Annotated in this window: 52 protein-coding genes (1 of these 52 only partly in view); 17 read left to right on the top strand and 35 right to left on the bottom strand. The window is 62.5% G+C overall.

Translation table 11 applies throughout. The annotated features are described in order from the left end of the window. The 9 genes from JV201_RS01810 to ubiE all read right to left on the bottom strand — a co-directional run. Window positions 1-693, bottom strand: a 693-nt coding sequence (locus JV201_RS01810) for a 16S rRNA (uracil(1498)-N(3))-methyltransferase (protein ID WP_219406433.1), incomplete at its 3' end; no start/stop codon positions are given. Beyond that, window positions 690-1,481, bottom strand: coding sequence for a twin-arginine translocase subunit TatC (tatC, locus tag JV201_RS01815; protein WP_219406434.1), 792 nt, complete (start codon window positions 1,479-1,481; stop codon window positions 690-692). The genes tatC and JV201_RS01810, both read right to left, overlap by 4 nt. Continuing rightward, the gene (gene tatB / locus JV201_RS01820; protein WP_219406435.1) at window positions 1,478-1,924 is read right to left on the bottom strand and encodes a Sec-independent protein translocase protein TatB; all 447 of its coding nucleotides are present in this window, start codon (window positions 1,922-1,924) and stop codon (window positions 1,478-1,480) included. Before tatB ends, tatC begins: the two co-directional genes overlap by 4 nt. A 10-nt stretch (window positions 1,925-1,934) precedes the next feature. Further along, the gene (locus JV201_RS01825) at window positions 1,935-2,213 is read right to left on the bottom strand and encodes a twin-arginine translocase TatA/TatE family subunit (protein ID WP_219406436.1); all 279 of its coding nucleotides are present in this window, start codon (window positions 2,211-2,213) and stop codon (window positions 1,935-1,937) included. Between the two features lie 25 nt (window positions 2,214-2,238). Next, complete coding sequence (locus tag JV201_RS01830; protein ID WP_219406437.1) at window positions 2,239-2,571, bottom strand: phosphoribosyl-ATP diphosphatase; 333 nt, start codon at window positions 2,569-2,571, stop codon at window positions 2,239-2,241. A gap of 2 nt (window positions 2,572-2,573) precedes the next feature. Continuing rightward, window positions 2,574-2,966: a phosphoribosyl-AMP cyclohydrolase gene (gene hisI / locus JV201_RS01835; protein WP_177049087.1), complete on the bottom strand. Its 393-nt coding sequence runs from the start codon at window positions 2,964-2,966 to the stop codon at window positions 2,574-2,576. A gap of 41 nt (window positions 2,967-3,007) precedes the next feature. Then, a complete protein-coding gene (gene ubiB / locus JV201_RS01840) occupies window positions 3,008-4,612 on the bottom strand; it encodes a ubiquinone biosynthesis regulatory protein kinase UbiB (RefSeq protein WP_219406438.1) in 1,605 nt (534 codons plus the stop codon). Continuing rightward, complete coding sequence (locus tag JV201_RS01845) at window positions 4,609-5,232, bottom strand: SCP2 domain-containing protein (RefSeq protein WP_003209304.1); 624 nt, start codon at window positions 5,230-5,232, stop codon at window positions 4,609-4,611. Before JV201_RS01845 ends, ubiB begins: the two co-directional genes overlap by 4 nt. After that, entirely contained in the window at window positions 5,232-6,002 is a 771-nt protein-coding gene (gene ubiE, locus JV201_RS01850; RefSeq protein ID WP_003209306.1) for a bifunctional demethylmenaquinone methyltransferase/2-methoxy-6-polyprenyl-1,4-benzoquinol methylase UbiE, read from the bottom strand. The genes JV201_RS01845 and ubiE overlap by 1 nt, the downstream gene beginning before the upstream one ends. Window positions 6,003-6,145: 143 nt before the next feature. On the opposite strand from ubiE, the gene JV201_RS01855 reads away from it, so the two are divergent. From JV201_RS01855 to JV201_RS01865, 3 genes are all read left to right on the top strand, one after another. Beyond that, on the top strand, window positions 6,146-6,421 hold the full coding sequence (locus JV201_RS01855; RefSeq protein ID WP_008439272.1) for a polyhydroxyalkanoic acid system family protein: 276 nt from the start codon (window positions 6,146-6,148) through the stop codon (window positions 6,419-6,421). A 105-nt stretch (window positions 6,422-6,526) separates the two neighbouring features. Next, on the top strand, window positions 6,527-6,949 hold the full coding sequence (locus tag JV201_RS01860; protein WP_134325603.1) for a phasin family protein: 423 nt from the start codon (window positions 6,527-6,529) through the stop codon (window positions 6,947-6,949). A 12-nt stretch (window positions 6,950-6,961) separates the two neighbouring features. Beyond that, a complete protein-coding gene (locus JV201_RS01865; RefSeq protein WP_134325604.1) occupies window positions 6,962-7,984 on the top strand; it encodes a phasin family protein in 1,023 nt (340 codons plus the stop codon). A gap of 171 nt (window positions 7,985-8,155) precedes the next feature. On the opposite strand, the gene JV201_RS01870 is transcribed toward JV201_RS01865, so the two are convergent. The 10 genes from JV201_RS01870 to JV201_RS01915 all read right to left on the bottom strand — a co-directional run bounded on the left by JV201_RS01870 (window position 8,156) and on the right by JV201_RS01915 (window position 21,151). Continuing rightward, the gene (locus JV201_RS01870; RefSeq protein ID WP_003209312.1) at window positions 8,156-8,776 is read right to left on the bottom strand and encodes a TetR/AcrR family transcriptional regulator; all 621 of its coding nucleotides are present in this window, start codon (window positions 8,774-8,776) and stop codon (window positions 8,156-8,158) included. A gap of 27 nt (window positions 8,777-8,803) precedes the next feature. Further along, window positions 8,804-10,486, bottom strand: a complete 1,683-nt coding sequence (gene phaC / locus JV201_RS01875; RefSeq protein WP_003209314.1) for a class II poly(R)-hydroxyalkanoic acid synthase — start codon at window positions 10,484-10,486, stop codon at window positions 8,804-8,806. Window positions 10,487-10,587: 101 nt separating this feature from the next. Then, window positions 10,588-11,433: a poly(3-hydroxyalkanoate) depolymerase gene (gene phaZ / locus JV201_RS01880; RefSeq protein ID WP_003209316.1), complete on the bottom strand. Its 846-nt coding sequence runs from the start codon at window positions 11,431-11,433 to the stop codon at window positions 10,588-10,590. A 189-nt stretch (window positions 11,434-11,622) separates the two neighbouring features. Next, window positions 11,623-13,302, bottom strand: a complete 1,680-nt coding sequence (gene phaC, locus JV201_RS01885) for a class II poly(R)-hydroxyalkanoic acid synthase (protein WP_003209318.1) — start codon at window positions 13,300-13,302, stop codon at window positions 11,623-11,625. A 249-nt stretch (window positions 13,303-13,551) separates the two neighbouring features. Further along, window positions 13,552-13,929 carry a gamma-butyrobetaine hydroxylase-like domain-containing protein gene (locus JV201_RS01890; protein WP_003209319.1) on the bottom strand — a complete coding sequence of 126 codons (378 nt, stop codon included), beginning with the start codon at window positions 13,927-13,929 and terminating at the stop codon, window positions 13,552-13,554. Between the two features lie 162 nt (window positions 13,930-14,091). Further along, a complete protein-coding gene (hslU, locus tag JV201_RS01895; protein WP_219406439.1) occupies window positions 14,092-15,429 on the bottom strand; it encodes an ATP-dependent protease ATPase subunit HslU in 1,338 nt (445 codons plus the stop codon). A gap of 38 nt (window positions 15,430-15,467) precedes the next feature. Beyond that, window positions 15,468-15,998 carry an ATP-dependent protease subunit HslV gene (gene hslV, locus JV201_RS01900; protein WP_003209323.1) on the bottom strand — a complete coding sequence of 177 codons (531 nt, stop codon included), beginning with the start codon at window positions 15,996-15,998 and terminating at the stop codon, window positions 15,468-15,470. Between the two features lie 256 nt (window positions 15,999-16,254). Continuing rightward, complete coding sequence (locus JV201_RS01905) at window positions 16,255-16,959, bottom strand: SPOR domain-containing protein (RefSeq protein WP_003209324.1); 705 nt, start codon at window positions 16,957-16,959, stop codon at window positions 16,255-16,257. 1 nt (window position 16,960) lies between these two features. Continuing rightward, window positions 16,961-18,697: an arginine--tRNA ligase gene (gene argS, locus JV201_RS01910; RefSeq protein ID WP_219406440.1), complete on the bottom strand. Its 1,737-nt coding sequence runs from the start codon at window positions 18,695-18,697 to the stop codon at window positions 16,961-16,963. 234 nt (window positions 18,698-18,931) lie between these two features. Beyond that, window positions 18,932-21,151, bottom strand: coding sequence for a primosomal protein N' (locus JV201_RS01915; RefSeq protein WP_008439257.1), 2,220 nt, complete (start codon window positions 21,149-21,151; stop codon window positions 18,932-18,934). Between the two features lie 297 nt (window positions 21,152-21,448). Here JV201_RS01915 and rpmE point away from each other — a divergent pair, with 297 nt between their 5' ends. The 3 genes from rpmE (at window position 21,449) to JV201_RS01930 (ending at window position 23,959) form a co-directional block, all read left to right on the top strand. After that, entirely contained in the window at window positions 21,449-21,679 is a 231-nt protein-coding gene (rpmE, locus tag JV201_RS01920; RefSeq protein WP_003209330.1) for a 50S ribosomal protein L31, read from the top strand. Between the two features lie 41 nt (window positions 21,680-21,720). Beyond that, window positions 21,721-22,509 carry a thermonuclease family protein gene (locus tag JV201_RS01925; protein ID WP_219407126.1) on the top strand — a complete coding sequence of 263 codons (789 nt, stop codon included), beginning with the start codon at window positions 21,721-21,723 and terminating at the stop codon, window positions 22,507-22,509. A 181-nt stretch (window positions 22,510-22,690) separates the two neighbouring features. After that, window positions 22,691-23,959: a malic enzyme-like NAD(P)-binding protein gene (locus tag JV201_RS01930; protein ID WP_003209334.1), complete on the top strand. Its 1,269-nt coding sequence runs from the start codon at window positions 22,691-22,693 to the stop codon at window positions 23,957-23,959. A gap of 191 nt (window positions 23,960-24,150) precedes the next feature. Here JV201_RS01930 and JV201_RS01935 read toward each other — a convergent pair whose 3' ends face one another. Continuing rightward, window positions 24,151-26,607, bottom strand: coding sequence for a penicillin-binding protein 1A (locus JV201_RS01935; RefSeq protein ID WP_371316571.1), 2,457 nt, complete (start codon window positions 26,605-26,607; stop codon window positions 24,151-24,153). A gap of 220 nt (window positions 26,608-26,827) precedes the next feature. On the opposite strand from JV201_RS01935, the gene pilM reads away from it, so the two are divergent. The 10 genes from pilM to hemE all read left to right on the top strand — a co-directional run bounded on the left by pilM (window position 26,828) and on the right by hemE (window position 41,331). Beyond that, window positions 26,828-27,481: a type IV pilus biogenesis protein PilM gene (gene pilM / locus JV201_RS01940; RefSeq protein WP_219406441.1), complete on the top strand. Its 654-nt coding sequence runs from the start codon at window positions 26,828-26,830 to the stop codon at window positions 27,479-27,481. After that, complete coding sequence (locus JV201_RS01945) at window positions 27,481-28,032, top strand: PilN domain-containing protein (protein WP_087692529.1); 552 nt, start codon at window positions 27,481-27,483, stop codon at window positions 28,030-28,032. The genes pilM and JV201_RS01945 overlap by 1 nt, the downstream gene beginning before the upstream one ends. Next, window positions 28,029-29,054 (top strand): pilus assembly protein PilP, encoded by a 1,026-nt coding sequence (locus JV201_RS01950; protein WP_219406442.1) that lies wholly within the window; start codon window positions 28,029-28,031, stop codon window positions 29,052-29,054. Before JV201_RS01945 ends, JV201_RS01950 begins: the two co-directional genes overlap by 4 nt. A gap of 69 nt (window positions 29,055-29,123) precedes the next feature. After that, window positions 29,124-30,461 carry a type IV pilus secretin PilQ gene (locus tag JV201_RS01955; RefSeq protein WP_177028689.1) on the top strand — a complete coding sequence of 446 codons (1,338 nt, stop codon included), beginning with the start codon at window positions 29,124-29,126 and terminating at the stop codon, window positions 30,459-30,461. Window positions 30,462-30,465: 4 nt separating this feature from the next. Further along, window positions 30,466-30,984 (top strand): shikimate kinase AroK, encoded by a 519-nt coding sequence (aroK, locus tag JV201_RS01960; RefSeq protein WP_003209345.1) that lies wholly within the window; start codon window positions 30,466-30,468, stop codon window positions 30,982-30,984. Window positions 30,985-31,131: 147 nt separating this feature from the next. After that, window positions 31,132-32,232 carry a 3-dehydroquinate synthase gene (aroB, locus tag JV201_RS01965; protein WP_003209346.1) on the top strand — a complete coding sequence of 367 codons (1,101 nt, stop codon included), beginning with the start codon at window positions 31,132-31,134 and terminating at the stop codon, window positions 32,230-32,232. A gap of 10 nt (window positions 32,233-32,242) precedes the next feature. Beyond that, complete coding sequence (locus JV201_RS01970; protein WP_219406443.1) at window positions 32,243-33,775, top strand: SPOR domain-containing protein; 1,533 nt, start codon at window positions 32,243-32,245, stop codon at window positions 33,773-33,775. A 349-nt stretch (window positions 33,776-34,124) separates the two neighbouring features. Then, on the top strand, window positions 34,125-38,570 hold the full coding sequence (gene gltB / locus JV201_RS01975) for a glutamate synthase large subunit (protein ID WP_003209351.1): 4,446 nt from the start codon (window positions 34,125-34,127) through the stop codon (window positions 38,568-38,570). 32 nt (window positions 38,571-38,602) lie between these two features. Further along, window positions 38,603-40,021, top strand: coding sequence for an FAD-dependent oxidoreductase (locus JV201_RS01980; protein WP_003209353.1), 1,419 nt, complete (start codon window positions 38,603-38,605; stop codon window positions 40,019-40,021). Window positions 40,022-40,263: 242 nt separating this feature from the next. Beyond that, the gene (hemE, locus tag JV201_RS01985) at window positions 40,264-41,331 is read left to right on the top strand and encodes a uroporphyrinogen decarboxylase (RefSeq protein ID WP_087692524.1); all 1,068 of its coding nucleotides are present in this window, start codon (window positions 40,264-40,266) and stop codon (window positions 41,329-41,331) included. Window positions 41,332-41,384: 53 nt separating this feature from the next. On the opposite strand, the gene JV201_RS01990 is transcribed toward hemE, so the two are convergent. Continuing rightward, window positions 41,385-42,602 carry an MFS transporter gene (locus JV201_RS01990; RefSeq protein ID WP_371316176.1) on the bottom strand — a complete coding sequence of 406 codons (1,218 nt, stop codon included), beginning with the start codon at window positions 42,600-42,602 and terminating at the stop codon, window positions 41,385-41,387. A gap of 181 nt (window positions 42,603-42,783) precedes the next feature. On the opposite strand from JV201_RS01990, the gene JV201_RS01995 reads away from it, so the two are divergent. Then, on the top strand, window positions 42,784-43,677 hold the full coding sequence (locus JV201_RS01995) for a LysR family transcriptional regulator (RefSeq protein ID WP_003209358.1): 894 nt from the start codon (window positions 42,784-42,786) through the stop codon (window positions 43,675-43,677). Between the two features lie 161 nt (window positions 43,678-43,838). Here the strand turns inward: JV201_RS01995 and JV201_RS02000 are convergent, their stop codons facing one another. The 14 genes from JV201_RS02000 to JV201_RS02065 form a co-directional block, all read right to left on the bottom strand. After that, complete coding sequence (locus JV201_RS02000; protein WP_003209360.1) at window positions 43,839-44,279, bottom strand: hypothetical protein; 441 nt, start codon at window positions 44,277-44,279, stop codon at window positions 43,839-43,841. Window positions 44,280-44,305: 26 nt separating this feature from the next. Then, window positions 44,306-45,532, bottom strand: a complete 1,227-nt coding sequence (locus JV201_RS02005; RefSeq protein ID WP_008439241.1) for a beta-ketoacyl-ACP synthase — start codon at window positions 45,530-45,532, stop codon at window positions 44,306-44,308. Next, window positions 45,532-46,260: a 3-oxoacyl-ACP reductase FabG gene (gene fabG / locus JV201_RS02010; protein WP_087692521.1), complete on the bottom strand. Its 729-nt coding sequence runs from the start codon at window positions 46,258-46,260 to the stop codon at window positions 45,532-45,534. Before fabG ends, JV201_RS02005 begins: the two co-directional genes overlap by 1 nt. Then, window positions 46,257-46,718 carry a hotdog family protein gene (locus JV201_RS02015; protein ID WP_102604305.1) on the bottom strand — a complete coding sequence of 154 codons (462 nt, stop codon included), beginning with the start codon at window positions 46,716-46,718 and terminating at the stop codon, window positions 46,257-46,259. Before JV201_RS02015 ends, fabG begins: the two co-directional genes overlap by 4 nt. Further along, window positions 46,715-47,881, bottom strand: a complete 1,167-nt coding sequence (locus JV201_RS02020; protein ID WP_087692519.1) for a beta-ketoacyl-[acyl-carrier-protein] synthase family protein — start codon at window positions 47,879-47,881, stop codon at window positions 46,715-46,717. Before JV201_RS02020 ends, JV201_RS02015 begins: the two co-directional genes overlap by 4 nt. Beyond that, window positions 47,878-48,360 carry a hypothetical protein gene (locus JV201_RS02025; protein WP_173883011.1) on the bottom strand — a complete coding sequence of 161 codons (483 nt, stop codon included), beginning with the start codon at window positions 48,358-48,360 and terminating at the stop codon, window positions 47,878-47,880. The genes JV201_RS02020 and JV201_RS02025 overlap by 4 nt, the downstream gene beginning before the upstream one ends. Continuing rightward, window positions 48,357-49,091, bottom strand: coding sequence for a class I SAM-dependent methyltransferase (locus JV201_RS02030; protein WP_219406444.1), 735 nt, complete (start codon window positions 49,089-49,091; stop codon window positions 48,357-48,359). Before JV201_RS02030 ends, JV201_RS02025 begins: the two co-directional genes overlap by 4 nt. Further along, window positions 49,088-51,406, bottom strand: a complete 2,319-nt coding sequence (locus tag JV201_RS02035; protein WP_219406445.1) for an MMPL family transporter — start codon at window positions 51,404-51,406, stop codon at window positions 49,088-49,090. Before JV201_RS02035 ends, JV201_RS02030 begins: the two co-directional genes overlap by 4 nt. Beyond that, window positions 51,396-52,106, bottom strand: coding sequence for an outer membrane lipoprotein carrier protein LolA (locus JV201_RS02040; RefSeq protein WP_219406446.1), 711 nt, complete (start codon window positions 52,104-52,106; stop codon window positions 51,396-51,398). The genes JV201_RS02035 and JV201_RS02040 overlap by 11 nt, the downstream gene beginning before the upstream one ends. Next, on the bottom strand, window positions 52,103-52,528 hold the full coding sequence (locus JV201_RS02045; RefSeq protein ID WP_102367948.1) for a thioesterase family protein: 426 nt from the start codon (window positions 52,526-52,528) through the stop codon (window positions 52,103-52,105). Before JV201_RS02045 ends, JV201_RS02040 begins: the two co-directional genes overlap by 4 nt. Beyond that, entirely contained in the window at window positions 52,521-54,062 is a 1,542-nt protein-coding gene (gene hutH, locus JV201_RS02050) for a histidine ammonia-lyase (protein WP_177020740.1), read from the bottom strand. Before hutH ends, JV201_RS02045 begins: the two co-directional genes overlap by 8 nt. Continuing rightward, window positions 54,046-54,981 carry a glycosyl transferase gene (locus JV201_RS02055; RefSeq protein WP_003209381.1) on the bottom strand — a complete coding sequence of 312 codons (936 nt, stop codon included), beginning with the start codon at window positions 54,979-54,981 and terminating at the stop codon, window positions 54,046-54,048. Before JV201_RS02055 ends, hutH begins: the two co-directional genes overlap by 17 nt. After that, entirely contained in the window at window positions 54,978-55,712 is a 735-nt protein-coding gene (locus JV201_RS02060; protein WP_219406447.1) for a glycosyltransferase family 2 protein, read from the bottom strand. Before JV201_RS02060 ends, JV201_RS02055 begins: the two co-directional genes overlap by 4 nt. Before the next feature lie 167 nt (window positions 55,713-55,879). Further along, window positions 55,880-57,539, bottom strand: partial view of an acyl-CoA synthetase family protein gene (locus JV201_RS02065; protein WP_219406448.1) — the 3' portion only. The gene runs 11 nt beyond the window's last position; only the last 1,660 of its 1,671 coding nucleotides appear in the window; its start codon lies beyond the right edge, outside the window; its stop codon occupies window positions 55,880-55,882.

Genomic DNA, 57,539 nt, shown 5'->3' on the forward strand with positions numbered 1-57,539 from the left:
GAGCAGCGCGGTGACGGCGGTTTCGACTCTCAGGATGCGCGCGCCGAGTTGCACCGGCTGCAACCCGGCCTTGGCCAGCAGGTCCACCTCGTAGGGAATCCAGCCGCCTTCCGGCCCGATCGCCAGGGTGACCGGCTCATCCAGCCCGCGAGGGCAGGGCGGATAGTCGCCAGGGTGACCAATCAGGCCGAGGGTGCCTTGCGCCATGGCGGGCAGGCGGTCTTCGACGAATGGCTTGAAGCGCTTTTCGATCACGATCTCGGGCAGCACCGTGTCCCGGGCCTGTTCCAGGCCGAGGATCAATTGCTCGCGAATCGCTTCCGGCTCCAGGAACGGCGTCTGCCAGAAGCTCTTTTCCACGCGATAGCTGTTCACCAGCACCACCCGCGGCACGCCCATGGACGCCACGGTTTGCAGCACCCGGCGGAGCATTTTCGGGCGGGGCAGGGCCAGCAGCAGGGTCAGGGGCAGTTTGGCCGGCGGCGGCTGGTCGAAGGTCACTTCCAACTCGGCTTCCCGGGCTTCCAGGCGCAGCAACTGCGCGTTGCCCATCAAGCCGCCAATCCGTCCGACCCGCAGGCTGTCGCCTACGGCGGCACGGTGGACTTCCTGCATATGCACCAGGCGCCGATCACGCAGCACCACCCGGTCGGCCGCGATAAAGTCGGCCTCCTCAAGCAGCAGCAGGTTCACGGCTGGGTCGCTGGCGGCTGGTCGTCGTCGGCGGGTTGGTCATCCGGGTGATCGCCACGCTTGCTCACCAGGCTGCCGAACAGAATGCCAATCTCGAACAGCATCCACATGGGTACGGCCAGCAGGGTCTGGGAGAAGATGTCCGGCGGGGTCAGGATCATGCCRACCACRAAGCAGCCKATGAYCACGTACGGRCGRATCTTCTTCAKGTAYTTGACGTCKACSAYGCCGATCCACACCAGCAGCACCACGGCCACCGGGATTTCGAACGCCACGCCGAAGGCGAAGAACAGCGTCATCACGAAGTCGAGGTAGCTGGTGATGTCGGTCATCATCTCTACGCCGGCCGGGGTGGCGGCGGCGAAGAACTTGAAGATCAGCGGGAACACCAGGAAGTAGGCAAAAGCCATCCCGGTGTAGAACAGCAGGATGCTCGACACCAGCAGCGGCACGGCGATGCGTTTTTCATGCTTGTACAGGCCCGGCGCGATAAAGCCCCAGATCTGATGCAGGATCACCGGGATCGCCAGGAACAGCGAAACCATCATCGTCAGCTTCAACGGCGTGAGGAACGGCGATGACACGTCGGTGGCGATCATCGTCGCGCCGGCCGGCAGGTAATTGCGCAGCGGCGTGGAGACGAAGGTGTAGATCTGCTGGGTGAAGGCAAACAGCCCGGCAAAGATGATGAAGATCGCCGCGACACAGCGCAGCAGGCGGGTGCGCAACTCGGTGAGGTGCGAGACCAGTGGCATGTGCTGGTCGGTTTCCGGTTTATCAGCGCTCATGGGGCTCGCGGCGGCAATGTAGGGTCGTGGGGCGCGGGCGACACGGCAGGTGTCGGCGCGGGTTCGGTCGGGGTCACGGGCGCAGTGGGCGCAGGCCCGACGGCGTGCACGGGTTCAGCGACCGGTGCAGACGCGGGTGCGGCGGGCGGAGCAATCGAATGCTCGGCCACAGGCTCGACCGGCTTGGGCGTTTCCTGCACCGGCGAGAGAATCTTCCGTGCCTCCTGCTCCAACGACAGAATGTGTTCGTTGTGCAGTTGCCGGCGAATCTCGTCGGCGCCGATTTCCCGTTCAACTTCCTGTTTGATGGCGTTGAAACTGCGTTTCAGGCGCCCGATCCACAGGCCGGCCGTGCGCGCGGCACCGGGCAGGCGTTCCGGCCCCAGTACCAGCAGGGCCACGAGGCCGACGAGCAGCAGTTCAGAGAAGCTGATACCAAACATTATTCAGTACTCACGAGTCTTTTTGGTTCTGCTCTTTGACGTGCTCGGCCTGCACGTCGAAGGTGCGACGTTCAGTGATCGGCTGAGTGGCCTGCGGGTGTACAGGCTGCGCCGGTGGCACCGGATTGACGGCCGGGTCGGCAGGCTTTTCGTCGTCGTTCATGGCYTTGCGAAASCCCTTGATCGAYTCACCGACRTCGGTRCCSAGGKTYTTSAGTTTCTTGGTGCCGAAMACCARYACRACSACCACMAGAATGACGATCCAGTGTTTCCAGTCAAAAATGCCCATGCTGCAATTCCTCTGTAAAAGTTGGTCAGACGGACGGGCGCGAGGCCTTTTCGGCATGCCCGGACAAGCCGAAGCGACGGTCCAGTTCATCAAGCACTGCCTGTGGATGCTGCCCCAGTTGGGCGAGCATGACCAGACTGTGGAACCACAAGTCGGCAGTTTCGTAGATCACGTCGCTGCAGTCGCCGCTGATTTGCGCGTCCTTGGCCGCAATAATCGTCTCGACGGCTTCTTCGCCGAGTTTTTCCAGGATCTTGTTCAGACCCTTGTGGTACAGGCTGGCGACGTAGGAGCTGTCGGCGTCCGCGCCTTTGCGGTCTTCCAGCACCTGGGCCACACGGTTGAGGGTATCGCTCATGTTCAGTGTCCTGGCGAATAGATAGCGTGCGGGTCTTTGAGCACGGGCTCGACGGTCTTCCACTCGCCGTTCTGGAACACGCGGTAGAAGCAGCTGTGACGGCCGGTGTGACAGGCGATATCGCCGATCTGCTCGACCTTGAGGATCACCACATCGGCATCGCAGTCGATGCGCATCTCATGCAGGGTTTGCACGTGCCCGGACTCTTCGCCCTTGCGCCACAGTTTGCCACGGGAACGTGACCAGTAGATGGCGCGGTTCTCGGCGGCGGTCAGGCTCAGGGCCTCGCGGTTCATCCAGGCCATCATCAGCACGCGCCCGGTCTTGTAGTCCTGGGCAATGGCCGGCACCAGGCCGTCACTGTCCCACTTGATCTCGTCCAGCCAGTCTTTCATTTTCGGCTCCGGCAATTTGCGACAGTGTATAACCGGATTGGCTATCGACGCACGATCAGATACACGCCCACCGCGACCATGATGCCGGCCGGCCAGTGGCCCAGTTCGTTCAGCGGCCCGCCGGCGGCCAGTATCGTACCGCCCACCAGGTGCGCGGCACCCAGCAGGCGCAGGAACCAGTCGTCCTTGCGCTTGTGCCACGGCGGTGCCGGGTCCTGGGCGTGGGGCTGGGACATGCGCTCCAGCAGGTCGCGGGTCATGTTGGCCAGGTGCGGCAGTTGCTCGACCTGGCTTTGCAGGTTGCCCAGCAGGGTTTTCGGGCTGATACGGTCCCGCATCCAGCGCTCGAGGAACGGCTGGGCGGTGTTCCACAGGTCGAGGTCCGGGTACAGCTGGCGGCCCAGGCCTTCGATGTTCAGCAGGGTCTTTTGCAACAGTACCAACTGCGGCTGCACTTCCATATTGAAGCGCCGCGCCGTCTGGAACAGACGCATCAGCACCTGACCGAAGGAAATATCCTTTAACGGTTTTTCAAAGATCGGCTCGCACACAGTGCGGATCGCCGCTTCGAATTCGTTGAGCTTGGTTTCGGCCGGCACCCAGCCCGAATCGATGTGCAACTGCGCCACGCGGCGGTAGTCACGCTTGAAGAAAGCGAACAGGTTGCGCGCCAGGTAATCCTGGTCTTCCGGGGTCAGGCTGCCGACGATGCCGCAGTCGATCGCAATGTACTGCGGGCTCCACGGGTTCACGGTGCTGACGAAAATGTTGCCGGGGTGCATGTCGGCGTGGAAGAAGCTGTCGCGGAACACCTGGGTGAAGAAAATTTCCACGCCGCGCTCGGCAAGCATCTTCATGTCGGTGCGCTGGTCGGCCAGGGTCGCCACGTCGGTGACCTGCACGCCGTAGATGCGTTCCATCACCAGCACTTTCGGGCGGCACCAGTCCCAATAGACTTGCGGCACGTACAGCAGCTGCGAGCCTTCGAAGTTGCGCTTGAGCTGGCTGGCATTGGCCGCTTCGCGCAGCAGGTCGAGTTCGTCGTAGATGGTTTTTTCGTAGTCCAGCACCACGTCCACCGGGTGCAGCAGGCGTGCATCGGCAGAAAAGCGCTCGGCGGCGCGGGCAAGGATGAACAGCCACGCCAGGTCCTGGCCGATGATCGGCTTGAGGCCCGGGCGGATCACCTTCACCACCACTTCTTCGCCGCTTTTCAGTTGCGCGGCATGCACCTGGGCCACCGAGGCCGAGGCCAGCGGCGCGATGTCGAAGCGGCTGAAGACTTCGCTGATCTTCTTGCCCAGTTGCTCTTCAATCAGCGTGACCGCCAGTTGCGAGTCGAACGGCGGCACGCGGTCCTGCAACAGCATCAGTTCGTCGGCGATGTCTTCGGGCAACAGGTCGCGGCGGGTCGAGAGGATCTGCCCGAACTTGATGAAGATCGGCCCCAGGTCCTGCAACGCCAGGCGCAGGCGCGCGCCACGGCTCAGCTCGAGGGTTTTGCGCGGGAACCAGCGCCACGGCAGCACATAGCGCACCGCCAGCAGAAACCACGGCAGCGGCAGGGCGAACAGCAGGTCATCGAGGCGGTAGCGGATTACGACGCGCTGGATACGAAACAAACGGCGGACGGCGAGCAGCTTCATGCGTTATCGCTTGAATCAAGGGAGCGGCTCAGGCGCTCGAAGCGCGCCTCAAGTCGTTCCAGGTCGAGTTTGGCCTGGTCGAGTTCGCGAAAGCGCGCTTCCGCTTCCCGTTGTCCGACCAGGGTGCGCGATTCTTCGCTCAGGTATTCGGCGAGGTTCTGGTTCAGGCTGGCGAAACCCTGCTGGTACCAGCGCGTGCGGCTGCGCAGATGACCGCTGATCAGTTGGGTGGCCACCGGGCCGAGCCAACGTGACAGCTCGTATTCCCAGTCCAGTTCCAGGTCTTGCAGCACGGCGGCCAGGTCCATCAGCACCGCGCTGTCGCCTTCAAGTTCCACGTCCGGGCCGTGGAGGATCGCCGTCTTGTCCCGGCTCAGGGCCAGGCGCAGCAGGCTTGAGCCGGAAGCACGCAGGGTGCAGTCGGCGTCGGCGGCCCAGTGGGACGCCAGCAACAGGCCTTCATCGCTGGGCAGGATAAACAGCTGCAAGGCGGGGCTGGTGCAGTCGACGGCGATGATCCTGCCGTTCAGGTGCGCCAGCCGTGCCAGGGCGGTGCTGTCCAGGCGCAGTACACGGTTGAGGCCGTGTTCGACGCTGGCGAGAAGGCCTGCGAACAGCATCAGGGCTTGATGCCGCGGTGCAGGGCGACGATGCCCGAGGTCATGTTGTGGTAGGTCACGCGGTCGAAACCGGCCTCTACCATCATCGACTTCAGGGTTTCCTGGTTCGGGTGCATGCGGATCGATTCGGCCAGGTAGCGGTAGCTTTCGGCGTCATTGGTGATCAGCTTGCCCATCAACGGCATGAAGGCGAACGAGTAGGTGTCGTAGACCTTGGACATCAGTGCGTTGGTCGGCTTGGAGAACTCCAGCACCAGCAGGCGACCGCCGGGCTTGAGTACGCGCAGCATCGAGCGCAGTGCGTCTTCCTTGTGGGTCACGTTACGCAGGCCGAAGGCGATGGTCACGCAGTCGAAGTGGTTGTCCGGGAACGGCAGCTTTTCAGCGTCGGCCTGGACGAACTCGATATTGCCCGCCACACCTTTGTCCAGCAGGCGATCACGACCGACCTTAAGCATCGAGCCGTTGATGTCGGCCAGTACCACCTGCCCGGTGGGGCCCACCAGCTTGGAGAACTTGGCGGCCAGGTCGCCCGTGCCGCCTGCGATATCCAGCACACGGTTGCCGGTGCGTACACCCGACAACTCAATGGTGAAGCGCTTCCACAGGCGGTGCATGCCGCCGGAGAGCACGTCGTTCATCAAGTCGTACTTGGCGGCGACCGAGTGGAACACCTCGGCGACTTTTTCCGCTTTCTGGCTTTCCGGGACGTTCTTGAAGCCGAAGTGAGTGGTGGGTTCGGCATCGCTGCCTTTGCGCTGATCAGTCATATCGCTGTCACCAAAAGAGAATGGGGGCATTCTAATCCCCAAGGCATGCTTTGTCTTGGCAAGGCTGAAGGTAAGATAGGTGGTCACCGAGACCTTTTGCCGCATGGCGGGTCGACAAGTCTCTATAACGAGGAGTCATTCAAATGGCCCGTATACAGGTTGAACGTGCCCACACACTGGGCAAAGACGCTGCCCGAGAAAAAGCCGACAAGTTGGCGAGCAAACTCAAGGAGCAATATGGCCTGGAGTCTTCCTGGGCCGGCGACACACTGAACCTCAAACGTTCGGGCGTTAAAGGCACCGTGAAAGTGGCGGAAGATTCCCTGCGGATTGAAGTCGAACTGGGCCTGTTGATGTCGGCCATGAGTGGCACCATCAAGTCCGAAATCGAGAAGGCACTGGATAAAGCCCTGGCCTGATTTGCGACCTTCTTAGGGTGCCGATTCTAATTTTTCTGCCTACTTTGTGCCCAAGCCCCCAACTTCTGTGGGCAGTTCCTCCCCCCTTTATGCGTGAGGTGCACCATGGCCAAAGTTATTTTGAAGAAAAAAATTGCTACCGGAACTAACGCCCTGACTGACGTTAAATCCTATGCCCGCAAGATCTGGCTGGCCGGTTTGGGGGCTTACGCCAAGGTCGGAAGCGAGGGCGCCGAGTACTTCAAAGAGCTGGTTAAGACTGGTCAACATGTTGAAACTAAAGGCAAAAAAGTTGTGATTGAACAACTTGATGCAGCCAACAGTCAGATTGATCAAGTCAAGAGCGAAGTCTTCGGCGTCAAAGGTCGAGTCGAAGTGCAACTGGATAAAGTTGAAAGCGCTTTTGATAGTCGTGTTGGAAGTGCCTTGAATCGGATCGGCATTCCGTCTAAACATGACGTGGAGACACTCTCTGCTAAGCTCGATGAGCTGACGGCATTGCTCGAACGTGTCGCGCGTAAACACTAAGGAGACAACGGGATGGCTGGTAAAAAGACTACTGATAAAGAAGGCAGCTCGTGGATCGGGGAAGTTGAAAAATACTCCCGCAAGATCTGGCTGGCCGGTTTAGGCGTGTACTCGAAGGTGAGCAGTGACGGCGGTAAATACTTCGAGACCTTGGTTAAGGACGGCGAGAAGGCCGAGAAGTTGACCAAGAGCACAGTGGGTAAACAAGTCGATGCGGCAAAGGCTTCCGCCGGTTCTGCCAAATCACGTATCAGCGACAAGTGGGGCGAACTGGAAGGGGCTTTTGACAAGCGCCTGAACAGTGCCATTTCGCGACTGGGCGTACCTAGCCGTACTGAAGTGAAAGCGCTGCACAGCAAGGTCGATACCTTGACCAGGCAAATCGAAAAACTCACTGGCCTTAAAGCTGCGCCAGTTGCGGCTAAAACTGCAGCGGCTAAACCGGCTGCCAAGCCTGCCGCAAAAACTGCCGCGGCCAAGCCTGCTGCTAAAACCGCCGCTAAACCGCTGGTCAAGGCCGCCGCCAAACCGGCAGCCAAGCCAGCCGCCAAGGCGCCGGCCAAAGCTGCTGCAAAACCGGCTGCCAAGCCTGCGGCGAAAACCGCAGCGGCTAAACCGGCCGCCAAGCCTGCCGCTAAACCAGTGGCCGCTAAAGCAGCTGCAAAACCTGCGGCGAAACCTGCAGCCAAGCCGGCAGCAAAAGCAGCAGCCAAGCCAGCGGCGAAAACCGCTGCCGCCAAACCTGCTGCTGCCAAGCCTGCTGCCAAGCCAGCCGCTGCGAAACCTGCAGCCAAGCCGGTTGCTGCCAAACCCGCCGCCAAGCCTGCGGCTGCAAAACCTGCAGCGGCCAAGCCAGCTGCAAAACCGGCTGCGGCGAAGAAGCCTGCCGTAGCCAAAAAGCCAGCAGCGCCGAAGCCAGCGGTAGCGGCCAAGCCTGCAACTGCAGCGCCGGCGACCAACTCGGTCACGCCACCGACGCCTGCTGCTACCCCGACTGCAACGCCGGCAACCCCGACGCCTACCAGTCAGTCCTGATTTTTACGGGACACATAAAAACGCCCGGCCTGCGAAGGTCGGGCGTTTTTTATGGAATCTACAGAACAACACAAATCCACTGTAGGAGCGGGCTTGCTCGCGAAAGCGGTGGATCAGTCACACATGTGCTGACTGACACTCCGCTTTCGCGAGCAAGCCCGCTCCCACATTTTAGTCCGCGTCGTCCAGGTAGCGCAGCGCCAACCTCTCTGTCGCCAGCCTCGCCGGCATCAGCAGATGCGGGGCCACCAGCATCATGATCTGGTACACCACCACCCGCACTTCACCTTCTCGGTCGAGAATCCGCTGGTAGTCCAGGGAAAACAGCAAGGTCATGGTGATCTGTTCCACCAACTGCCCCAGCGCCTGGGTTTCACTGACCAGTTGCCCATCCGTCTTGAGGCGGGCCAGCAACGAGGCCAGCGTGCGCTTGAGCGCCGTCAGCAGGTTGCGGATGCCCTTGGCCAGTTTCGGCAAGCGGCCCGCCAGGTTCGACAGGTCCTGGAACAGAAACCGATAGTGCGCCATGCGCTCCACGATCAGGTGCAGGAACAGCCAGTAATCCTCGGCCGCCAGTTGTGCGTCTTCCGGCGGATCGAGCAACGGCGCCAATTCGTTTTGAAAGCGCTCGAACAGACCGAGCACCAACGGTTCCTTGCCATGGAAGTGGTAATAGAGATTGCCGGGGCTGATCCCCATTTCATTGGCCACCTCCATGGTCGACACGTTCGGCTCGCCCTTGTGGTTGAACAACTGCAAGGCACATTCAAGGATACGGTCGCGGGTCTTCATCCAGTCTTCTTAAAGTCGTCGTGGGGCTCAGCGGACTCGCACATAGGTGCCCGGCGCCGCTTCCATCGGTGGGTAATTCTGGTTGCCCAGGGCGGTCAGTGTTTCGCGCTGCACACCGGAGCGCTGCTGGATCCACGCCAGCCAGTTGGGCCACCAGCTGCCCTCGACATGATTGGCGTCGTAGTACCAGGCGCGCGGGTCGCTGCTCAGCTTGAGGTTCTCGACGTAGTTGGCCTTGGGGTTGCCTGGCGGGTTGAGGATGCTCTGGACATGCCCGCTGTTGGACAGAATGAAGCGCTTGTCGCCGCCCAGCAGCTGGGTGGAGCGGTACACCGCGTCCCACGGCGTGATGTGGTCGTTGATGCCGCCCACGCTGAAGCTGTCCACCGTGACCTTCTGCAAGTCGACAGGCGTGCCGCACACCTCCAGGCCGCCGGGATGGCTCAGCGGGTTGTGCTTGAAGAAGTCCAGCAAGTCGCCATGCAGCGCGGCGGGCAGGCGGGTGTTGTCGTTGTTCCAGTACAGGATGTCGAAGGCCGGCGGTTCCTTGCCCAGCAGGTAGTTGTTGATCCAGTAGTTCCAGATCAGGTCGTTGGGACGCATCCAGGCGAATACCTTGGCCATGTCCCGGCCGTCGAGTACGCCTTGCTGGTAAGAGCGGCGCTTGGCGGCTTCCAGCGTCTGTTCGTCGGCGAACAGGGTGGCGGGGCTGTCGATCTGGCTGTCCAGCAGGCTCACCAGGTAGCTGGCGCTGGAGATGCGGCGCAGCTGGCGCTTGGCCTGCAGATGGCCTTGCAGCGCGGCGATGGTCAGGCCACCGGCGCAGGCGCCCATCAGGTTGACCTCGCGGGCGCCGGTGATTGCGCGGGTTACGTTCAGCGCTTCTTCCAAAGCCGCGACGTAGGTGGACAAGCCCCATTCGCGGTGGCGTACATCCGGGTTGCGCCAGCTGACCATAAACACTTGCAGGCCATTTTTCAGGGCGAACTGGACGAAGCTGTTGTTCGGGCTCAGGTCGAAAATGTAGTACTTGTTGATTTGCGGCGGCACCACCAGCAGCGGCTTGGCGTACTGTTTTTCGCTCATGGGCTTGTACTGGATCAGCTCCAGCAGTTCATTGCGAAACACCACCGAACCGGGTGTGGTGGCCACCGTCTTGCCGACTTCAAAGGCCTGCTTGGTGACCTGGCGCGGCAAGCCGTTGTTGTGCAGCAGGTCGTCGAACAGGTTGCTGACGCCACGCACCACGCTGTTGCCGCCGGAGTTGAGCAGCTCCTTGATCGCCAGCGGGTTGAGCAGGGTGTTGGATGGCGACACCGCATCGTTGAGCAGGGCAAAGGCAAAGTGCGCCCGCGCCCGGTCGTCGGCGCTGAGGTTGCTGTCGTCGATCCAGTGGCGGGTCTGTTTTTGCCAGCTCAGGTAGGCTTGCAGGCTGCGCCGATAAAACGGGTTGAGCTGCCAGGTCGGGTCGGCGAAGCGGCTGTCCTTCGGGTTCGGCTCGTGCACCGTTTCCCCGAGCAGCACGCGGCCCAATTGCCCGCCCAACTTCAAGGCGTGGCGGGCGGTGTGCACCGGATTGCGCAAGCCGTGTGCGGCGACGCTGCGCAGGGTCGAGAGCAAATCCCGGCCGCGCAGGCCGGTGATCGCACTTTCAATATTGATGAACGCGGCGGGTGTGGGCACCGGGTTCGATACGGGTCTTTCTCGCATGCGCCAACACTCCTTCGTCAAGCCATCAACAAGCACGCCAATTCAGAACCATAGTCGGTTCTGGCCAAGTTGCGCGGCGCGGTCGTCCTGACCGCCGCCGTCTAAAGTGCGGGTTGCGGGTGAATCACCGCCCTCAGGCGTTCCTCCTGGAGAAACTTCATGATGATCGGCGCCACGGCCTCGGCCCGGGTAATCAGGAACAGATGGCCGTCGTCGATGATGTGCAGTTGGGCGTTGGGAATGCGCCAGGCCAGCATGCGCATGTTGATCAGCGGGATCAGCGGGTCGTCGTCGCCGGCCAGCACCAGGGTCGGTTGCTTGATCTTGTGCAGCCAGTGGATGCTGGTCCAGCCAAGCCCGGCGAACAGTTGCCAGTAGTAACCCAGCTTGCCCGCCGAACGCACTTTGCTCGCGTGTTCGGCGGCCAGTTTCGAATCCCGACGGAAGGAGCCGCCGTAGATCATCGGTGCAATGCGCACCACGTGGGACGGTTGGATATAACGCCGGGGGCTGGCCATCAGCCACAAGACTTTCGGCTTGCCCGGCACCATGAAGGCACCGGCGGCGGTGGCGGCCAGAATCAGCTTCTTGCAGCGTTCCGGATAGTCATAGGCGAACTGCTGCGCCAGCGCGCCGCCCCAGGAAACGCCCACCGCGTTGACCTGGCCATAGTCCAGGTAATCGAGCATGCGCGCGGTGAGTTTGGCCAGGCCGGGAAAGCGATAAGGCCGGCTGGGGGTCGACGAGCCGCCGACGCCTGGCACATCAAAGGCAATCACTTCCAGGTCCGGGTCCAGGGCCTGGACGAACGGAAACACCAGCTCAAGGTTGGCGCCGATGCCATTGAAAATCAGCAGCGGCGTCAAGTGAGGCTTGCCCGGGCGTACCGCCGTGCGGATAGCTTGGCCATCCAGGTCGATGGTACGGAAGATGAACGGTTGCGGCATGGGCTTACCCTGCAAAGTGGCGCGCTATTCCCTGTCGGAACTCGGTCAGTGTGGGAGCGGCGGTGCGACGATTCGACTTGCTCGCGAAGGCGGTGAATCCGTCTCTAGATGCATCAACTGACACACCCCCTTCGCGAGCAAGCCCGCTCCCACAGTTGATACCGTTCCAGTCACAAAAGTGTGTGTGCTTTATCGTTCATGTACATAAGTGCCCGGCGCCGCTTCCGCCGCTGCATAAGTCTTGTTGCCCAGGTTCGCAGGCGCCTTCTTCAACTTGCCCGACCGCTCCGCCTGCCACGCCTGCCAATGCAACCACCACGAATCGGTGTGCTTGGTGGCGTTCTCCTGCCAGTCCAGGGCCTTGCCCGGCATCGTATCGCTGGTCTGGTAACGCGACTTGGGATTGCCCGGCGGGTTCAGAATGCTCTGGATATGCCCGCTGCTGGACAGCACAAACTCCACCTTGCCGCCAAACAGCTGCGCCGACTTGTAGCAGGACTGCCACGGTGTGATGTGGTCGTTGGTGCCGGCCAAAGAATAAATATCGGCAGTGACCTGCTTCAGGTCGATCGGCGTGCCGCACACTTCCAGGGCATTGGCCCGCACCAAGGGATTGTTCTTGAACAGTTCGATCAGGTCGCCATGGAACGCGGCCGGCAAGCGGGTGGTGTCGTTGTTCCAGAACAGGATGTCGAACACCGGTGGCTCGTTGCCCAGCAGGTAGTTGTTGACCCAGTAGTTCCAGATCAGGTCATTGGGGCGCATCCAGGCAAACACCTTGGCCATGTCGCGGCCTTCCAGCACACCGGCCTGGTAGGAATGGCGCTTGGCTGCTTCCAGGGTCTGTTCGTCGACGAACAACGCCACCTGGGTGTCCAGGGTGGTGTCCAGCACGCTCACCAGCAGGGTCAGGGCGTTGACCTTCTTCTCGCCCAGCGCCGCGTAGTGGCCCAGCAGGGCGGTGCAGGTGATGCCGCCGGAGCAGGCGCCGAGCATGTTGATGTCTTTGCTGCCGGTGATCGCGCTCACCACATCGACCGCTTCTTTCAGCGCCTCGATGTAGGTCGACAGGCCCCACTCGCGCTGGGCCTTGGTCGGGTTGCGCCAACTGACGATAAACGTCTGCTGGTTATTGCGCAGGCAGAAGCGCGCCAGGCTCTTGTCCGGGCTCAGGTCGAATACATAGAACTTGTTGATCTGCGGCGGCACCACCAGCAGCGGACGTTCGTGCACCTGCTCGGTGATCGGCCGGTATTGGATCAGCTCCAGCACATCGTTGCGAAACACCACGGCGCCTTCGGTGGTGCCCAGGCTCTTGCCCACTTCAAAGGCGCCCATGTTGACCTGGCTCGGCATGCCGCCGTTGTGCACCATGTCCTTGGCCAGGTGGGACAGGCCATCCAGCAGGCTCTTGCCGCCGGTTTCAAAGAAGCGTTTGACCGCCGCCGGGTTGGCTGCGCTGTTGGTGGGCGCCATGGCCTCGGTCATCAGGTTGATGACGAAGTGGCCGCGGCTGATGTCGTGTTCCGACAGGTTGCTGTCACCGATCCAGTCGTGCAGCTCCTTGCGCCACGCCAGGTAGGTTTGCAGGTAACGTTTGTAGAGCGGGTTCTGAGTCCACGCCGGGTCGTTGAAACGACGGTCGTCGGCCTCGGGTGTCAGCTGTGATTTGCCGAACACCACGTTCTTCAATTCGACGCCGAAATGGGCGACATGCTTGACGCTGTGCAACGGTTGTTTGATGGCCTGGGTCAGCACCATCCGAGCGGATGCCAGTAAATCCTTTTTCCGTAACGCGATGATCGGGTTCAGCCCCAGGGTGTTTTCCGAGGCCTGGCGTTTCAAGTCATCGTTGTTCTTGTTACTCATCTACGACGCTCCATTGTCCGACAGACGAGTACCGGGTACCGCTGTGTACCACTACTTGCCACACAGCACAGCCTGGTACTACTGCTCGGGTGACCGTTAATACCGCATCGTCAAATGCAGGGAACTTGCCAGTTCCATTGGTTACCCGAGTTTAATTTTTTTCGCAAGCGGGCCAATCGTTGGCCACGACAGAGGGGCATTCAAGCAGATGGAATTAGAAAATGCCCACTAATGAGCAAGAGGCCTGGGCTAGAGCATCAGCCGCACGACCGACTGGCTCGGGTCGCGGGTTTTTCCGGCGGCTTTCAGCTCGGCAAGATAGTCAGCCCACAGCGCGTCCTGACGCACGGCAAGTTGATAGAGGTAGTCCCAGGTGAACAATCCGCTGTCATGGCCATCGTCGAAGGTCAATTTCAGTGCGTATTGGCCGGCGGGTTCGATCTTGGTCAAGCCGACATTGAGCTTGCCGAATTGCAGGATCGGTTTGCCGTGGCCCTGGACCTCGGCGGAGGGGGAGTGCACGCGAAGGAATTCGGCGGGCAGTTGATACACCTCGTCAGGACCGTAGGTGAGGCCCAGGGTCCTGGAGGCTTTGTGCAGGTTGATGGCGGTAGGCAGTTTGGTCATTTGGGGAACCGCTCAGAGATGATCCTGAAGGAACCGGCTTTAAACTGTGGGAGCGGGCTTGCTCGCGAATGCGGTGGGTCAGTTCATGCAATTGTGACTGACCCACCGCATTCGCGAGCAAGCCCGCTCCCACATTAAAGCAGAGCGGTTCCTGCGTGAGGCTTACAGGATATAACGAGACAGATCTTCGTTCTGCGCCAATTCGCCCAAGTGGTTGTTGACGTAGTCGGCGTCGATCTTGATTGCCACGCCATTCTGCGCGCCCGCCATGTCGCCGGCACTGAAGGACACTTCCTCCAGCAGGCGCTCAAGCAGGGTGTGCAAGCGACGGGCACCGATGTTCTCGGTCTTCTCGTTGACCTGCCAGGCAATCTCCGCCAGACGCTTGATACCGTCCGGCAGGAACTCAATCCCCAGGCCTTCGGTTTTCAGCAGCTCGCGGTATTGCTCGGTCAGCGACGCATGCGGCTCGCTGAGGATGCGTTCGAAGTCGCCCGGCGTCAGCGCTTTCAGCTCAACGCGAATCGGCAGACGGCCTTGCAGCTCCGGCACCAGGTCACTTGGCTTGCTCAGGTGGAACGCACCGGACGCGATAAACAGGATGTGGTCGGTCTTGACCATGCCCAGCTTGGTGTTGACGGTGCAGCCTTCGATCAGCGGCAGCAGGTCGCGCTGCACGCCTTCGCGGGACACGTCGACGCCGCCGGAATTGCCGCGCTTGGCCACCTTGTCGATCTCGTCGATAAACACGATGCCGTGCTGCTCGACTGCTTCCAGGGCCTTGGCCTTGAGTTCTTCCTCATTGACCAGGCGCCCGGCCTCTTCGTCACGCACCAGTTTCAGCGCTTCCTTCACCTTGAGCTTGCGGCTTTTCTTCTTGCCCTTGCCCATGTTGGCGAACAGGTTCTGCAACTGGCTGGTCATTTCTTCCATGCCAGGCGGTGCGGAGATGTCGACGCCGGACACTTCGGCGACTTCGATCTCGATTTCCTTGTCGTCCAGCTGGCCTTCACGCAGGCGCTTGCGGAACAGCTGGCGGGTGTTGGAATCCGAGCTCGGTGCGGCGTCTTCGTTGAAGCCCATGCGTGCCGGTGGCAGCAGGGCGTCGAGGATGCGTTCTTCGGCGGCGTCTTCGGCGCGATGGCTGACCTTGGTCATTTCCTGTTCGCGCAGCAGCTTCAGGGCAGCGTCGGCCAGGTCACGAATGATCGACTCGACGTCACGGCCCACATAGCCCACTTCGGTGAACTTGGTGGCTTCGACCTTGATGAACGGAGCATTGGCCAGCTTGGCCAGGCGCCGGGCGATCTCGGTTTTACCGACACCGGTCGGGCCGATCATCAGGATGTTCTTGGGGGTTACTTCAACGCGCAATTCTTCGGGCAGTTGCATCCGGCGCCAGCGGTTACGCAGGGCGATGGCAACGGCGCGCTTGGCATCGTCCTGGCCGATGATATGGCGATTGAGTTCATGGACGATTTCGCGGGGAGTCATGGACATAGTAATTGGCGGTCCTCAAGCGGGAATAAGCCTGCGGCTTATTCGGCGAGGTCCTGCTCCTCAATGGTCAGGTTGTGGTTGGTGAAGACACAGATGTCGCCAGCGATACCCAGGGCCGTCTCGACGATTTCCCGGGCCGACAGGTCGGTTTTCTTCAGCAGGGCGCTGGCCGCCGCTTGTGCGTAGCCGCCGCCGGAGCCCATGGCGATCAGGCCTTCTTCGGGTTCAACCACGTCGCCGTTGCCGGTGATGATCAGCGAGGCGTCTTTGTTGGCGACGGCCAACATGGCTTCCAGGCGGCTGAGGGAGCGGTCGGTGCGCCATTCTTTGGCGAGTTCGACGGCGGCACGGACCAGATGGCCCTGGTGCTTCTCAAGTTGGCCTTCAAAGCGCTCGAACAGGGTAAAGGCGTCAGCGGTGGCGCCGGCGAAACCGGCGAGGACCTGGCCGTGGTACAGGCGACGGACTTTTTTCGCGTTGCCTTTCATCACGGTATTGCCAAGTGAAACCTGGCCGTCGCCGCCCATGACGACTTTGCCGTGGCGGCGAACTGAAACGATGGTGGTCAAGGGGAGAGTCTCCACGCTGCGGGGCGAAAATGCCCTGATGGAACTCATATGGGGGTGGCGGGGGGGATTTCAACTGTAGGACGGGAGGGCGGACGAGTGGTGTTTATGTGTCGGACTCGGTCCTGAGGCCGATGAAAATCAAATGTGGGAGCGGGCTTGCTCGCGAATGCGGTGTGTCAGTCACCTAAAATATTGACTGATCTGGCGCATTCGCGAGCAAGCCCGCTCCCACATTAACCCGATGCTGTTTCCGGAATCAGCGGCTCTGGCGTTGTTGTAACAACAGGTTGCTAAACCCGGCGCCGGCCAGTTGTTTCTGAGCCACGGTCAGCTGTTCACGGTTGCTGAACGGCCCTACCAGTACGCGATACCAGGTCGCGTCCTTCACAGTGCCCGACTCCACCGTCACCGCCTGCCCCAACAGAATAATCTGCGCGCGTACCCGGTCCGCATCCGCCTGTTTCGGGAACGAGCCCGCCTGCAGGAAGAACTTGGTCACCGGCGCGGCCTTGGTGGTGGCAACCGGCGGCGGTGGCGGCGGGGTAATCCCGGCCAACGCAGCCTGGGCCCGGGCCGTGTCGATCTTCGCTGCTTCCGCCGGGGTAACCGGCGTAGTCGGCACCGGCTGCGGCGTCGGCAGGGTTTTCTCCGGCACGGCGTCCGGCGGCACGATCACTTCCGATTCCGGCAGCAGCGTGTAGAAGTCGTACTTCGGCTTCACCGGCGCAGTCGGGCTAGGCGGTGTCTTGTTCGCCTCGGCCATTTTCGTGGCCTTCTGCTGTTCTTGCTTGACCCGTTTGACGTCATCGCCCTTGCCCGGGTCAAGCTTCATCAGGAACACCACAAACGCGCCGACCGTCAGGCCGATGGCCATCCACAACCAGCCCGGAATAGGCTTCTTCGCCGGTGCCTGGTAGCGGCTGGCGCCGCGCTTGGGTGCAGGTTTTTTCTTGGCAGCCAACTTACATACGCTCCAGAGTTTCCAGGCCCAACAATTCCAGGCCTTGCTTGAGGGTCCGTCCTGCCAGTGCGGCGAGGCGCAGGCGGCTCTGCTTTTGGGCTTCGTCGTCTGCGGTCAGGATCGGGCAGTTCTCGTAGAAGCTGGAGAACAAACCGGCGACTTCGTACAAATAGGTGCAGAGGATGTGCGGTGTGCCTTTTTCGCCGACGCTGTTCAGCACTTCGCCGAATTGCGCCAGTTTGGCGGCCAGTTCCTGCTCGTGTGGCGCCTCAAGGTTGATCTGGCCTTCGACTTCGCTGAAGTCCTTGCCCAGCTTGCGGAACACACCGGCCACCCGCGTGTAGGCATACAGCAGGTACGGCGCGGTGTTGCCTTCGAAGTTGAGCATCAATTCGAAGTTGAAGCTGTAGTCGCTGGTGCGGTGCTTGGACAGGTCGGCGTATTTCACCGCACCAATCCCCACGACGCGGGCGATGTTGCGCAGGTCGGCTTCGGCCAGCTCCGGGTTCTTTTCCTTCACCAGGTTGTAGGCGCGGTCCTGGGCTTCGTTCAGCAGGTCGATCAGCTTCACGGTGCCGCCGTCACGGGTCTTGAACGGGCGGCCATCGGCGCCGTTCATGGTGCCGAAGCCCATGTGCTCCATCTGCATCGGATGGGTCACGAAACCGGCGCGGCGCGCCACTTCGAACACTTGCTGGAAGTGCAGGGCCTGGCGCTGGTCAACGAAATACAGGGCACGGTCGGCTTTCAGCACGCCGCTGCGGTAGCGCACGGCGGCGAGGTCGGTGGTGGCGTAGAGGTAGCCGCCATCGGCCTTGACGATGATCACCGGCAGCGGGTCGCCGTCGGCGGTCTTGAATTCTTCGAGGAACACGCACTGCGCGCCGTTGCTTTCAACCAGCAGGCCCTTGGCCTTGAGGTCGTTGACCACGTTGATCAGGTCGTCGTTGTAGGCGCTTTCGCCCATCACGTCGGCCATGGTCAATTTGACGTTGAGCAGCTCGTAGATTTCCTGGCAGTGGGACAGCGAGATCTCGCGGAAGCGGCCCCACAGTTTCAGGCATTCGGCATCGCCGGCTTGCAGCTTGACCACCAGGCCACGGGCGCGGTCGGCGAATTCTTCGGATTCGTCGAAACGCTTCTTGGCGGCGCGGTAGAAATTCTCCAGGTCCGACAGCTCGTTGCTGGTGATCGGGTTTTCCTGCAGATAGGCCATCAGCATGCCGAACTGGGTACCCCAGTCGCCCACGTGGTTCTGGCGGATCACGTCATCGCCGAGGAACTCCAGGACCCGCGCCACGCCGTCACCGATGATGGTGGAGCGCAGGTGGCCCACGTGCATTTCCTTGGCCAGGTTCGGTGCCGACAGGTCGATGGCCACGCGCTGTGCCGGGCCGGCCTTGCGCACGCCGATTTTCGCGTCGGCCAGGGCCGCGTCCAGGCGCGAAGCCAGGGCCTGGGTGTTCTGGAAGAAGTTGATGAAGCCTGGGCCGGCGATTTCAGCCTTGGTCACCTGCGGGTCGGCCGGCAGCGCGGCGATGATTTTTTCCGCCAGGTCGCGCGGCTTCAGGCCGGCCGGCTTGGCCAGCATCATCGCGATGTTGCTGGCGAAATCACCGTGGGTCTTGTCGCGGGTATTTTCCACCTGGATCGCCGGCGTCAGGCCTTCAGGCAACACACCTTCGTTGACGAGTTGGGTGAGGGCTTGTTGGATCAGCTGGCGAATGGTGTCTTTCATGGTGTTCTCTTTCGACCGCAAGCGGTGGCGCGCGATGCGCAGGTGGAAAAACTGGGCATTATCCGTGGCGAGGGCGGGCTTGCCAACCTTCGCGGGACCTTGACGGACGATTAACCTGTGGCGAGGGAGCTTGCTGTGGCGAGGGAGCTTGCTCCCGCTGGAGTGCGTAGCGCTCCCGGCTTTTTTGGGGCTGCTACGCAGCCCAGCGGGAGCAAGCTCCCTCGCCACAGGGGGTTAGTACAAATCTACCGGGTCTACGTCCAGCGACCATCTCACCTGGCGACCACTGGGCATTTGCTCCAGCGCAAGTAACCAGCTGCTTAATAAACGATGCAGCGGCGCTCGGGCACTGGCTTGCAAGAGTAGCTGGGCGCGGTAGCGCCCGGCGCGGCGTTCCATCGGTGCTGGCACCGGGCCCAATAGCTCGATGCCGGTCAGACCCAGTTCCCCCAGCAAACGTTCAGCCTCGCTGCACGCTTCATCCAGGAAACCTTCGGCCTGCCCCGGCTTGTGCGCTTCGGCCCGCAGCAGCGCCAGATGCGCAAACGGTGGCAAACCTGCCGAGCGTCGCTCGCTCAAGGCCTGTTCGGCGAAGGCAAAGTAGCCTTGTTCTGTCAGTTGAATCAGCAGCGGGTGGTCGGCCAGGTGCGTCTGGATGATCACTTTGCCCGGCTCTTCGGCCCGCCCGGCCCGGCCTGCGACCTGCACGATCAACTGCGCCATGCGCTCGCTGGCGCGAAAATCCCCGGAGAACAGCCCGCCGTCGGCATCCAGGATCGACACCAGGGTCACCCGTGGGAAGTGATGCCCTTTGGCAAGCATCTGCGTGCCCACCAGAATGCACGGCTGGCCCTTCTGGATCGTGGCGAACAACTGATTCATCGCGTCCTTGCGCGAGGTGCTGTCGCGGTCGACCCGCAGCACCGGGTAATCCGGGAACAGGATGCCCAGTCGTTCTTCGGCGCGCTCGGTGCCCGCGCCCACCGGTCGCAAGTCGACTTTGCCGCACTGCGGGCAGTGCCGCGGCACCCGCTCCACATGGCCGCAGTGATGGCAGCGCAACTCGCCGGAGCGCTGGTGCACGGTCATTCGCGCATCGCAGCGATTGCACTCGGACATCCAGCCGCAGTCGTGGCACAGCAGCGTCGGCGCAAAACCCCGGCGGTTGAGGAACACCAGCACTTGCTGGCCCGCCGCGAGGGTTTGCCCGATGGCTTGCTGCATCGGCCCGGAAATGCCGCTGTCCAGCGGGCGACTTTTTACATCCAGGCGCAGGAAGCGGGGTTGCTTGGCACCGCCGGCACGTTCATTGAGACGCAGCAGGCCGTAGCGCCCGGTGTAGGCGTTGTGCAGGCTTTCCAAGGAAGGCGTGGCCGAGCCCAGCACAATCGGGATGTTTTCCTGGCGGGCACGCACCAGCGCCAGGTCGCGGGCGTGGTAGCGCAGGCCTTCCTGCTGTTTATAGGAGCCGTCGTGTTCTTCGTCGATGATGATCAGCCCGGGATTTTTCATCGGGGTGAACAGCGCCGAACGGGTGCCGATAATAATGTCGGCCTCGCCGTCCCGGGCGGCGAGCCAGGATTCCAGGCGCTCGCGGTCGTTGACCGCCGAGTGCACCAGGGCGATGCGCGCGTTGAAACGCTGCTCGAAACGCGCCAGGGTTTGCGGGCCGAGGTTGATCTCGGGGATCAGCACCAGTGCCTGTTTGCCGGCTTCGAGGGTTTCGCGGATCAGTTGCAAATAGACTTCGGTCTTGCCGCTGCCGGTGACGCCGGCCAGCAGGAACGCGTGGAAGCTGTCGAAGCCGGCGCGAATTGCCTCGTAGGCGGCGCGTTGTTCGGGGTTGAGCGGCAGTTCCGGCTGGGCCAGCCAGTGTTCGTGGCGCTCGCCGGGGGCGTGCTTGCGGATTTCCACCTGCACCAGGCCTTTGGCGAGTAGCAAATCCAGGCTGTCCTTGCTCAGCATCAGCTTGCTTAACAGCTGATGGGCGACGCCGTGGGGATGCTGGGCCAGGGTTGCCAGGGCTTCACGCTGGCGCGGGGCGCGGGCGATGCGCGGGTCGTCCATGCGCGCCCCCGGGACCATCGACCAGAAACGCTCCTGGCGCGCCTCGGCCAGTTCGCCCTGGCGCAACAGCACCGGCAGCGCCCAGCTCAAGGTGTCGCCGAGGCTGTGCTGGTAATACTGCGAGGTCCACAGGCACAGCTTGAACAGCGCGGGCGGCAGCGGCGGCGTGCTGTCGAGGATGGCCACGGCGGGCTTGAGCTTCTCGGCGGGCACTTCGCTGTGATCGGCGACCTCCACCAGGATGCCGATCATCTCCCGCCGGCCAAACGGTACCCGTACGCGCATGCCGGGCTGCAACTGCGACCGCAATACGCCGGCAGGGGCCCGATAATCGAACAGGCGGCGCAGGGGCGAGGGCAGGGCGAGGCGCAAAATGGCGTCGGGCACGCGGGGGTTCTCATATGGCGGGCGGCGAAGAAGGGCGGGAGCCTAGCAGACCAGCGGTGGATGTGGGAGCCGGGCTTGCCCGCGATAGTATCGACACGGTGCACCTGAGGCACCGCCGCGTCTGCATCGCGGGCAAGCCCGGCTCCCACAGGGCCTTGTGTATGCCGCGCTTTTCTGATGAAAGGGGCCGTTGTGCTTCTTGCGCGTTTAAAAAGGTCTGGTAGAATCCGCGGCCTAATTACGTGCGGTATTCAACAATAGTGTTGATTGGCGGCACGCTAGCCTGAGGAATACACCATGAAAGCCGATATCCATCCAAACTATGTTGCCATCGACGTTACCTGCAGCTGCGGTAACAAGTTCGAAACCCGTTCGACTTTCGGCAAAGCTCTGCCAATCGACGTGTGCAACGAGTGCCACCCGTTCTACACCGGTAAGCAGAAGACTCTGGATGTTGGCGGCCGTGTTGACCGCTTCAAGACCCGCTTCGGTGCTTTCGGCGCTAAAGCTGCTCCTAAAGCCGAGTAAGGCTGGTCCGCTTGGATGGCCTGTATGGCTTGTCCTCGCTGATGAAAAAGGCGTCCCTTGTGGGCGCCTTTTTTGTGTCTGCGATTTGGCTGGCGCCCGCCCAGGCCGAGGTATTCTGCCCGGCGCCCGGCGATGTCGCGACCTTCGACGTGCAGCGGGTAGTGGATGGTGACACCGTGCGCCTCAAGGATGGCCGCAGCATACGCATGATCGGCGTCAATGCCCCGGAAACCGGCAAGCAGGGGCGCACTGACGAGCCCTTCGCCGTGGCTGCTCGCGAGCGCCTGCAAAGTCTGGTGGACGCGAGCGGTGGGCGCGTTGGCGTGGTGCCCGGACGGGAGAGCAAGGACCGTTACGGCCGCACCCTGGCCCATCTCTACGGTGCCAATGGAGCAAATCTGGAAGCGCAGTTGCTCGCCGAAGGCCTTGGCTTCCAGGTGGCGGTCGCGCCGAATGTGGAACTGGTAGCCTGCCAGCAAGCCGCCGAACGCAGCGCCCGGCAGGCCCGGCTGGGGGTGTGGCGCCAGTCACCGGTGGTCGATGCGGCGAAGATCCGGCGCTCGGGCTTTGCCGTGGTCCACGGCCGAGTGAACAAAATCGAACGCAATCGCGGCGGAGTCTGGATTGAGTTGCAGGGCTCACTGGTACTGCGCATTGCACCCAATCTGGTGGGCCGATTCGACAGTGCACTGTTGAAGGGTTTGCAGGGCCAGTCCATCGAAGCCCGCGGCTGGGTGCTGGACCGCTCCCGACGCGGCGGCCTGGAAAAGGGCCAGGCACGCTGGCTGTTGCCACTGACCGATCCCGGCATGCTCGAGCAGGCGCCGTAAGAAAAAATTGTAGACATTTTTCAGGTCGATTGTGAACAGTTGAGCCCTTGTATCCCGTGGCTCTTGGCCAAAAGTCGTAGGGCAGGGCCCTTGACACCTGTGACTGCCCAGTCTTGTGGGGACTTTGCGACACGCGTATCCTCGGCGGTCCGTCGACCAACAGTAAAAGCGGAATGCCGATATGTCTGATTTGAAAACTGCCGCTCTCGAATATCATGCCCATCCTCGTCCAGGAAAGCTGAGTGTAGAGCTCACCAAAGCCACTGCCACCGCCCGCGACCTGTCGCTGGCCTACAGCCCTGGCGTTGCCGAGCCCGTACGTGAAATCGCCCGCGATCCTGAACTGGCCTACAAGTACACCGGCAAAGGCAACCTGGTTGCAGTGATCTCTGATGGCACCGCGATCCTCGGCCTGGGTAACCTCGGCCCATTGGCTTCCAAGCCAGTCATGGAAGGTAAGGGCGTGCTGTTCAAGCGCTTCGCCGGCATTGACGTATTCGATATCGAAGTCGATTCCGAGAGCCCGCAGGCTTTCATCGACACCGTAAAGCGCATCTCCATCACCTTCGGTGGCATCAACCTGGAAGACATCAAGGCACCTGAGTGCTTCGAGATCGAAAAGGCCCTGATCGAACAGTGCGACATCCCGGTATTCCACGATGACCAGCACGGCACCGCGATCGTTACCGCGGCCGGCATGATCAACGCCCTGGAAATCGCCGGCAAAACCCTTGGCGAAGCCAAGATCGTTTGCCTGGGCGCCGGCGCCGCGGCCATCTCCTGCATGAAGTTGCTGGTGAGCATGGGCGCCAAGCTGGAAAACATCTACATGGTCGACAGCAAGGGCGTTGTGCAGTCCGAGCGTACCGACCTGAACCAGTACAAGGCGATGTTCGCGCATCCGTCCTCCAAGCGTACCCTGGCTGATGCCCTGGACGGTGCAGACGTGTTCGTTGGCCTGTCCGGCCCGAACCTGCTGAGCGCCGAAGGCCTCAAGTCCATGGCGGCCAACCCGATCGTGTTCGCGTGCTCCAACCCGGATCCGGAAATCTCCCCGGAGCTGGCCCACGCCACCCGTAGCGACGTGATCATGGCCACCGGCCGTTCGGACTACCCGAACCAGGTCAACAACGTACTGGGCTTCCCGTTCATCTTCCGTGGTGCCCTGGACGTTCGCGCCAAGCGCATCAACGAAGAGATGAAAGTCGCGGCCGCCAACGCCCTGCGCGAACTGGCCAAACTGCCGGTTCCTCAGGAAGTGTGCGACGCCTACGGCGGCATCAAGCTGGAATTCGGTCGTGAGTACATCATCCCGAAACCAATGGACAAGCGCCTGATCACCCTGATCTCCGATGCCGTGGCCAAAGCCGCAATCGAGACGGGTGTGGCCACCCTGCCGTATCCGAAGAACTACCCGCTGCAAAGCGTGGATGATGTGTTCAACGGCTAAGCCGTTGTAGCGCACCACCAAAAAGCCCCGGCTCTTGCGAGTCGGGGCTTTTTTTGTGGCTGGCAATTGGCTCGAGCCTGGCGGTGATCCAACTGTGGGAGCGGGCTTGCTCGCGAAGACGGTGTGTCAGTCGGCCCATCTGAGCCTGATACTCCGCTTTCGCAAGCCCGCTCCCACATTGGAACTGCGTGTTAGAACAAATCGATCGGCGCCGCCTCGTCCGCCGGCAGCGGGCTGCCCGGTGCAACACCATTGCCCAGCTCGTTGACCGACGGCGGCGTGTCCTCGCTCTTGAACAGCTCGAAGTACGCATTCGGCGTGCTCGGCGCTGCTGCACGGCCGCTGACCGGGTCGATCCGCAGGCTCAGGATGCCTTCCGGTTCCGGCTGGGTATGCAGCGGCATATCCTTCAGCGCGGCGCCCATGTAGCTCATCCAGATCGGCAGCGCGACGGTGCCGCCGAACTCCCGGCGACCGAGGCTTTCCGGCTGGTCGTAACCAGTCCATACGGTGGTCACGTAGTCGGCGTTGTAGCCGGAGAACCAGGCATCCTTGGAGTCGTTGGTGGTACCGGTCTTGCCGGCGATATCGGCACGGCCCAGGGCCAGGGCGCGACGCCCCGTACCTTTCTTGATCACGTCTTCCAGGATGCTGTTGAGGATGTAGGTGGTACGGCCATCCACAACGCGTTCGGCTACCGCCGGCGCTTGTGGTGCGGCGGGAGCACCGGCTGCCGGGGCTTCGCCTGGCGTCGGCTCGATGGTGATGCCGCCGTTGGCCGGTGCTGCCTGGCCGTCAGTGGCCGCGACGCCATTGACCACGTCGCCCGGGACCCGTGGTGGGTTGGCGGTGAACAGGGTTTCGCCGCTACGGCTTTCGATCTTGTCGATCAGGTACGGGGTGATCTTGTAGCCGCCGTTGGCAAAGGTGCTCCAGCCGGTGGCGATTTCCATCGGCGTCAGCGTGGCGGTACCCAGTGCCAGGGACAGGTTGGGCGGCAGGTCCGACTTGTTGAAGCCGAAGCGGGTGATGTAGTCGATGGTCTTGCCTACGCCCATCGCCTGCAGCAGGCGGATCGACACCAGGTTACGCGACTTGTACAGCGCCTCGCGGACGCGGATCGGGCCGAGGAAGGTGTTGGTGTCGTTCTTCGGGCGCCAGACCTTGTCCAGGTACTCGTCGACGAACACGATCGGTGCATCGTTGACCAGGCTGGCGGCGGTGTAGCCGTTATCCAGTGCAGCGCTGTAGATGAACGGCTTGAAGCTGGAACCCGGCTGGCGCTTGGCCTGGGTGGCGCGGTTGTAGTTGCTCTGCTCGAAGGCAAAGCCGCCGACCAGGGCACGGATTGCACCGTTCTGCGGGTCAAGCGACACCAGCGCGCCCTGTGCCACGGGCACCTGGCTGAATTTCAGGCTGTCGTCCTTCTGGCGCTGCACGCGAACCAGGTCACCGACCTGGGCCACGTCCGACGGCTGCTTGGGCATCGGGCCCATGCTGTTGGTGTTCAGGAAAGGGCGGGCCCATTTCATGCTGTCCCACGACACATGCTCTTCGCCGGTGCGCGTCAGTACCTGCACGCCATCTTTCTTCACCTGGGTGACGATGGCGGGTTCAAGGCCGCTGATCGGGCGCTGTTTGCCCAGCTCGACGGTCCAGGCGCTCAGGGTCTTGCCCGGCAGGCGCGATTCAGGGCCGCGGTAGCCATGGCGCTGGTCATAGGCGACCAGGCCATCGTGTACCGACTTGTTGGCGATTTCCTGCAGGTTGCTCGGAATCGTCGTGGTCACGCGGAAACCTTCGGTGTACGCCTCGCTGCCATAGCGGCCGACCATCTCGGCACGGGCCATTTCGGCGATATACGGGGCATTCACTTCCGGGGTCGGCACGTGATAGCTGGCGTTCAGCGGCTCGGCCACCGCACTTTCGTACGCGGCCTGGTCGATCTTGCCCAGCTTGTACATGCGGCCCAGGATCCAGTCGCGGCGCTCTTTGCTGCGCGCCGGGTTGGCCAGCGGGTTGAAGCGCGAAGGCGCCTTGGGCAGGCCGGCAATCATCGCCATCTGCGCCAGGCTGGCGTCACGAATCGACTTGCCGTAGTAAACCTGTGAAGCCGCCTCGATGCCGTAGGCGCGGTTGCCCAGATAGATCTTGTTGACGTACAGCTCAAGGATCTCGTCCTTGGTCAGCTGACGTTCGATCTGCAACGCCAGGAGGATTTCCGTGGCTTTGCGGGAAAAGCTGCGTTCGCTGGTCAGGAAGAAGTTTTTCGCCACCTGCATGGTGATGGTGCTGCCACCGGATTGAATGTGTCCGCTTTTGACCAATTGCGTGGCCGCCCGCACCAGGCTGCTTGGGTCGACGCCATAGTGATTGGCGAAGTTATCGTCTTCAGCCGACAGCAGGGCGTTGATGAAATTGGGTGGAATGTCGGCGAAACGGATCGGTGTGCGGCGCATTTCGCCGAACTCCGCGATCAGTTTTTCATCGCTGCTGTAGACCCGCAAAGGAATCTGCAACTGGATACTTCTCAGGGCCTCTACGGAGGGCAAACCCGGACTAAGGTAGAGATAGGCCCCGCTGAGCACGAGCATCAGCCCGCAGACGATCGCGACAATGGAGTACCCGAAAAACTTCAGCAGACGAATCAAGGCTTTTGGATTTCCAAGGAAAAGAATGGGTTAGGCGTCGGGGCATGCACGGCAAGTGGTGGATCGACCCGGCCAGCAGATAAACGCGGGAAAAAACGCTGGGCATTAAAGCATTTTTCGGCTTCGGGCGTCATTCGCGCCGCTCATACAAGCCGACCGAATGCAGGAAGCCTGGCAGCAATCAGTCCGTAAGACAGGGAAAGTTTTGGGGAGTTTTATGAGAAAGGGATTTTTCAGGCGAAAAGCCGATGCCGTCCTGGGTATCGACATCAATGACACCGGCGTCAGGCTGGTGGAGCTGGAGGCTTCAGGCACTGGCTACAGCGTGCGGGGCTACGCCATGCAGCAGTTGCCGGCCCATGCGGTGGTCGACAGCAGCGTGGTTGATTTCGATGCCGTCGCGCAGGCACTTTCCCGGGCGCTGGTACAGGCGCATACATCACTCAGGCATGCCGCCGTGGCCGTGGCAGGGCCCTCGGTGATTACCCGCGTGCTGGAGATGGACACGGGGCTGACGGATGCTGAAATGGTGCGTCGAATCCATGGGGAAGCAGACCAGTACATTCCTTATCCGCTGGAGGATGTGGCTATCGACTTCCAGGTGCAGGGCCCGTCGGCCCATGACCCGCAAAGCGTCGATGTGCTGCTGGTTGCCTGCCTCAAGGAACAGGTGGAGGCCCGTGAGGCGGTTTTGGCCCTTGCGGGGCTGACGACGCGGATAGTGGATGTCGAAGCATTTGCATTGGCTCGCGCGGGCAGGCAGGCTTCGGACAGCATCATGCCGGGCCGTCGTGTCGATGGCGCGCAATGGGCCGTGGATGCCCAGGGAATGGGAGTGGCCTGCGGGCTGGCCCTGAGGAGTTTCGACTGATGACACGAATCAACCTGTTGCCGTGGCGCGCAGAACGGAATGAGCGGCGGCGCAAATATTTTCTGGTGTTTTTGGCGGGGGCTGCAGCGGTGGCGCTGGCTGCGGTTTGGCTGGCAGACCAGGTGATCGACCGTGCAATCGATCGGCAGTTGGCCCGCAATAACCAGTTGAGCCAGGGTGTCACCGGGCTCGACTCGCGCATCAAGGCCATCGACGAACTGCATGAGCAGCGCCAGCAGTTGATGGAACGGATGAAAGTTGTGCAGGGTTTGCAGGACGATCGTGCGGCGGGTGCTCAGTTGCTGGACCAGTTGGCCCGCGCCGTGCCGGACGGGGTGCAGTTGCGCGAAGTGAGCGTCGACGGCGGGTCTGTTTCCATCAGCGGCACGGCCGGATCGAACCGGGACATTGCTCAGTTCATGCGAGGCCTCGAAGCTGCCGAAGACTTGGAAGCGCCCCGGCTTCAACGGGTTCGCGGCGCGCAGGAGGGCGACGACAATGGCTTCCAGTTGACGGTTCGCCATGGTCACTCGGATGAGGTGCGCCAATGAGAGGGGCGTCAGGCCTGCCAGGGCTGACGGAATCCGATATAACCCAGCTCTGCCAGAACGCCGCCAACTGGCCCTTGCCGGGCAAGGCGTTGCTGGCTGGCGCGGTGGTTTGCCTGCTGTGGGCAGTGGGCAATACCTTCTACTTGAGTGGGGCGCGGGAGCAACTGCGCCAGCTTGAGTCGCAGGAAGTGGCGCTTGAACAGCAGGTCGCGCTGAAAACCATCCAGGCTGCCGGCCTGGAGTCCCTGGTCCGCGAACTCGAAACAATGCGAGGCCATTTCGCCAACCTGTTACGGCGGCTGCCTGCCGACACCCAGGTACCCGGCCTGCTTGAAGATATTGGCCGCCTGAGTGCCGCCAATGGCTTGGTGCTGGAGGCCATCGAACTTCGGGATGACCAGCCTCGCGCCCTGTACATCGAATCGCCCATGCAGATTGGCGTCACCGGGACTTTTCACGACCTGGCGGCGTTCATCAACGGCATGGCCAGCTTGCGAGGAATTGTCACGGTGCATGACTTGGCATTCAGTCCTGTCGATCCCTCGGAGTTGCATCTCAGTCTGGTAGCCAGGACCTATCGTCACAACCGCCAGGCGGGCGATGACCCGAAGGTTGATTTGCACCCGCCGGCACAGGCTGTCGCCGAGCCCGGGCCGCAGCAAGTGGCCTACGATTTTGCAGCCTTGCGCGACCCTTTCCAGCCGCCCTCTCGCCAACTGGTTCGACCCGCCGGGCGACCGGCTGCCGGACCTGATCTCGCCAGACCTCGCGGAATCCTCGAAGGCTTCGCCGTGGAGCAGTTCGAAATGGTCGGGACCTTGTCCCTGGGGGCTCAAACCTTCGCCCTGCTGCGCGGAGCGTCGTCTGTCCATCGCCTGGCAATCGGCGATTACCTGGGCCCGGACCACGGGCGCATCACGGCGATTCATGACTCCCATGTCGAACTGGCCGAGCTTTTCCCGGATGGCCAGGGCGCGTGGCTGGAACGCTCGCAAACCCTTGCCCTGAACGTGAACTCATAACGGAAACAAACAATGAAAAGGACTTTTTCGTCCTTCGGTGTGGCGCTATGGATAGCGTTCACGGCACCGATGGTCATGGCTGTGCCCAATCGAATCGACTTGATTCACCTGCCGCCACCTGGCAATGCGCCCCTGAGTACCGGACGCGTGGCATTCACCGGGGACAAGCTGTCCCTCAACTTCCAGAACATCGAGTTGCGCGCGGTGCTGCAGCAGATTGCTGACGTTGCCGGCCTCAATCTGGTGACCAGCGACGACGTGCAGGGTTCGATCACCCTGCGCCTCAAGGACGTGCCCTGGGACCAGGCCCTGGACCTGGTGCTGCAAACCAAGGGGCTGGACAAGCGTGTGACGGCCAATGTGCTGCTGGTCGCGCCGGCCGAGGAGTTGGCCGCCCGCGAGTTGCTGGCGATGGAGTCGCGCAAGCAAATGACTGAGTTGGCACCGCTGCGCCGCGAGTTGCTGCAAGTCAATTACGCCAAGGCGTCGGACCTGGCCAAGCTCTTCCAGTCGGCCGTGGGCCTGGAAGGCGCCACCGATGAGCGCGGCTCGGTGGCGGTGGATGACCGCACCAACAACATCATCGCCTACCAGACCCGGGAGCGGCTGGAGGAGCTGCGCACGATTGTGGCGCAACTGGATATTCCGGTAAGGCAGGTGATGATCGAGGCGCGGATCGTCGAGGCCAATGTGGATTACGACAAAAGCCTTGGCGTGCGCTGGGGCGGGCAACTGAATCGGGGTAACTGGAGCGCTGGCGGGATCAGGAAACCGCTGGCCGAAGGCACCGAGCCGCCTGAAATCCCGCCCAGCTCGCCGTTTGTGGACCTGGGGGCGGTCAACGGCAGCGCCGGCCTGGGTGTCGCGTTTATCACCGACAACCTGCTGCTGGACCTGGAACTGACCGCCATGGAAAAAACCGGCAATGGTGAAATCGTTTCGCAGCCCAAGGTCGTCACCTCCGACAAGGAAACCGCGCGAATCCTCAAGGGCACCGAGATTCCCTATCAGGAGTCCAGCTCCACCGGCGCGACCTCGGTGTCGTTCAAGGAGGCCTCCTTGTCATTGGAAGTGACCCCGCAAATCACCCCGGACGGCTGGGTGATCATGGAGGTCAAGGTCACCAAGGATGAGCCCGACTACCTGAACAGGCTCAACGATGTGCCGCCGATCAAGAAAAACGAGGTCAATGCCAAGGTGCTGGTCAAGGACGGGGAGACCATCGTGATCGGCGGGGTTTTCTCCAATACTCAAAGCAAAGTGGTAGATAAAGTGCCATTTTTGGGCGATGTGCCGTATCTTGGCCGCCTTTTCCGGCGGGATGTGGTTTCGGAGAAAAAATCCGAGCTGCTGGTATTCCTGACTCCGCGTATTATGAATAACCAGGCGATTGCTGTGAGTCGTTGATTCTGTGCGAAATTTGATTCTTGTAGGACCGATGGGGGCTGGAAAAAGCACCATCGGCCGTTTGCTGGCCAAAGAGCTGCGCCTGCCATTCAAAGACTCCGATAAGGAAATTGAATTGCGCACGGGCGCCAATATCCCGTGGATCTTCGATAAGGAAGGCGAACTGGGCTTTCGCGACCGCGAGCAGGCGATGATTGCCGAACTGTGCGGCTGCGATGGCGTGGTATTGGCCACCGGGGGTGGCGCAGTGATGCGCGACGAGAACCGCCGGGCGCTGCACGCCGGCGGTCGCGTGGTTTATCTGCACGCGTCTGTCGAGCAGCAGGTGGGCCGCACCGCTCGCGACCGCAATCGCCCATTGCTGCGCACCGCCGACCCGGCAAAAACCCTGCGGGACCTGCTGACGCTGCGCGACCCGCTTTATCGGGAAATCGCCGATCTGGTGGTGGAAACCGATGAGCGGCCGCCACGAATGGTGGTTCTCGACATTCTCGAGCGCCTGGCACAGTTGCCACCCCGTTAAAGCCAGGGCCGAAATGCGCTATCCTCGGCGGCGCGTCATGACCGTCCGAGTTGTGGCGTAGAGCCATCAGGCAGCGTCAGATCCCGACGTTGCCGACAACGTTAATGTAGGGCAGGACGCCTGCTTTCATCTTCAACGCGGGGACACATGCAGACACTTAAGGTCGATCTTGGCGAGCGCAGCTACCCGATCCATATTGGCGAAGGTTTGTTGGACCAGCCCGAGTTGCTCGCACCGCATATTGCCGGGCGGCAAGTGGCGATCATCTCCAATGAAACGGTCGCGCCGCTGTATCTTGAGCGTCTGAGCCGCAGCCTGGCGGCGTACTCGGTGATCTCGGTGGTGCTGCCGGACGGCGAGGCCTTCAAGACCTGGGAAACCCTGCAACTGATCTTTGATGGCCTGCTGACGGCCCGTCATGACCGGCGCACCACGGTGGTGGCGCTGGGTGGCGGTGTGATCGGCGACATGGCCGGCTTTGCGGCGGCCTGCTATCAGCGCGGCGTGGACTTTATCCAGGTACCGACCACCTTGCTGTCCCAGGTCGATTCGTCGGTGGGCGGCAAGACCGGCATCAACCACCCCCTGGGCAAGAACATGGTCGGCGCGTTCTATCAGCCGAATGTGGTGCTGATCGACACTGCCACCCTCAATACCCTGCCACCCCGCGAGCTGTCGGCGGGCCTGGCGGAAGTCATCAAGTACGGGCTGATCTGCGACGAGCCGTTCCTGACCTGGCTGGAAGAACACGTCGACGCCCTGCGCGCCCTCGACCAGGTGGCACTCACCGAAGCGATTTCCCGCTCCTGCGCCGCCAAGGCGCTGGTGGTGAATGCCGACGAACGTGAGTCCGGCGTGCGCGCCACCTTGAACCTCGGCCACACCTTCGGCCATGCGATCGAGACCCACATGGGCTATGGTGTGTGGTTGCATGGAGAGGCCGTAGCGGCTGGCACAGTGATGGCATTGGAGATGTCGCAACGCCTGGGCTGGATCAGCGCCCAGGAGCGTGATCGCGGGATCCGCCTGTTCCAGCGCGCCGGGTTGCCGGTCATTCCTCCCGAGGAGATGACCGAGGCAGATTTTCTCGAACATATGGCAATAGACAAGAAAGTGATCGACGGTCGACTGCGACTGGTGCTGTTGCGCCGAATGGGCGAAGCGGTAGTGACCGACGATTATCCGAAAGAGATTTTACAGGCCACGCTGGGAGCGGATTACCGCGCCCTGGCCCAGCTTAAAGGTTAATAAGATCCCGATGACTAGTTTGCATGCCGACGAGGCGTTCCTCGGCCATTACCAGTTAAGCCACGACCCTTTTGCTCCTCGGGTGCCTGGTTTCAAGTTTTTCCCTGCGCAACGCAAGCCGGTGCTGGGACAACTGCACCACCTGGCGCGCTACAGCCAGTTGCTGCTGGTGGTCACCGGCCCATTGGGCAGCGGCAAGACCTTGCTGCGCCAGGCGCTGGTGGCCAGCACCAACAAGCAATCGGTACAGAGCGTGGTGGTTTCCGCCCGTGGTGCCGGTGATGCGGCAGGCGTGTTGCGTCAAGTGGCCCAGGCCCTCGACGTGTCCACTGCCGAGCCGAATGCGATCCTCAAGCAAGTGGTGCAACTGGGCCTGACCGGCCAGGAAGTCTACCTGCTGGTGGATGACGCCGAGCAGCTCGACGAATCTGCCCTGGAAGCGTTGCTGGCCCTGGCGGCCGGTACGCCTGAAGGGCGCCCGCATGTGTTCCTGTTTGGCGAGTCTTCGCTGATCGCCGAACTTGAACAGATCAGCGGCGAGCAGGAGCTGTTCCACGTCATCGAACTGCAGCCTTACGAAGAAGAAGAAACCCGCGAATACCTGGCCCAGCGGCTGGAAGGCGCAGGGCAGGGCATCGAACTTTTCTCCGCTTCGCAGATCTCTGATATTCACGAAAGCTCCGACGGCTGGCCTGGCACCATCAACCAGGTTGCCCGGGATGCCATGATCGAAGCCATGATTGCCAGCCGCTCAGCGGTAAAGCGTCCAAAGATGGGGTTTACTATGCCGAAGAAGCACGTATTGGCAATTTCTGCCGTTGTCGTGGTTGCCGTCGCCGCCGCCTGGTTGATTCCAGGTCGCAACAAGGCACCGACCACCGCTGGCGCGCCAACCGAACAGGCGCAGTTGCCACTGGGCAAGCCAACACCGAACGTTGAGTTTGCCAACTCCGGCCAACCCACCAACCTGCCAATGGTCGGCCAACCGGTGATGCGCGGCCCGCTCGCCGAAGAAGCTGGCGGCATCTCCGAAGGCGACGATGGGGTGCCGGTGGAAGGCTCCAGCGCCACGCCGCCGACCGTGACCACCACCGCGCCACCTGCGGGCGTGCCAGCCGGTCAGCCAGCGGCCAAGCCGACGCCAGCGCCAGCCCAGGTCGCCACCGCCAAGCCTGCGCCTGYGGCCAARCCGGCTCCAGCCGCCAAGCCTGCCGAAAAACCGGCCGTCGTGGCCAAGGCCGCGACTGGCGCTGCCGGCAGCAGCTGGTATGCCAGCCAGCCTACCGGTAACTTCGTGGTGCAGATCCTCGGTACCAGCTCCGAAGCCAACGCCCAGGCGTTCGTGAAAGAGCAGGGCGGCGAGTACCGTTATTTCAAGAAAGTGCTCAACGGCAAGCCTCTCTACGTGATCACTTACGGCAACTTCTCCAGCCGTACAGCAGCGGAATCCGCTATCAAGGCCTTGCCAGCGAAGGTTCAGGCTGGTAAACCTTGGCCTCGCACTGTCGCCAGCGTTCAACAAGAACTGGCAACAACTCGCTGAAGATCCGGCGGCCTTACCCAGGCCGCCCTCTCGGCACCTCAAAAAAACAACACAGCGTGCAGCCCTGAAGGCCGCGCGCTTTGTGGTGTCTGCGTCACAGTGGCTTTTGAGTCGTAGCGGTCAAAATTAAAAAAGTTTTGACTAGCACAGCATATCGCTTTAAACCTTTCATAAATGCGACATAGATTTGCGACATTTCGTCGCTAAATTTGTGAGCGTCTGTGTCGGTGTGTACAATGACCTCCCTTTTGCCCCCGCTAAGCCGGCGTACGTTCGGCGTGGAAGGTAACCGGTTGAATTGAAAAGAAATTTGCCTCGGAATAAGAGGCAGCCTGGTGAGAAAGTGTCTATGAAAGCAGGTCTGTACCAACCCGATGAATTCAAGGATAACTGCGGTTTCGGCCTGATAGCCCACATGCAGGGCGAGCCCAGTCATACCCTTTTGCAAACGGCCATCGAGGCCCTGACCTGCATGACCCACCGCGGTGGGATCAACGCCGACGGCAAGACCGGTGACGGTTGCGGCTTGCTGATTCAAAAGCCCGACCAGTTCCTGCGCGCAGTCGCCAAGGAACATTTCGGCGCCGATTTGCCCAAGCAGTACGCTGTGGGCATGGTGTTCTTCAACCAGGACCCGGTAAAAGCCGAAGCTGCTCGCGAGAACATGAACCGCGAGATCCTGGCCGCTGGCCTGCAGCTCGTCGGCTGGCGCAAAGTGCCGATCGACACCAGCGTACTGGGCCGCCTGGCCCTGGAGCGCCTGCCGCAGATCGAACAAGTGTTCATCGCAGGCGACGGCCTGAGCGACCAGGACATGGCGATCAAGCTGTTCACCTCTCGTCGTCGCTCGTCCGTGGCCAATGCCGCCGACACCGACCACTACATCTGCAGCTTTTCCCACAAGACCATCATTTATAAAGGCCTGATGATGCCGGCGGACTTGACCGCCTTCTATCCAGACCTGAGCGATGAGCGCCTGCAAACCGCAATCTGCGTGTTCCACCAGCGCTTCTCCACCAACACCCTGCCGAAATGGCCGCTGGCCCAGCCATTCCGCTTCCTCGCCCACAACGGCGAGATCAACACCATCACCGGCAACCGCAACTGGGCCGTGGCCCGTCGCACCAAGTTCGCCAACGACCTGATGGACCTGGAAGAGCTCGGCCCGCTGGTCAACCGCGTGGGTTCCGACTCCTCCAGCATGGACAACATGCTCGAATTGATGGTCACTGGCGGCATCGACCTGTTCCGTGGCGTGCGCATGATCATTCCGCCAGCGTGGCAGAACGTCGAGACCATGGACCCCGACCTGCGGGCGTTCTATGAGTACAACTCGATGCACATGGAACCGTGGGACGGCCCGGCCGGCGTGGTAATGACCGACGGTCGCTACGCCGTGTGCCTGCTCGACCGTAACGGCCTGCGCCCGGCGCGTTGGGTGACCACCACCAACGGCTTTATCACCCTGGCGTCGGAAATCGGCGTGTGGAACTACAAGCCGGAAGACGTGATCGCCAAGGGCCGTGTTGGCCCGGGCCAGATCCTCGCCGTGGACACCGAGACCGGTCAGATCCTTGACACCGATGCCATCGACAACCGCTTGAAGTCCCGTCATCCGTACAAGCAATGGCTGCGCAAGAATGCCCTGCGCATCCAGGCAACCATGGAAGACAACGACCACGGTTCTGCCTTCTACGACGTCGACCAGCTCAAGCAGTACATGAAGATGTACCAGGTCACCTTCGAAGAACGTGACCAGGTGCTGCGCCCACTGGGCGAGCAGGGCTATGAGGCCGTTGGCTCCATGGGCGATGACACGCCAATGGCCGTGCTGTCCCAGCGCGTGCGCACGCCGTACGACTATTTCCGCCAGCAGTTCGCCCAGGTGACCAACCCGCCGATCGACCCGCTGCGCGAAGCCATCGTGATGTCCCTGGAAGTGTGCCTCGGTGCCGAGCGCAACATCTTCCAGGAATCGCCTGAGCACGCTTCCCGCGTGATCCTCAGCTCGCCGGTCATTTCCCCGGCCAAGTGGCGCTCGTTGATGACCCTGGATCGCCCAGGCTTCGACCGGCAGATCATCGACCTGAACTACGACGAGAGCCTCGGCCTGGAAGCCGCGGTGCGCAATGTCGCCGATCAGGCTGAAGAAGCCGTGCGTGCCGGCCGTACCCAGATCGTGCTGACCGACCGCCATATCGCCCCGGGCAAGCTGCCGATCCACGCTTCCCTGGCCACCGGCGCGGTACACCACCGCCTGACCGAAAAGGGCCTGCGTTGCGATTCCAACATCCTGGTTGAAACCGCCACCGCCCGCGACCCGCATCACTTTGCGGTGTTGATCGGCTTCGGCGCCTCTGCGGTGTATCCGTTCCTGGCTTACGAAGTACTCGGCGACCTGATCCGTACCGGCGAAGTCCTGGGCGACCTCTACGAGGTGTTCAAGAACTACCGTAAGGGCATCACCAAGGGCCTGCTGAAGATCCTGTCGAAGATGGGCATCTCCACCGTCACGTCCTACCGTGGCGCGCAATTGTTCGAAGCCATCGGCCTGTCGGAAGAAGTTTGCGAGATGAGCTTCCGTGGCGTGCCGAGCCGCATCAAGGGTGCGCGTTTCGTCGACATCGAAGCCGAGCAGAAAGCCCTGGCCGCCGAAGCCTGGAGCGCGCGCAAGCCGATCCAGCAAGGCGGCCTGCTGAAGTTCGTGCACGGTGGCGAATACCACGCCTACAACCCGGACGTGGTCAACACCCTGCAAGCCGCCGTGCAGCAAGGCGACTACGCCAAGTTCAAGGAATACACCGCGCTGGTGGATAACCGCCCGGTGTCGATGATCCGCGATTTGTTCAAGGTGAAAACCCTGGACACGCCGCTGGCCATCAGCGAGATCGAGCCACTGGAATCGATCCTCAAGCGTTTCGACTCCGCCGGTATTTCCCTGGGCGCCTTGTCGCCTGAGGCTCACGAAGCCCTGGCCGAAGCCATGAACCGCCTGGGTGCGCGTTCCAACTCCGGCGAAGGCGGTGAAGACCCGGCGCGCTACGGCACCATCAAGAGCTCGAAAATCAAGCAGGTCGCCACTGGCCGCTTTGGTGTGACCCCGGAATACCTGGTCAACGCCGAAGTGCTGCAGATCAAGGTTGCCCAGGGCGCCAAGCCGGGTGAAGGCGGACAACTGCCAGGCGGCAAGGTCAACGGCCTGATCGCCAAGCTGCGTTATGCAGTGCCGGGCGTGACGTTGATTTCACCGCCGCCGCACCACGACATCTACTCGATCGAGGATTTGTCGCAGCTGATTTTCGACCTGAAACAAGTCAACCCGCAGGCCCTGGTCTCGGTGAAACTGGTAGCGGAAGCCGGCGTGGGCACCATCGCCGCCGGTGTGGCCAAGGCCTATGCCGACCTGATCACCATCTCCGGCTACGACGGCGGCACCGGCGCTTCGCCGCTGACCTCCATCAAGTACGCCGGCGCACCGTGGGAACTGGGCCTGGCTGAAACCCACCAGACCCTGCGCGGCAACGACCTGCGCGGCAAGGTCCGGGTGCAGACCGACGGTGGCCTGAAAACCGGCCTCGACGTGATCAAGGCCGCAATCCTCGGCGCCGAAAGCTTCGGCTTCGGCACCGCGCCAATGATCGCCCTGGGCTGCAAATACCTGCGCATCTGCCACCTGAACAACTGCGCCACCGGCGTGGCGACTCAGAACGAGAAGCTGCGCAAGGACCACTACATCGGTACCGTCGACATGGTGGTGAATTTCTTCACCTACGTCGCCGAAGAAACCCGTGAGTGGCTGGCCAAGCTGGGCGTGCGTTCCCTGGAAGAGCTGATCGGCCGTACCGACCTGCTGGACATCCTCGAAGGCCAGACCGCCAAGCAACAGCACCTGGACCTGACGCCGCTGTTGGGCAGCGATCACATCCCGGCCGACAAGCCACAGTTCTGCCAGGTTGACCGCAACCCGCCGTTCGACAAGGGCCTGCTGGCCGAGAAGATGGTCGAGATGGCCACTTCGTCGATCAACGACGCAAGCGGCGGCGAATTCGCCCTGGATATCTGCAACTGCGACCGTTCCATCGGCGCACGCATCTCCGGCGAAATCGCGCGCAAGCACGGCAACCAGGGCATGGCCAAGGCGCCGATCACCTTCCGCTTCAAGGGCACCGCTGGCCAGAGCTTCGGCGTATGGAACGCCGGTGGCTTGAACATGTACCTCGAAGGCGACGCCAACGACTACGTGGGCAAGGGCATGACCGGCGGCAAGCTGGTGATCGTCCCGCCAGTGGGCAGCGTCTACAAGACTCAAGACAGTGCCATCATCGGCAACACCTGCCTGTACGGCGCAACCGGCGGCAAGCTGTTTGCCGCGGGCACGGCCGGTGAGCGTTTCGCAGTGCGTAACTCCGGTGCCCACACCGTGGTTGAAGGCACGGGCGATCACTGCTGCGAGTACATGACCGGTGGTTTTGTCGCGGTGCTGGGCAAGACCGGCTACAACTTCGGTTCGGGCATGACCGGCGGTTTCGCCTACGTGCTCGACCAGGACAACACCTTCGTCGACAAGGTGAACCACGAGTTGGTGGAGATCCAGCGGATCAGCGGCGAAGCGATGGAATCCTATCGCAACCACTTGCAGCATGTGCTGGACGAATATGTCGAGGAAACCAACAGCGAATGGGGTCGCAACCTCGCTGAAAACCTCGATGACTACCTGCGTCGTTTCTGGCTGGTCAAGCCCAAGGCTGCCAACCTGAAATCGTTGCTTTCCAGCATCCGTGCCAACCCGCAGTGATATGCGCCTGAAGAGTTTGATGAGGTTTTAACATGGCTGAACGTCTGAATAACGACTTCCAGTTCATCGATGTCGGGCGCAAAGATCCGAAGAAGAAACTGTTGCGTCAACGCAAGAAAGAGTTCGTGGAAATCTACGAGCCCTTCAAACCCCAGCACTCGGCCGACCAGGCCCACCGCTGCCTGGGTTGCGGTAACCCGTATTGCGAATGGAAGTGCCCGGTGCACAACTTCATTCCGAACTGGCTGAAGCTGGTGGCCGAGGGCAACATCCTCGCCGCCGCCGAGCTGTCGCACCAGACCAACACCCTGCCGGAAGTGTGCGGCCGGGTGTGCCCGCAGGACCGTTTGTGCGAGGGTGCGTGCACCCTCAACGACGGCTTCGGCGCGGTGACCATCGGTTCGGTGGAGAAGTACATCACCGACACCGCGTTCGCCATGGGCTGGCGCCCGGACATGTCCAAGGTCAAGCCGACCGGCAAGCGCGTCGCGATCATCGGCGCGGGCCCGGCGGGCCTGGGCTGTGCCGACGTGCTGGTACGTGGCGGCGTGACCCCGGTGGTGTTCGACAAGAACCCGGAAATCGGTGGCCTGCTGACCTTCGGCATCCCCGAGTTCAAGCTGGAAAAAACCGTACTGAGCCATCGTCGCGAAGTCTTCACCGGCATGGGTATCGAGTTCCGCCTCAATACCGAAATCGGCAAGGACGTGACCATGGAGCAACTGCTCGAAGAATACGATGCCGTGTTCATGGGCATGGGCACCTACACCTACATGAAGGGTGGCTTCGCCGGTGAAGACCTGCCGGGCGTGTACGACGCTCTGGACTTCCTGATCGCCAACGTCAACCGCAACCTGGGCTTTGAAAAGTCGCCGGAAGATTTCGTCGACATGAAAGGCAAGAAGGTCGTGGTGCTGGGCGGTGGTGATACCGCGATGGACTGCAACCGCACTTCGATTCGCCAGGGCGCCAAGTCGGTGACCTGTGCCTACCGTCGTGACGAAGCCAACATGCCGGGTTCGCGCAAAGAGGTGAAGAACGCCAAGGAAGAAGGCGTAAAATTCCTCTACAACCGCCAGCCGATCGCTATCGTCGGTGAAGACCGTGTCGAAGGCGTGAAAGTGGTCGAGACCCGTCTCGGCGAACCGGATGCCCGTGGCCGTCGCAGCCCCGAGCCGATCCCGGGTTCCGAAGAGATCATCCCGGCAGACGCCGTGGTCATCGCCTTCGGTTTCCGCCCAAGCCCGGCGCCGTGGTTCGAGCAGTTCGAAATCCAGACCGACAGCCAGGGCCGCGTTGTAGCCCCGGAACAAGGCCAGTACAAACACCAGACCAGCAACCCGAAAATCTTCGCCGGTGGCGACATGGTGCGCGGGTCTGACCTGGTAGTGACGGCCATCTTCGAAGGCCGCAACGCCGCCGAAGGGATCCTGGATTACCTGCAGGTCTGACCCCGATCCCGGATTGAAATGGGATCAAAATGTGGGAGCGGGCTTGCTCGCGAATGCGGTATATCAGTCACCAGATGTGTTGGCTGACCCACCGCATTCGCGAGCAAGCCCGCTCCCACATTTGTTTTGTGGCGCTTTCATATCCGCGACAAATTGACCCGATAGACAAAAGGCACGGCTCTTGCCGTGCCTTTTGCGTCGCGCTCTGAGAAAATGCCCGCACTTTTTTTGCGGATGCCGACATGACTGCCCTCAAGAACGACCGTTTCCTTCGTGCCCTGCTCAAGCAACCCGTGGACGTCACCCCTGTGTGGATGATGCGCCAGGCCGGTCGCTACCTGCCGGAATACCGCGCCAGTCGCGCCCACGCCGGCGACTTCATGAGCCTGTGCATGAACCCGGAGTTCGCCTGCGAAGTCACCATGCAACCGCTGGACCGCTATCCACAGCTGGATGCGGCCATCCTGTTCTCCGATATCCTGACCATCCCTGACGCCATGGGCCAGGGCCTGTACTTCGAAACCGGCGAAGGCCCGCGTTTCAAGAAAGTCGTCAGCACCCTGGCCGACATCGAAGCCCTGCCGATCCCCGATCCCCACAAGGACCTGGGCTACGTCATGGATGCGGTCAGCACCATCCGCCGCGAGCTGAACGGCCGCGTGCCGCTGATCGGCTTCTCCGGCAGCCCGTGGACCCTGGCCACCTACATGGTCGAAGGCGGCTCGTCGAAAGACTTCCGCAAGACCAAGGCCATGCTGTACGACAACCCGCAAGCCATGCACCTGCTGCTGGACAAGCTGGCGCAGTCGGTCACCTCCTACCTCAACGGCCAGATCATGGCCGGCGCCCAGGCGGTGCAGATCTTCGACACCTGGGGTGGCAACCTGTCGGCGGCGGCGTACCAGGAGTTCTCCCTGGCCTACATGCGCAAGATCGTCAGCGGCCTGATCCGCGAACACGAAGGCCGCAAAGTGCCGGTGATCATGTTCACCAAGGGCGGCGGCCTGTGGCTGGAAAGCATCGCCGACGCCGGCGCCGACGCGCTGGGCCTGGACTGGACCTGCGACCTCGGCGAAGCCCGTCGCCGCGTGGGCAACAAGGTTGCGCTGCAAGGCAACATGGACCCGACCGTGCTGTACGCCAAGCCGGAAGCCATCCGTACTGAAGTGGGCCGCATCCTCGCCAGCTACGGCAAAGGCAGTGGTCACGTGTTCAACCTTGGCCACGGCATTACTCCGGAAGTTGATCCGGAGCACGCAGGCGCGTTCCTGCGGGCGGTGCACGAGTTGTCGGCGCAGTATCACGAGTGATCGCGCGGCAATGAAAAAGCCCGGCAGATGCCGGGCTTTTTTGTAAGCGCTGGTTAAGCCTTGGCTTCCTGCAACGGCGGTAACTTCGCCAGCTTCAACGCCACCAGCAACGCGACGATCAACAGCGCGACGATAAACCCGCCAATCCCGTTCCACCCGGCGTAGTGCCAGAAGAAACCGCCCGCCGTCCCCGCAATACTCGACCCCACGTAGTAACTGAACAGGTACAGCGAAGACGCCTGGCCCTTGGCTTTCAGTGCGCGGCGGCCGATCCAGCTGCTGGCCACCGAGTGGGCGCCGAAGAAGCCGAAGGTGAAGATCAACATGCCGGGCACTACCAGCCACAGCGGGGTAAACAGCGTCAGGGCGATACCGCCGAGCATCAGCACGATGGTGCCCCAGAGCACGCGACGACGGCCCAGGCGGTCGGCCAGGGAGCCGATTTTCGCCGAGCTGTAGATACCCGAGAGGTAGACCAGCGACAGCAGGCCTACCACGGCCTGGCTCAAATCGTACGGGTCCGCCAGCAAGCGGTAGCCGATGTAGTTGAACATCGTCACAAAGGCGCCCATCAGCACGAAGGCTTCGAGGAACAGCCACGGCAGGCCGGCGTCCTTGAAGTGCATGGTGAAGCCGTCCATCAGGCTGCGCGGGTGCAGGGTGCTGGCGCGGAAGTTGCGCGATTCGGGGAGGATCTTCCAGAACACCGTGGCTGCGATCAGCGCCAGGGCGCCGATGATCAGCATCGCCGTGTGCCAACTGACGAAGTCGATCAGCACACCGATGATCAAGCGGCCGCTCATGCCGCCAATGGCGTTACCGCCGATATACAGGCCCATGGCCAAGCCGATGTGTTGCGGGTGGATCTCTTCACTCAGGTAGGTCATGGCCACCGCTGCCAGGCCGCTGAGGGACAGGCCCACCAGTGCGCGCATCAGCAGGATGCCTTCCCAGCTTGGCATCAGGCCGCTGGCGATGGTGCACAGTGCGGCGCAGAACAGCGCGGCAACCATCACCGGCTTGCGCCCCAGGGTGTCGGAAATCGGCCCGGTGATCAGCAGGCCAATGGCGAGCATGCCGGTGGCCACCGAGAGAATCAGGCTGCTTTGCGCGGCATTGATGGAAAATTCGTGGGACAGCGCCGGCATCATCGGCTGTACGCAGTAGAGCAGGGCGAAAGTGGCGAAACCGCCGGAGAACAGCGCCAGCACCGTGCGCATGAACATCGGGGTGCCTTTTTCGATGTACTGCTCGTTGAGCTGTGCCACCACTTCATCGAGGGCGGTGGGCGGTACTTCTTGAGCAAGCGGAGCGACAGCAGATTTCACGCGGGACCTCGGGGAGGAAAGGCTGCCAGGGCTGGCAATGCAAAAAAGAATATAGCTCCCTATTGATTCTTTCCAATATATTGTTCGACCTGTTTAAGAGCTTTTACGACCTAATGAGGTTTTCATGGAACTGCGCCACCTGCGTTACTTCATCGCCGTGGCTGAAGAGCTGCATTTTGGCCGCGCCGCGCAGGTGCTGGGGATCTCCCAGCCGCCCCTGAGCCAGCAGATCCAGGCGCTGGAGCAGGAGATAGGTGCGCGGTTGTTTGAGCGTACCAATCGTCGGGTCGAGCTGAGCGAGGCCGGCAGGTTGTTCCTGCAAGAGGCGCGGTTGGTGCTGGCGCAGGTGGATAAAGCGGCGGACGTGGCGCGTCGGGCGCAGTTGGGGGAACTGGGGGAGTTGAAGATTGGCTTCACCTCTTCTGCGCCGTTCAACTCCAGCATCCCACAGGCGATCTTCGCGTTTCGCCAGGCATTCCCGGCGGTGCATTTGAATCTGCAGGAGATGAGCAGCACGGAGGTGGCCGAGTCGCTGGTGGATGAGTCGATTCAGGTGGGGTTGATGCGACCGTTGCCGTTGCCCGATTCCTTGAGCGTCGTGGAACTGATGCGCGAGCCCTTGGTGGCCGTGCTGAACGCCGGGCATCCGCTGGTGGAGGGCAGTGAGCGTGGTTTGCACCTGGCGCAATTGGCCGAAGAGCCGTTTGTGTTTTTCCCGCGGACTTACGGCAGCGGCCTGTATGCCCAATTGATGAGCCTGGCGCGTGATGCCGGCTTCAGCCCGCATTTCGCGCAGGAGGCCGGGGAGGCAATGACCATCATTGGCCTGGTGGCGGCGGGGTTGGGTGTCTCGGTGTTACCGGCGTCGTATCAGCGGATCCGCATTGATGGCGTGGTGTATCGCACGTTGCTGGATCAGGAGGCGGTGACGGCGGTGTGGCTGGTGCAGCGCAAGGGTCAGCAGACGCCGATGGCCAAGGCGTTTGTCGAGCTGCTGACCCGCAAGGCATTGGTATGACCGACGCATAACCTGTGGCGAGGGAGCTTGCTCCCGCTGGGCTGCGCAGCAGCCCCGAAACCCGACGACTGAGTTTTACCAGGCAACCCTCAATCGCAGGTTTCAGGGGCGCTTCGCGCCCCAACGGGAGCAAGCTCCCTCGCCACAGGGAAGCGGGTGTTTCAGTTCTGCTTCGACGTCCCGGTCTGCTGGAGCAACTGCGCCGTGTCACTCACACCATTGGTGCGCAACGCCGCCAGGATGTCACGGTCCAGCATGCTCACCCAGCGGTTGTAGTTGCGGTGAATCTTGCCGTCCTTGTAGCCCAGGTCGCGGCTGTCGCGGTAGGTGATGGCGTAGCTGGTGGCGGTGTAGCGGATGTCGATTTCAGCGTGGAACTGGTTGCGCACGTTGATCTCGGCCTGCACCAGTTGCGGGCTCAGGCGCTGCACCACCCATTGGCGTTTGTTCAAGGCCGCGATAATGGTCTGCTTCATTTTTTCTTCGTTGACCTGCGGGTTCGCCGGCAAGTCATGCTGGGTGTTGAGCACCGGTTTGTTGGTGCAGCCAGCGGTGGTGAGCAGGGCCAAAGCGACCAGTGTTGCGCGTAGCAGGGAAGACATTCCATTTCTCCAGTCAGTAAAAAAACCTACACCCAGCGGCGGAAAATCAGCGAAGTGTTGACGCCGCCAAAGGCAAAATTGTTGTTCATCACGTAGTCGCTGTGCAGCTCGCGGAACTCACCTTGCAGGTAGTCCAGCTCGCCGCAGCGCGGGTCGACCTCGTCGAGGTTGAAGGTGTGCACGTATTGGTTGCGGTTCATCATCTCGATGCTGAACCACGACTCCAGCGCGCCGCATGCGCCCAGGGTATGCCCAAGGAAACTCTTCTGCGAACTGATGGGCATGCGGCTGCCGAACAGGCTGCTGGTGGCCAGGGTTTCGGCGATGTCGCCCTGGTCGGTGGCGGTGCCATGGCCGTTCACATAGCCGATCGCGTCGGGCGCAAGCCCCGCATCTTCCAATGCCAGTTCCATGGCGCGGCGCATGGTGGCCTGTTCCGGGCGGGTGGTGTGCTGGCCGTCGGCGTTGCTGCCGAAGCCGACGATTTCCGCGTGGATATGCGCGCCACGGGCCAGTGCATGTTCCAGCTCTTCGAGCACCAGGATGCCACCGCCTTCGCCGATCACCAGGCCGTCGCGGCCACTGTCGTAGGGACGCGGGCTGGTTTGTGGTGCATCGTTTTTCAGGCTGGTGGCGTACAGCGCATCGAACACCATGGCTTCGGTAGGGCACAGCTCTTCGGCACCACCTGCCAACATCAGCGGCAGGCGGCCGAACTTGATGGCCTCATAGGCGTAGCCGATGCCCTGGCTGCCGCTGGTGCACGCGCTGGACGTGGGGATCAGCCGGCCGGTGAGGCCGAAGAAAATGCTGATATTCGCTGCCGTGGTGTGGGGCATCATCCGCACGTAGGAGTTGGCGTTCAGCCCCTCGGCCACCGAGTTCAGCAGCATATTGCCGAAGGCCTTGATCTCGTCGGTGCTGCCGGTGGACGAGCCACAGGCCACGCCCATGCGCCCGTCCTTGATCGACTCGTCGCCCAGCAAGCCGGCATCTTTCAGCGCCTGCTCCGCTGCCCATACCGCCAGCCGGGAAACCCGGCCCATGCTGCGCAGTTGCTTGCGGGTCCAGTGGGCGGGTACCACGAAATCATCGATCGGCCCGGCCAGCCGTGTGTTCAGTTCGGTGAAACGGTCCCACTCATCCATGCGCCGGATGCCGCTGCGGTTGGCGCGGAAGTTGGCGGCGATGGTTGCCCAATCGCTGCCCAGGGACGTAACGCCGGCCATGCCGGTGACCACCACGCGTTTCATCAGCACAGGCCTCCATTCACGGCCAGCACTTGGCGGGTGATGTAGCCGGCTTCTGCCGACATCAGGAAGTTCACCGCCCCGGCGACTTCTTCCGGCGTGCCCATGCGCTGGGCCGGGATCATTTTCATCAGCTCTTCCACCGGTACGTTTTCATCGAGCATCGCGGTGTCGATCAGCCCGGGGGCCACGCAGTTGACGGTGATCTTGCGCTTGCCCAGCTCGATGGCCAGGGCTTTGGCGGCGCCGATCAGGCCGGCCTTGGACGCGCTGTAGTTGACCTGGCCGCGGTTGCCGATCAGCCCGGATACCGAGGTGATGCACACGATCCGCCCGGCGGCGCGACGACGAATCATCGGCATCATCACCGGGTGCAGCACGTTGTAGAAACCGTCGAGGTTGGTGCGCATCACCACGTCCCAATCGTCTTCCGACAGCGCTGGAAACGCGCCGTCGCGCGTCAGGCCCGCATTGAGCACCACGCCGTAATACGCGCCATGGGCTTCCACGTCGGCTTCAAGGATCTCCTTGCAGCTGGCGCGGTCCGCCACATCGAATTGCAACACCCGGGCCTTGCGCCCCAGCGCTTCGATTTCGACCTGCACCGCATCCGCCTCGGCACGCCCGCTGCGGCAGTGCAGCACGATGTCGTGCCCGGCCTGGGCCAGGCGCACAGCGATAGCGCGGCCGATGCCACGGCTGGAGCCGGTCACCAATACGGATTCAGTCATGGCGTGGTGTCCTTCGATTCATCTAAATAGTTGGCCGCCTGGGGCGGTCGAAATACGTTCAAGCGCGCGCTGGCCTGGATGCCGTGACCGGTGAGGTGGCATTCGAACACACCCATGCCGTTGTCGTCTTCCAGGGAGCGCAGGCCGTGGATGGTCAGCTCGGTGCCTGCGGGAAAGTGCTCGACGTTGCACTCGAACTTGCGCGTGCCCAGCAGGAAGCCCAACTCCACGGCTTCACCTTTCTGGCGCGCGCGGCAACCGGCGTAGGCCGCGACGCTTTGCGCCATCAACTCAATGCCGACCCACGCGGGCAGGCTGCCATCGGCGCGGTTGAAAAGACCGCCGGGCTTGACCGTCAGGCGGGTCTGGATCTGTTCTTCATCAAAGCTCAGGACCTGATCGATCAGGATCATGTCACCGGCGTGGGGCAGCAGTTCGGCGAGCGGCCAATCAGTCATGGGGCGTCTCCGATAATCAGGCTGACGTTGTTGCCGCCGAAGGCAAACGAGTTGCTCATCAGGCAGCGTTTTTCCAGGGCGTCGCCGGGCGACGCCCACTTCAGTACGGGCAGGTCGGGGTCCGCCTGGCCATCCCAGACATGCGGCGGCACTACGCCTTCTGCCAGGCTCAGCCAGCAGAACGCCGCTTCCAGCGCGCCGGCGGCGCCCAGGGTGTGGCCGGTCATGGGTTTGGTCGAGGAGCAGGCTACGCCGTCCGGGAACAGGGCCGCGACCGCCAGGCTTTCCATGGCATCGTTATGTTGGGTAGCGGTGCCGTGCAGGTTCAGGTAACCGATTTGTCCGGGCGCCAGTTGTGCGCTGGCCAGGGCCTTGCGCATCGCTTGCAACGCACCCTTGCCGGTAGGCTCGGGGGCGGAAATATGGTGGGCGTCGCAACTGGCGCCACTGCCCAGCAGTGCGAACGGCGCCGGGGTTTTGCTCATCAGGAACAGCACGGCGGCTTCGCCGATATTGATGCCGTTGCGGTTCAGCGAAAACGGATTGCAGCGCTCTGCCGAAACCGCCTCCAGCGACGAAAAACCATTGAGGGTCAGCTTGCACAGCGTGTCGACGCCACCGCAGATCACCGCATCGCACACGCCCAGGTCCAACAGGCGTTGGGCACTCATCAGCGCTCGTGCGCTGGAGGTGCAGGCGGTGGAAATCACGTAGGCCGGGCCGCTCAGTTGCAGCCAGTCGGCGAGGAAATCGGCCGGGGCGCCAAGCGCCTGTTGCTGATAGTCGTAGTCGGCGGGGAACTGGTTTTCCCGCAGATAGTGGGCGATGCCACGGCTGGCTTCATCGATGCCCGAGGTGCTGGTGCCGAGCACGATGCCAATGCGCGACGCGCCGAACGTCTGGATCGCTTGCCGGATCTCGTCGTCAATCTGCAACGCGGCTTCCAGCAGCAACTGGTTATTGCGGCTGCGATGGGATTCCAGCCCGGGCGGTATCGCCGCCAGTTCACCGTGCACAGCGGCCACCGGCAACACACGCTCCGGCACCCAGCCGCTTTCGGCGCGCATGCCGGAGCAGTCGCCGGCAAACAGGCTGCGGCTGACTTCGCGCTTGTCGCGGCCCAGGGCGCAGATCACGCCGAGGGCATTGAGGTAGGCGCTCATCGGGCAGCCCCTAGCGGCGAGATGTGGTAGGTCAGGTGTTGCCCGATCACGTCCACGCGAAACACCAGGGAGGAGTGATAGGTGATCTTCCAGTGGGACGGCAGGGTGCGGATCAGGTCCATTTCCTGGGTCCCGGGGTACAGCCTGGAAACTTCATCCGCCGAGGTCAGGGCGAACAACAGCGCGGCAAACAGTTCACGCGCCTGGGGATTGGGCGGCAGCAGACCGTCGGCCTGCCAGGCGCCATTGATCAGCATCTGCCGAGCCTGGGGAATGCCCAGCGGGTCCATCATCGACCAGCGAATCCCGCCGCCTTCGCGCTGCATCACCAGCAACCAGTCCTGGCGTTGGCCATCCTGTTCGCGCTGCACATGCAGTTGCAACGGCAGGCTCAGCACCGGGTTTTTCGACGGCAACGGCGGCTGGCTGGCGCACGCGCTCAGCAGCAACAGGCAGCCGATCAACAGCATTCGGATCATGTTTCAGCGCTCGCCAGAGGTTTGCGGGCAACCACGTTGACCAGGGTTTCTTCGCGCTGGCCGGCCGGTTTTGGCTGGCGCAGGCCCCAGCGCTCAAGCAGGCCGAAGTCGGTGGCGCGGCTCCACCACAGGTACGGGTACGAGACGTTCTGCGGGCCGAACTCAAAGCCCTGCTCGCGAATCATCTCAAGGTACTCCTCGGCGCTTTTCTGCACATGCATCGGGTGACGAAACAGCCAGCGAATGACCCAGGTGTCGATATAGGCCTCGGTGGATTCGGCAAACAGCAGGTAGCCGCCCGGCTTGAGCACCCGGTAGAACTCTTTCAGGGCGCGATGCTGTTCCACCAGATGATGGAAGGTCTGGTGACAGAACAGCACGTCGACACTGGCGTCGGCCACGTCGAGGGTCGCGCAGTCGCTGCCGATCAACTCGATGGCGATGCCCTGGCGCGCGGCTTCGGTGCGGCTCAGGTCGAGGCTGTGTGGGTCAGCATCCAGGCCGATCAGGCGCTCGGGGGCGAACACTTGCTGCAAATACTGGAACGACTTGCCCTGGCCGCAGCCGGCGTCCAGCAGCACCGGAGCAACCGGCAGCGGTTCGCTGAACAGGCTGCGCAGGTCGTTGATGGCCACGCGCAGCACATGGTGCTGCCAGGTGTGGCTGCGCAGGAACCAGAAGCCGAATTTGGTTTCTTCGACGTAGTTCTTGCTGAGGTATTGGCTGCTCATCGTTTCTTCCTTGTCCCGGACGGGGCGGCCCACGGCGCCAGCATGAAGCTGAATGCCAGCCCCAAGCTCACCGATAGCCCAAAATTACTCACCGCCGGCGTGCTGGAAATGGCCAGCAGGCCGAACGATAGCCAAGTAGTCACGGCCGCCAACAGTGTGCCCAACAGGCTCACCGCGGCGCCGCCAATTTGTTCACGCATCAGGATCGCGTAGTCGACGCTGATGGCGGTTACCAACAGCAGGCCGAACAGGCTGAACAACGTCAGCGGCTGCCCCAGCCAACCCAGGCTGGCCAGGCTGCACAGCGCCGCCAGCAGCGGCAGGGCGACGATGCGCAGGGCACCGCCGAAGCCGAACGGCAGGATCAGCAGCAGTACGATCAACACGCAGGACATCAATTTCAATTCCGCCGCGCTGATCTGTGTGGCAGCGAATACCTGGTTCAAGTCGCCGAGGCGATCCACCAACTGCACGCCGGGCAGATCCAGGGCCTGCACCCGCAGCAAGGCCGGGTTGTTCAAGCCTTGCAGGCTCACCATCGCCGCCACGCCACCGTCGACATTCCCCAGCCACAGCGTGCGCCACGGCTCGGCCAGCGGGCCGACCAGTGCTGCGTCGATGTCCTCGGTGGGCAAGGCCTGCAACTGGGTCAGCTCGGCTTGCAGCGCGCTGGCGGGTACGCCGAGGTCCAGCAATGGCTGCCAGTAGTGCGGCAGCTGTTTCAGGGCCTCGCGCAGTTGCTGTTGCTCCGCCGGCGCGCTGACCAACTGGTTGAGCGCCAGGTAGCCCTGGAGCTTGTCCATGTTCACCAACTGATCCAGACGCTGACTCAGCGCAGCCTGGCGCTCCAGCAATTGCGGTTGATTGTCCGCCCGTACCAGAAAGAACTGGCTGGTGGGCTGGAACCCGGTAATCCGCGCAACGGCCTGGGCTTCCTGCAGCAACTGCGGCGGCGCACCGATCCACTGGCGGATATCGTTTTTGCTGTTCAGGTGCCACAGCCCTCCGGCGCAAAACACCAACACCAGTATCAACAACACCGGGCTTGGCAGGCGCTTGAGCAGCGACTCGCGCACGCTCAGCAGGAACTCGGCAATGCGCAGCGGCCATTGCGCCGGGCGCAGCTCGACGCCTTTGAGCAAGGCCGGCAACAGGCACACGGCCGACAGGTAAGCGCCCACCAGACCGGCAGCGGAGAACACCGCGATTTGCGTCAGCGCCGGGAACGGCGTCCACGCCAGGGCCAGGTAACCGATGCAACTGGTGGCCAGGCTCAGGCTCAGGCCCGGCAAGGTCAGGCGCAAGGCCGGCCAACTGCGCCAAGGGCTCATGCTCCAGCTCTTGGACAGGTAATGCAGCGGGTAATCCACCGCCACGCCGATCAGGCTCGAGCCCAGCACCAGCGTGATCACATGCATATGCCCGAACAGCGCCACACAGGCCACCGCACCAAACAGCATGCCCACCAGCACCGGCACGAACGCCAGCAACACCCGCCAGCGGCGGAACGCAAGCAGCAGCAATAACAGGATGCCTACCGTCGCGCCGCCGCCGACCCAAGTGATTTCCCGGGTGGCCTGCTGCTGACCATTGGCTGCATACAGCAGGCCGCTGGCGGCGAGCAATTGCGCGCCTTGCTGGTCGGCCTGCTCGCGGCTGGCCTTGAGCAGTTCAGCCACTTGCAGCGGCAGTTTCATGTCGAAGGCATTGCCGGTGGTGCGAGCCCGCAGCAGTACCCAGCTTTTGCCGTCGGCATCGGCGATCAGCGCGCCGCTGCCGATATCCAGCTGCACCGAACCGTGTTGCGGCTGGCTGTTCTGGATGCGCCCGGTGAGGCCCAGCCAATCGTCCTGGCTCGGCACCAGGCTGAAGCCGGTGAACGGGTCGAACAGCGCCTGAACCCGCTGCTGAATAAACGCCTGGGGCTCGTCGATCAGTTGCTCGCGATCCTTGGCCGAGAGCATCGCCAGCCGGCCTTGCAGCAACTGCTGACGCAGGGCTGGCAGGTCGGCTTGGAGGTTCCACTGGACCTTTTCAAACAGGCCGCTGGCTTGCCAGGCTTCGCCCAATTGCGTCGCCATGGCCACGGCTTTTTGCCGGTCGGCATGCCCCACCAGCACCAGCATTTCGCGGTTCAGCGGTTCCTGCATGCGCTGTTCGGCGCGCAGCTCCAGCGCATCCGGCGCGGTGCCGGGCACCAGTTCCATCAGGTTCGCCGACAGCGGTGCGCCATGGCGCCATTGCCAACCCGCCAGGGCCAACACGGCCACCAGCAGGATCAGGAACAGGCGCGGCAACCAGCGTTCACTCGGCAAAGTCGTGTTGCTCCGCGTCGCTCAAGGGTTGGCTGCTGGTGCTGTCCTGCATGCGCAGTACGGTGCTGTCGCCCTGGGTTTCCAGCAGCTCGATCTTCTGCACCAGTTCGCCGCCGTCGATATTGATTTGGGTGAACACCTGCTTGAGCAGTAGCGAGCGCGGGATCAACGTGAGTTTCCACTGCTGGGCTTCGCCTTGCAGTTGCAGCTCGAAGTCACGCTGCAAGCCACTGCTGTCGCCCTGCAACACGGCGAGGAACAAACGGTTCTGCTCGGCGCCGGCGCTCTTGTTCGGCAACAATTGCCAGCCGTTGGCGTCACGCCGGGCGATGCCGTTGGCGCTGATGCGGTAGTCCTGTTGCAGCGGGGTTTTCAGCAGCCACAGCAGGCCGTGGTCCTTGGCCAGGACGAAGGTGCCCTTGCTGACCAGCGGTTGCGGCAGGGCGCGCAGGTGTTTTTCCTGGATGAAGTTGCCGTGGATCACCGACGGTTTTGCAAGCTGATCGCTGAGTTGCTGCAGGTCGAAAGCATGGGCCAGGCCTGGAATGCCCAACAACAGAATGAAGGCGATTCCTGTGGGAGCGGCGGTGCGACGATTCGACTTGCTCGCGAAGAACCTGAGGGCGCCACGGGGTGTCAGGCGGCCTGCGTTATCGTTGACGATTTTCGCGAGCAAGCCCGCTCCCACAGGGAATCTCATTTCAAGGCTCTCTCTATGGCGTCAGTGAATATTTTTGGCGACGCCAACTGCATTTCACGGCTGGCAATCTCCACCGCCACTTGCACGGTGCTGGCGCGGGTCAGGCGCTCGCCCGTGGCCTTGTCGCTGATCAGGTAATTGACCTTCAAGCGGTTCTCCCACTCCACCAGGCTGGCGCGCACGTTGATGGTCTGGCCGAAGGTCGCTCCGCGCACATAGCGCAGCTGCATGTCGATCACCGGCCAGGCGTAGCCCGCTTGCAGCATCGCTGTGTAGTTGTGGCCGATCTTGTCCAGCAAGGCGCAGCGGGCGACTTCCAGGTACTTTACGTAGTGCCCGTGCCACACCACGTTCATGGTGTCGATGTCGAAAAACGGCACGAGGATTTCAGTGTCGCAGTGCAACACGCCGGGGCTACGCATGCAGCCTCCAGTGTTGCTCGGCGATACGCTTGAGGCACAGGCGCAGTTCGCCTTCCAGTGCGCGGTCTTCGATGACCGGCGGGAAGTCCTTGGCCAGCTCGATTTGCATGGCGGCCAGCGCCGGCGGCAGCGGGCGTGCGTCTTCAGCCTGGGCCCGCAGCCATACGCCCTGGTTGGCGGCGAGCAAGGTGGCGGCGGCGACTTGTTCGGTCAGTTCCAGCACACGAATCGCATCGCGGGCGGCGATGGTGCCCATGCTCACTTTGTCCTGGTTGTGGCACTCGGTGGAGCGCGAGAACACGCTGGCCGGCATGGTGTTTTTCAGCGCTTCGGCGGTCCAGGCGCTGGTGCCGATCTGCACAGCCTTGAAGCCGTGGTTGATCATCGCCCGCTCGGCTGGCGCACCCGACAAATTGCTCGGCAAGCCGTGGTTGTAACGCACGTCCACCAGCAGCGCGAGCTGGCGGTCCAGCAGGTCGGCGACGTTGGCCACCAGGGTCTTGAGGCTGTCCATGGCGAAGGCGATGTGGCCGCCGTAGAAGTGGCCGCCGTGCAGCACGCGTTCTTCTTCGGCGTCGATGATCGGGTTGTCGTTGGCGCTGTTGAGTTCGATCTCGATGAACGAGCGCAACCAGTTCAGGCTGTCGGCCAGCACGCCCAGGACGTGGGGCGCGCAGCGCAGGGAGTAACGGTCTTGCAGGCGATGCAGCGGCGCGGTCGGCGCGTCGATGGCCAGATCCTTGCGCAGCCAGGCGGCGACTTGCATCTGCCCCGGGTGTGGCTTGGCGGCGAACAGGCGCTCGTCGAAATGCTCCGGATTGCCTTGCAGCGCCACCACGTTCAGCGCGGTGATGCGCGTGGCCAGTTGCAGCAGGTAGTCGGCGCGGGCGAAGGCCAGGCAGGCGAGGCCGGTCATCACGGCGGTGCCGTTCATCAGTGCCAGGGCCTCTTTCGGGCGCAGTACCAGCGGGTCCCAGCCCAGCTCGCGGTGCACCTCCGACGCCTGGCGGCGTTCGCCACGGAACATCACTTCGCGCTCACCAGACAAGGTTGCGGCCACGTAGGACAGCGGCGTCAAGTCACCGCTGGCGCCTACCGAGCCTTCTTCCGGAATCAGCGGCAGCACGTCGAATTCCAGGAACGCGTGCAGGCGCTCCAGCAACTCCACGCGCACGCCCGACACGCCATGGCACAGCGACTGCAACCGCGCCGCCAGCACCGCGCGGGTGGCTTGCGCATCCAGCAACTTGCCCAGGCCGCAGCCGTGGAACGTGTAGAGGTGGCGGGGCAGCGCTTCGACGTGCTCCAGCGGCACCGCCACCACGCACGAGTCGCCGTAGCCGGTGGTCACGCCGTAGATCACGCCTTCCTTGTCCAGCAACGAATCCAGGAACTGCGCGCCCTTGGCGATGCGCTGGCGGTACTTGGCATCGGCTTGCAGTTGAGTCGGCGCCTGACGGTTGGCCAGGGCCAGCACGTCTTCGATGCGCAGGGGAATTTCGCCGAAGGTTACCGGCTCAAGATGCGTCGTCATCGGTCTTCCAGAAAGGGTAAAAGTTGAACCATTGTTGGGGCGCTTCCAGGCAGAACTGGCCCAGGCGCTCGGCGTAGCGGGCGGTCCATTGTGCAATCACCTGCTGGCGGTCGCTGCGTTTCCATTCGATCAACCGGGCGAACGGCTCGATTATCAGGCGATAACGGCCTTGATGCTTCAAGCACATCAGCAGGTTGACCGGGCATTTCAGCAAACCGGCCAACAGCCACGGGCCTTGGGGGAAGGCGGCGTCATGGCCGAGGAAATCCACGCGTACCGTGCGCCCGCCATGCAGCGGTACGCGGTCGCCGGCAATCGCCAGCCACTCGCCGTCGTCGAGGCGCTGGCTGAGCAGCATCATCACTGCCGGATCAAGTTCGCTGACCTGGATCAGGCGCAGATTGGTCGCCCCGGCTTCGCCCAGAATCCGGTTGAAACGTTCAGCGTGCTTGGTGTGCACCAGCACGTTCATGGTGACCTTTTCGCCAAGCTCGGCGAGGGCGCGGCACACTTCAAGGTTGCCCAGGTGCGCGCCCACCAGCATCTGCCCGCGTTCGCTGCGCAGCTGGCCGCGCAGTTGGGCCGGGTCGATGATTTCGATCTGCTCCAGGCGCAGCTTGCCGTTCCATACGTCGAGCTTGTCCAGCAGGGCGTCGGCGAATGCCATGAACTGGCCGAAGACGCTTCTGTGGGTAGGGCGCAGGTCGTCGCGCCGGCTCCAGTCGGCCAGGCGCTGCTGGTATTGCCAGGCGCTTTGGCGGGCCGTGCGGCCGAACAGAAAGAAGTAGAAAACGATGCCGTAGAGCAGCGGGCTCAGCAGCCGGCGCCCGAGGACCTTGGCGGCGAAGGCGGTGAATTTCATCAGCCAGAAGCTGCCGCGCTCCTCGCGGTCGGCCCAGTGCTTGGTGTCCTGGCTCATGCCTGCCACCGGCGCCAGAGGATCATCGGCGCGCGCACCAACATGCCGAAGAACAGCCGGGTGTGCATCGAGGAAATCAGCGCGTTGTCATGGAACAGGCGAAAGTGCGACAGGCCGTCGGCGGGGTAGTGCACCTTGGTCGGCAGCCAGCGCATCGGCTGGTTGCGCCAGGCCAGGCGCACCAGGATGTCGGAGTCGAAATCCATGCGTTTGCCGATGTTGGCCGAGTCCATCAAGGCCAGGGTCGGTGGCAGTGGGTACACGCGAAAGCCGCACATGGAGTCGCGGATCTGCAGCGACAAGGTGTTGATCCACACCCACACGTGGGTCAGGTAGCGCGCGTAAAGGCGGCCCTTGGGCACGCTGTCGTCGTATTCCGGGTAGCCGCAGATCAACGCATTCGGGTGGGCGCGGGAGGCGTCGAGGAAGGTACCGACTTCCCGCAGGTCGTGCTGGCCGTCGGCGTCCACTTGCAGGGCGTGGGTGAAGCCCAGGCGTGCGACTTCGCGAAAGCCGGCCATGACGGCGGCGCCTTTGCCCTGGTTGGCGGGCAGGGTCAGCAGGGAGACGTTGTCGAGGGTTGCCAGTTGCGCCAGCACGGCGGCGCAGGCGGCGCTGCTGCCGTCGTCTACCAGCAGGCATGGCAGGCCGCTGTCCAGCACGGTGCGCACCACGGCGGGCACGGCGGCCTCGTGGTTGTAGACCGGGATCAAGGCGCAGGGCTTATGCATAACAGGTACCCCATTGGCACAAGCACTTCGTGTGGCGAGGGAGCTTGCTCCCGCTGGGCTGCGAAGCAGCCCCAACACAGGCGACACCGACCTGCCTGATAAACCACAGTGCCTGGGTTGGGAGTGCTGCGCACTCCAGCGGGAGCAAGCTCCCTCGCCACAAAAGCTTAATCACTGACCCTCCCCAGCACGATCCGCCCACTGGAGCAGGCGGCCGCCTCATTGCGGTAGGCGAAGTACAACTTGCCGCGCTCCTGGTCGAACCGCAGGTGCAGTTCGATCCGGTCATCCGGGCGTACCAGTTGCTGGAACTTGAGCACTTCCATCCCGGCGAACGGCCCCGGCAGCTTGAGCAGTTGCTGGCCCAGGCTCAGCGCCCAATCCACTTGCACCACGCCCGGTAGCACCGGGGTTTGCGGGAAGTGGCCGCTGAAGTAGGCGAGGTCCGGCGGGATCGCCAGTTGCAGGGTCCATTCACCGTTGGCTTCGACTTGTTCCAGTACTTCCGGGGCTTTCGGGCGCGGTGCCAGCAGCAGGGCTTCGACGTCGGCCTGGGGCAGCTTGCCTTGGGTGTTCAGCGGCAATTGGCGCAACAGGCGCCAGCGGCGGGGCAGCGCCAGGGCTTCGCAGTGTTGGCTCAAGTGCTGGCGCAGGGTTTGGGTGACGGTGCGCCGGCCCTGGTTACGCAGGGCATGCAAGCCGCCTGCGCTGAGCACCACGAGGGCGCCGAGGGAGGCGCGGTTTTCCTGCACCACGCCCAGGCGCGTTTCAGCGACCCAGGCATGGTCCATCAGCGCCTGTTCCAGCATCGGCAGGGAGATGCGTTTTTCTTCCAGCTTGACGATGCGGTCCAGGCGGCCGAGCAATTCGAAGCGGCCGTCGGCGTGGATGGTGGCGGCGTCGGCGGTCTGTTCGACATGGCCGGCGGGCAAGTATGGCGAGGCGATGCGCAAGGCGCCGTCGGCGTCCTGGCTCAGCTGCACGTCGGCAAACGGCTGCCACGGTTGTTCGCCCTGGCGCCAGGCGATGCCGCCGGTTTCCGAGCTGCCGAGGATTTCCGTCGGCCATTGCTGCAAACGCTGATGCAGGCTGCCGGCGGCTTCAAGGGGCAAGGCGCCGCCGGAGGAAAACACCCGTTTGACCGGTGTAAGCGCTGGCCAGTCGAGGTTGTCACCCATGCGCTTGAGGAGCGCCGGGCTGGCGACCCAGGCAAATTGCGCGTGCTCGCGGCTGGCGCGCTGCAAGTCCTCGGGGAATGCCAACTGCTGGCGCACAAAGGTACGCCCGGCACACAACGGCCACAGCACCCGGAACAGCAAGCCATAGATATGCTGGGTGGCGACGCTGCCGATGATGCACGCCTCGCCGAGGTCGGCGCCCCACAGGGTTTCCAGCGCCTGGACTTCATTGGCCATCTGCCGCAGGGTTTTGTCGATGCGCTTGGGCTCGCCGCTGGAGCCGGACGTACACAGGCTCAGGCAGCAGGCATCCAGGTCCAGGGCTGCGGCGCTTGATGGCGCTTGATACAGCGCGTCCAGGTCGCCGGCTTCGGTCAGCCAGGCGTCGACGGCATCGTCCCAGCGTTGGCGCGTTTGCGGTTGCAGGTCAGCGGGCAACAACACGCTGACGCCTGCACGCCACGCGCCCAGCAGGGCGATCGCCAGCAAGCCGGCATCTTCCAGGTACACCGCCAGGCGCTGGATGCCCCGGGCTTGCAACCCGGCGGCCAGGCTCAGGGACTTCTCCCACAGGTGTGGGTGATCCAGGGCAGGTTCGGTGGTGACCAAACGCTGCTCCACAGGCTCAAGCAGCAAGTGCTCAAGATTC

The organism is Pseudomonas sp. Colony2, from assembly GCF_019382755.1.
Lineage (GTDB): Bacteria > Pseudomonadota > Gammaproteobacteria > Pseudomonadales > Pseudomonadaceae > Aquipseudomonas.

Bases quoted from the DNA above. Each gene is read 5' to 3' on its own strand.
- tatB (WP_219406435.1), bottom strand. From the start codon at position 1,924: ATGTTTGGTATCAGCTTCTCTGAACTGCTGCTCGTCGGCCTCGTGGCC.
- JV201_RS01830 (WP_219406437.1), bottom strand. From the start codon at position 2,571: ATGAGCGATACCCTCAACCGTGTGGCCCAGGTGCTGGAAGACCGCAAA.
- hisI (WP_177049087.1), bottom strand. From the start codon at position 2,966: ATGAAAGACTGGCTGGACGAGATCAAGTGGGACAGTGACGGCCTGGTG.
- ubiB (WP_219406438.1), bottom strand. From the start codon at position 4,612: ATGAAGCTGCTCGCCGTCCGCCGTTTGTTTCGTATCCAGCGCGTCGTA.
- JV201_RS01845 (WP_003209304.1), bottom strand. From the start codon at position 5,232: ATGCTGTTCGCAGGCCTTCTCGCCAGCGTCGAACACGGCCTCAACCGT.
- ubiE (WP_003209306.1), bottom strand. From the start codon at position 6,002: ATGACTGATCAGCGCAAAGGCAGCGATGCCGAACCCACCACTCACTTC.
- JV201_RS01855 (WP_008439272.1), top strand. From the start codon at position 6,146: ATGGCCCGTATACAGGTTGAACGTGCCCACACACTGGGCAAAGACGCT.
- JV201_RS01860 (WP_134325603.1), top strand. From the start codon at position 6,527: ATGGCCAAAGTTATTTTGAAGAAAAAAATTGCTACCGGAACTAACGCC.
- JV201_RS01865 (WP_134325604.1), top strand. From the start codon at position 6,962: ATGGCTGGTAAAAAGACTACTGATAAAGAAGGCAGCTCGTGGATCGGG.
- JV201_RS01870 (WP_003209312.1), bottom strand. From the start codon at position 8,776: ATGAAGACCCGCGACCGTATCCTTGAATGTGCCTTGCAGTTGTTCAAC.
- phaC (WP_003209314.1), bottom strand. From the start codon at position 10,486: ATGCGAGAAAGACCCGTATCGAACCCGGTGCCCACACCCGCCGCGTTC.
- phaZ (WP_003209316.1), bottom strand. From the start codon at position 11,433: ATGCCGCAACCGTTCATCTTCCGTACCATCGACCTGGATGGCCAAGCT.
- phaC (WP_003209318.1), bottom strand. From the start codon at position 13,302: ATGAGTAACAAGAACAACGATGACTTGAAACGCCAGGCCTCGGAAAAC.
- JV201_RS01890 (WP_003209319.1), bottom strand. From the start codon at position 13,929: ATGACCAAACTGCCTACCGCCATCAACCTGCACAAAGCCTCCAGGACC.
- hslU (WP_219406439.1), bottom strand. From the start codon at position 15,429: ATGTCCATGACTCCCCGCGAAATCGTCCATGAACTCAATCGCCATATC.
- argS (WP_219406440.1), bottom strand. From the start codon at position 18,697: ATGAAAGACACCATTCGCCAGCTGATCCAACAAGCCCTCACCCAACTC.
- rpmE (WP_003209330.1), top strand. From the start codon at position 21,449: ATGAAAGCCGATATCCATCCAAACTATGTTGCCATCGACGTTACCTGC.
- JV201_RS01925 (WP_219407126.1), top strand. From the start codon at position 21,721: ATGAAAAAGGCGTCCCTTGTGGGCGCCTTTTTTGTGTCTGCGATTTGG.
- JV201_RS01930 (WP_003209334.1), top strand. From the start codon at position 22,691: ATGTCTGATTTGAAAACTGCCGCTCTCGAATATCATGCCCATCCTCGT.
- pilM (WP_219406441.1), top strand. From the start codon at position 26,828: ATGAGAAAGGGATTTTTCAGGCGAAAAGCCGATGCCGTCCTGGGTATC.
- JV201_RS01945 (WP_087692529.1), top strand. From the start codon at position 27,481: ATGACACGAATCAACCTGTTGCCGTGGCGCGCAGAACGGAATGAGCGG.
- JV201_RS01950 (WP_219406442.1), top strand. From the start codon at position 28,029: ATGAGAGGGGCGTCAGGCCTGCCAGGGCTGACGGAATCCGATATAACC.
- JV201_RS01955 (WP_177028689.1), top strand. From the start codon at position 29,124: ATGGTCATGGCTGTGCCCAATCGAATCGACTTGATTCACCTGCCGCCA.
- aroB (WP_003209346.1), top strand. From the start codon at position 31,132: ATGCAGACACTTAAGGTCGATCTTGGCGAGCGCAGCTACCCGATCCAT.
- gltB (WP_003209351.1), top strand. From the start codon at position 34,125: ATGAAAGCAGGTCTGTACCAACCCGATGAATTCAAGGATAACTGCGGT.
- JV201_RS01980 (WP_003209353.1), top strand. From the start codon at position 38,603: ATGGCTGAACGTCTGAATAACGACTTCCAGTTCATCGATGTCGGGCGC.
- hemE (WP_087692524.1), top strand. From the start codon at position 40,264: ATGACTGCCCTCAAGAACGACCGTTTCCTTCGTGCCCTGCTCAAGCAA.
- JV201_RS01995 (WP_003209358.1), top strand. From the start codon at position 42,784: ATGGAACTGCGCCACCTGCGTTACTTCATCGCCGTGGCTGAAGAGCTG.
- JV201_RS02000 (WP_003209360.1), bottom strand. From the start codon at position 44,279: ATGTCTTCCCTGCTACGCGCAACACTGGTCGCTTTGGCCCTGCTCACC.
- JV201_RS02005 (WP_008439241.1), bottom strand. From the start codon at position 45,532: ATGAAACGCGTGGTGGTCACCGGCATGGCCGGCGTTACGTCCCTGGGC.
- fabG (WP_087692521.1), bottom strand. From the start codon at position 46,260: ATGACTGAATCCGTATTGGTGACCGGCTCCAGCCGTGGCATCGGCCGC.
- JV201_RS02015 (WP_102604305.1), bottom strand. From the start codon at position 46,718: ATGACTGATTGGCCGCTCGCCGAACTGCTGCCCCACGCCGGTGACATG.
- JV201_RS02020 (WP_087692519.1), bottom strand. From the start codon at position 47,881: ATGAGCGCCTACCTCAATGCCCTCGGCGTGATCTGCGCCCTGGGCCGC.
- JV201_RS02025 (WP_173883011.1), bottom strand. From the start codon at position 48,360: ATGATCCGAATGCTGTTGATCGGCTGCCTGTTGCTGCTGAGCGCGTGC.
- JV201_RS02030 (WP_219406444.1), bottom strand. From the start codon at position 49,091: ATGAGCAGCCAATACCTCAGCAAGAACTACGTCGAAGAAACCAAATTC.
- JV201_RS02040 (WP_219406446.1), bottom strand. From the start codon at position 52,106: ATGAGATTCCCTGTGGGAGCGGGCTTGCTCGCGAAAATCGTCAACGAT.
- JV201_RS02045 (WP_102367948.1), bottom strand. From the start codon at position 52,528: ATGCGTAGCCCCGGCGTGTTGCACTGCGACACTGAAATCCTCGTGCCG.
- hutH (WP_177020740.1), bottom strand. From the start codon at position 54,062: ATGACGACGCATCTTGAGCCGGTAACCTTCGGCGAAATTCCCCTGCGC.
- JV201_RS02055 (WP_003209381.1), bottom strand. From the start codon at position 54,981: ATGAGCCAGGACACCAAGCACTGGGCCGACCGCGAGGAGCGCGGCAGC.
- JV201_RS02060 (WP_219406447.1), bottom strand. From the start codon at position 55,712: ATGCATAAGCCCTGCGCCTTGATCCCGGTCTACAACCACGAGGCCGCC.